Source organism: Paenibacillus sp. 01T443 (genome assembly GCF_056398325.1).
This window is the reverse complement of sequence record NZ_JBFTPE010000017.1, coordinates 57,672-115,342: the sequence shown is the minus strand read 5'-3', so window position 1 is coordinate 115,342 and position 57,671 is coordinate 57,672. Positions and strand designations below refer to the sequence as shown.

Sequence of the window (57,671 nt, the reverse complement as noted above, 5' to 3'; positions counted from 1 at the left end):
CGAACGGGTTCCGTTTCCTGCAGCTGGCCGTTCCCTGCTTGCAAATAAAAAGGGACCAGCGGGTAACGCTGATGGACAGTGGTTGCGTATTCGAGATCCGCTTCGTCAAATATGACTGTTTTCAAAGAAAAGCTAGTTTTTCCCGCTGTTAGCTTGGATACAATGTCATCGAGCATCGCCCAATCCGTGTGCATCCCTGAGCTTGGCGGCTTTGGCGACAAGGTCAGCTCATCGATCGACCAAAACCAATCCTGCCAGCGGCTGCCCTGCGTCTCCAGTGCAACGCTAATCCCCTGCTCATGGAGCGCATCAATCAAAACGTTCAGCTGCGGCAGCAAAGCAGGATTTCCGCCGGAAATCGTCACATGCTCAAAGACGTCCCCTCCGGTATGCTTCAATTGCTCTATAATTTCATTTGCCGTCAGCATGCGTATATCTGCTTTGGCACTGCCATCCCACGTAAATGCCGAATCGCACCAGGAGCAGCTGTAATCGCAGCCTGCGGTGCGGACGAACATCGTTTTGCGGCCAATGACCATGCCTTCCCCTTGAACGGTTGGCCCGAACACTTCTAGAACGGGAATCCGCTTGTTAGCTGCCATCATTACCCGCCTTTCTCTTCGGACGGTAAATGCAATAGCTCGTCGGCGTTTCCCGCAAATAAACCTGAATACACTGAGGCTTATTCATCGTGCCGTCCAAATGCCGCTGTACGATTTCGGAAATCGTACGCGCCACCACTTCCGTCGTCGGAAACCGATCGGACTGTTCCTCGCTGAAGCTCTCCTTGTCGTCATTGAGCAGCGAATGATCGAACCGATCATGAATAAGCCGCTTAATAATCGCAAAGTTGACCAGAAACCCTGCCGAATCAAGCTCATCGCCCGCAATCGTTACGTTCGCGTAATACGTATGCCCATGGAGCTGCTGGCATTTACCCGCTTCCTCTGCCGGCACGAAATGGGCCGCGGCAAAATGAAAATCTTTGTTCAGCTCATAGCAATACGGGTGCTGTGCTGCTGGATATACCTGCTGCAGCATCATGATTGTACTCCCTGTATGCGCTTGGCCAGATAATCATCCAGTCCTTTTCTCCGAAGCTGGCACGCTGGGCATTCCCCGCAGCCGTCAGCTATAACGCCGTTGTAGCAGGTCAATGTCCGCGAGCGTACAAATTCGAAAGCGCCAAGCTCATCTGCAAGCTCCCAAGTTTCAGCTTTATTCAGCCACATCAGCGGCGTATCGATTACAAATGGATAATCCATCGATAAATTTAGTGTCACATTCAGTGATTTCACGAATACATCCCTGCAATCCGGATATCCGCTAAAATCCGTTTCACATACGCCCGTCACGATATGCTTCGCGCCAAGCTGCTTGGCAAGGACAGACGCAAAGGTAAGAAATAAGAGATTTCGTCCGTCAACAAAGGTGGACGGGAGCTCACCTTCCTTATGCTCAATCGCGATATCATCTCTTGTAAGCGCATTGGGCGCCAATTGATTAAGAAGGGACATATCCAGAACGTGATGCTTAATATTGAGCTCCTTGGCAATATCCGCCGCGCAATCCAGTTCCTGCTTGTGCCGCTGCCCGTAATTAAACGTAACGGCCTCTACCTCCGAGAACCGTTCCATTGCCCAGAACAAGCAAGTGGTGCTGTCTTGGCCGCCGCTAAACACGACAACCGCCTTTTCTTTTTTCATGCTGCATCTCCCTCTCTGGTTTGAGAAGATCGAGATCGCCTGACATCCTTCATCGCTGGCTAAAAAACTAAAGAAACAGCGCGAAGCGGCTCGAACCGGTTCACGCCGAACGCAAAAACGACGATGTCACCTGACGGGACAATCGTTTCGCATAGTTTTTTATAGAGGGAGTTCGCGAACCTCTCCCGGCTGCTAATCTCATCAATGGACATAGCCCCGGAGTTTCTTCTTTAGTTGGTTATTCTCAAGTACTATAGCATAGCTTTGGTTATATGAATACAGACAGTATTTTACTGGGAAAATCAAGAAAATCTTATTTTCCCCAAGTCTGCTTATCCCGCAGCCTCTTCCAGCTTCATTAACGTTTGCAGCATATGCTTAATCAGCTCGGGAATGTCGTCCATTTGGTCCTCGCTAATTTTCCTGTTAAAGCTTAGCTCGATTACATTCGAATAGATCGGCGTTTCTGTGCCGTATACGTAACTGATCGTCTGTGTAGGAACCGTATCTGGCTCCCATATCCGCTGCATGATTTGCTCGACCTGCTTACATTGCCCGTCAATATCATGCATCTTCATATAGAAACGCAAACGCAGCGCACATGACGGCGTCTCCCCTTTCAGCTCCAAAATTTCGGCTGCCAATTCCTTAAGCGAAGCCGTAAGCTGAATTTCTGCCGACACGGCAAAGCGCTCCGCAAGTTTGAATTGAAGCGCAAATTCCCGTGACATAACGGCCAGCTCCAAACGGTCTATCCGATTAATAATATCAATCTTCCGATCGAGCGTGTCCAAATCGTATAGCTGGTTTTCAAAGGCTACTTTTAAGTTCTCGAATACGGTTGGATCAAACATCTCTGCTTCCTCTTTTCACCTGCAATATAACTCTTTGCTATTGTAGTTCAAATTCTACAACGAATCGAGCCTTCTGACGTTTTTTTCATGATTATGCTATACCAGGACGTATAAATGTAATATTATTACAGGATGAAAGGTGGGTGCCGCGGCGATGAAAATAGCTTTTATTTTATTTGATGGCGTTACTTTTTTGGATTTTGTCGGCTTTTATGATGGGATAACACGCTTAAAGTATTTCGAAGCGACGAAAGATTTCACCTGGGATATTTGCGCTCTTCAAGATGAGGTTACGGATGAGCTTGGCATGACGATAAAAATAAATAAAATCAAACCTGCGTTAGCTGAATACGATATTATCTTCATCCCGGGCGGGTTTGGGACGAGGGCGCTCCGCTATGATGAATCCTTTATGGATTGGATCAAAGAAGCAAAGGATGCGCAGTATCTCATCTCCGTTTGCACAGGCTCCTTACTTTTAGGCGCGGCCGGATTTTTGGAAAATAAAAAAGCAACGACGCACCCTTACGCTTATGATTTATTAACGCCTTATTGTCAGGAGGTAGTCCATGCCCGCATAGTAAAGGACGGCAACGTGATTACCGGCGGCGGCGTAGCCACTTCCATCGATTTGGCTCTTTACGTCAACCGCTTATTCCTCAGTGAGCAGGACCTGCAAAACATAAAAAAACAAATGGATTACCCTTATGAGATGCAGGATATGGTAACCTTTTAAATCATCCATCCCGCATGCTGCGAAAAGCAAAAAAAGAGACCGATCTGTAAAACCAGATTGGTCTCTTTTTTCTGCTCGACTTATCTTAAATATAACTGAAGCGGTGACAAGCCGAGCTCCCGTACGCCTTCAGCAACCAAACCGGCAATTTGGATGCCGCCGAGCTCTTGGAAATGCGTATCATCCTGCGCGCCGTTTGGAAAATGAATAAATTCGCCCGGGTACGCCCACATGAACAACGCCTTCGAGAGCTCATCGCCTAGCTGCTCATATAAAGCTTTGCTCTTGGCAGCCAAATCGATGAGCGGAACGTCCAGCTCTGCCGCAAGCTGTTTCATTCCAAGCAAATAATCGCCATGCGTATCGATAATCCGGCCTTCTCCGTCAAACTTGCGGCGATGCATCGGCGTGATAAGCACCGGGATTGCGCCGCGGGCTCTAGCTTCTTCCACATAGACAGCCAGCATCTCCTTATAGCTGCCAAACGGCTCCGTTGCCCGCTCCTCGTCCGGTTTCTCGTCATTATGACCAAATTGAATCCATAAATAATCGCCTGGCTTGATTTGTTCCAATATAGCAGCCAGCCGCCCTTCATTAATGAAGCTTCTTGAGCTTCTGCCCGACTTGGCATGGTTGTCAATCGCAACATCCGTCTTAAAATATAGCGGCAGCATCTGCCCCCAACCCGCATAAGGAAAGGTATCCTGATCGGTCACGGTCGAATCGCCTGCCAAATAAATGGTCGTTGCTTGCTTGGCTTCATCAATCTGCAGCGCATTAATACGCGGCGCAATGCCGGAGAACGCAAGCCGCAGGCAGCCGTCTGTCACTTTAACCGTGAAGCTGTGTACCGCGTACTGTCCAGCCGAAGTAACCGCCTTATTGAGCACGATGCGTCCAACGCCATATTTTAAAGTCGTTGAAGTCGGAGCGATCGCATCTCCCATTGTGGCAGTAACCGTGTATAAGCCGCTCGGGAGATCAATCCTAAACACCGTATCAAGCGGAATGCAGAATGCACCTCTCAGGCGGTCCTGCTCATCGCGGTTACGCGAGGTGACATGCTCATTCGACTCAAAACCATAGCCTGGAACCTCGCTGTAAACCGAGCCGGGCAGCACCTGTATATACGGGGAAGCCGGCGCGCTGCCGATTCCGAAATCAAATTTGAACGAAATAGTCATGAATGCACCATCCTATACGATTATTGTCCTATTGCTAGAATAGCAAAACATGCGAAAATAGGAAGTCAATAATTCGGCTATATTGTGCAAAATTCAGATCCGCTGCAAATCGAGGACTGGCGGCGAACACATGCCGCTCGTCTACCGACGCAAATGGCAGCGTGTAACCGGATACGACAAATGAACGCTAGAATACGTCAAAATTTGCGTTAACCGCGGAATTCCGTATACTAATAGATAGGAATCATATAGGAGCTACTTACTAATTGAGGTGACACGAGTGGACGAGTTAAAACAAGCCTATGCAACGATGGGGCTGCCAGAGCTTGCTGCCAAAGAGGAAGTGGAGAAGCGTTATACGACGCTTATGCGCCAAGCCCGCTCCAGAACGCAGCAGTTGAAGGACAACGCAGAAGGCTCGGAGGATTCTTTTGCAAAGATTACGCAGGCGTACCGGCTTATTTTGGAGTATGAGGATCGCAAGCTGACCGATGCATTCAATGAGCAGGAGTATGGCAAATACAGAAAGATGGCTGGACAAGCCCAAAAAATGGATCATTTTTGGCGCTATTACAAATTCCACACGCTCGGGGCTATCGCAGCAGTCGCACTTATTATCTATGGGGTTATCAGCTTCATGAATTATCGCGAGGAGCAGGAACGGCTCGCTAATCTGCCGCCTGTCGACTTGAATGTCTCCTTTATGGGCAATTACATGCTGAAGGAGGATGCGCCTAAGGAAGAGCCGATTGAGAACGCGCTTTTGACAGCGTTTCCCGAATGGAAGAGATTCGTAACAAGCGTTACTCTAGTTCCCTCGGATGAGCAGGCACAATATGCCTATATGCAAAAAGCCGTACTCGTCTTAGCAACCGAGAATCCGGATGTCTATATTATGGACAAGGGTATTTTTGAATGGGTGGGCAAGCAAGGTGTCCTACTGAATCTTGATGATGCTGTGAACGGCGATCTTAAGCCTCTTATGAAGGACGGCGTCGCGAAAAAGCTGAAAACCGATGAGGATACCGAGGAGCATGTGTACGGTATCGATCTTAGCAACAGCGCACTCGTTGATCAAGTTCCTCTGTATAAAGAGAGCATGATCATCGGCATCCGGCTTGATAGCAAAAACCCTGATAAAGCAAAGGAATTTATTAAAAAGTATTTAGCTACGATAAAATAAAAATAGCACTCGAAAGCCCGAATACGGTACTCATTGTCATGATGAATACTGCGTTCGGGCTTATTTATTTTCTAAAAATAAGAGAAGCTTCCGTAGGTATTTTTTGGTAGAATGATGATGTAGCGATGCTGTTCCTGAATATATTAAACATGCAGAGGAGATTGCCCCGGATGGAAGCGAATGGAAAACGTTTGGAAATAGAAATGGCCGATATTTCCGGCTCCAAATTTCATAAGGTGAACGCGGAAGCTTCGGTTTTTGACGATGTCAATTTAGCCAAAACGCAAATACATAACGTCAACATGAGCAGCATGGTTTTGGATGATGTCAACATGTCCCATATCAGCATTTCGAATGCTAATTTATCCGGTTTGGAACTTAAAAATGYGAATCTGAGCCATGCCGTGTTTGATCATATTCATTTATTCGGAACCGAATTTCGAAATGTAGTGCTTCCAAGTGAAGAATTTGATAACTATAGCCCTGACGGGGTATACAAACCGGTCGTTTTCCAGCAATCCGATTTGTGCAACGCGCAGTTTATAAATTGTAATTTATCAAACCTGGATCTTCGTGACTGCAATATCGACGGGTTGAGGATCAATGGAGTATTGCTTGAGGATTTAATCAAGGCACAGCAATAATCAAAGGTTCGATCTGAATACAAAAAGGCTGACATCCTAGGGCTTCCAGCCTTCTGTGTCAGCCTTCTATTATGATGCCACCTTAAAGCTGCCGCTAATTTAGCTTTCGCCCAAGTGTTTCAAGACAATCCGCTCAATATGCTGCAAATGCTGCTTCATCCGTTCCGCTGCGAGCTCTGAATCCCGCTGCACAATCGCCTCGAAAATCGCAGAATGCTCCTTATAAAGGCGCTCCGCGACAGCCGTGCTTGCATACAGCTCCACCCGCCGAATATCGTGGATCGCCGTTTCGATATGATTCATGATCGACTCAAACAGACGCACCATGATCGAGTTATGCGTAGCCCTTGCGAGCGTCAGATGGAATTGCAGATCCAGCCGTTCACCTTCCGCCTCATTGCCTGCGCTGCGCTTCATTTCCTCGATGAGAGCTCTGAGCTGATGACTATCCGCCTCCGTATGCTTAACCGCTGCAATAGCCGCATTCGATACTTCAAGTGATTCACGAGCCTCTAACAGCTCTAGCACCGTGTTACGGTTCATGCGAAGCGACTCCAGCTCAGGCAGCTCCATATCCGCCGGAACGCTGCGAATGACGCGACAGCCGCCGCCTTGGCGAATTTCGATCAAGCCCATCGCTTTAAGAGCGCTGAGCGCCTCCCGGGTTGTCGAGCGGCCAACGCCGAATTGCTCGGACATTTGCTTGGTTGAGGGAAGCTTATCTCCCACCTTCAGCTTGCCCTCTATAATAAGACGTTTAACCTGTTCGGTAATTTCCTCGTAATGATTTCGTTTCGACAGCTTCTCTACTTCTAATGGCGGCATAGCCTGTCACCTCCTAAGCGTCAACGGCCGACTTAGCCCTCATGCGGAAAAAAGCCCGTTTCGCACCGTCATACTTCTCTACCCATGCGTTTACCCGACTAGCAGCGCATACACGATTCCCGGACCGTGAACGCCGATCGTTAGATCATTCTCAATATCAGAGGAACGGCTCGGTCCGGAAATAAAGTGAATGCCTGCCGGAAGCTGCTCTCTACCTGCTTCATCAAAAGTAACGAGCACCTCGCCGAGTCTGGTTTTCAATCGTTCAATCGGGATAATGATTATGAGTACGGTTGGCAGCAGACTGACCGAACGCCCTTTATTCGGAGCCGATAATACGGTAACTGAGCCTGTATACGCGACGGCATGATCCGCAACGACGATGCCAAAATCCGCTTCAGCCGCGCGAGCTCGCCAATATTGCTCATCATCCGTATTCCACGTCGAGACCTTTGCCTCGGTTAGAGAGTCTTCCAAAGCTAGCGCATCCAGTTCCGGCTGGTTCTGGCGAATGACATATTTGGCACTCATCTCCTCCGCCTTTTGAACGATAAACGCCTTTGCCTCTTCCATCGATGGAAGACGGGCTATATGACCGCCTACCGATAGGAAATTGTCCGTAAAGGCTTGGATTCGCTCCTCTTCCGTCCATTCGAACGCGTTCCAGAAATCAGGCGCTCCGCGGAACGGATGCTGCGGCTTATCGTACATTCTCGGATGTCTCAGCTTAGCGGCTATGCCGTTCATAAACTGTTCCTGCTTCGCTTTCGATTCCGCTTCAAGCTTCTCAAGCCACTGCTTATGCGAATCAGCCATGACCGTGTCCTCCTTTGCCTTGCTTCTCATCTAGCTCGCGCTTTCGCACCAGCTCCTCCATCCGGTTTTGCATGGACGGCTCCATCTGCTTAAGTCCTTGCTTCAGCTCTTGGTCAAGCGTCCCCCAGCGATCGCGGAACGATTCCTTAGGCAGGCTAGGCGTAACGCGATAGGTGTTCCAGCCTTTAAGCGGTCCAAGCTTTGTCTTGATGACTCCGCTGCGCACGACCAGCTTTTGACCGAGTTTCCCTAATCGCAGCATACCGCCAAGACGCGAGGAATTTCCCATAATAGTGGCAAAGCCCTGCATGCCGATCGATTCCATTTTGCTGCCGTTACCGCTTTCCACCTTGCGTCTGCGCAAATAAACGAGCATATCGTGAAGCGGTATTTTGACCGGACAAGCCTCATAACATGCACCGCATAAGCTGGAAGCGTTAGCGACATCATCCCATTCGGCAATATTTTTATTCAAAGAAGGCGTCAACACGGCTCCAATCGGGCCGCTGTAGGTGCTGCCGTAAGCATGGCCGCCAATATGTCGATAAACCGGGCAAGCATTTAAGCATGCGCCGCAGCGGATACAATTCAGCAGCTCTTGAAATTCAGGGTCGCCTAGCTGGAGCGAGCGTCCGTTGTCGATGATGATGATATGCATTTCATCTGGTCCGTCTGCATCCTCGGAGCGGCGCGGCCCGGTAATGCCAGACATATACATCGTCAGCTTTTGGCCAGTCGCCGAACGAGGCAGCAAGGTCGCCATCACCTCGAGATCAGACCAGGAAGGGATGATGCGCTCCATGCCCATCAGCGTAATTTGTGTTTTTGGAACCGTGCTTACCATGCGTGCATTGCCTTCGTTTTCAAAAAGAACCATCGATCCGGTCTCCGCAATCGCGAAGTTGCAGCCGGTCATGCCAATCTCAGCATCGAGGAACTTCTCGCGCAGCTTCTTGCGTACAAAGCCCGCAAGGGCCGTCGTATCAGGTGGAAGCGTGTAGCCCGCTTCTTTGGAGAGCAAGTCGGCGATTTGGTAACGATTTTTGTGAATAGCCGGAATAACGATATGGGAAGGCATTTCTCCCGCAAGCTGAATAATATATTCACCCAAGTCGGTTTCTACCGCTTCTACGCCGATGGATTCAAGCGCCTGATTGAGATGCAGCTCCTCGGACACCATCGATTTTGATTTTACGACTGATTTGGCGCCCGCATGCTCAGCAATATCAAGCGTTAGCTTAACGGCCTCCTCCGTCGTATTCGCAAAATGCACATGCACCCCGTTCGCCCGCGCATTGTTTACAAACAAGTTCAAATAATAATCCAAGTGCGCAATGGTATGAAGACGGATCTGCTTGCCGCGTTCCCGCCACTCCTCCCAATTGCCATGCTCTTCTGTCGCTTTCTTCTTCCCATTGCGCAGCCGCTCGGTTGTAAACCGCACCGCTTTGCGTAAAAATTCGTCATTGAGTGCGAGATCCGCTCTTGCTTTTACGGTAGCCTCTGTTTTTGCACCAGCCATGCTTATTTCACCCCTTCGTATAGAAGCTCTGCCAAATGCATGACGCGAACGGGCTCGTTGCGATAGCGCAGATTGCCGGCAATATTAAGCAAGCATGCCATATCCAGCCCTACTAATACCTCTGCTTCCGTCTCAAGAACGTGATCAACCTTCTCTGTCACCATTGCACCGGAGATATCGGCCATTTTGACCGCGAACGTTCCGCCAAAGCCGCAGCAATCCTCTGCGAAAGGCAGCGGTACAAGCTCCAGCCCTTTCACATTTTGAATGAGCGCGAGCGGTTCATCCTTTACGCCCAGAATCCTGCTTCCGTGGCAGGATGGATGATAGGTCACTTTATGCGGAAACGCCGCGCCTACATCCGTGACGCCCAGCACTTGTACCAAAAACTGAGTAAATTCAAATGATTTGCTCTGCAGCTTATTTGCGCGCTTCAGCATGACCGGATCATCTTCAAACAGCTTCGGATAATGATGAATCATTCCCGTACAGGAGCCGGATGGTGAAATAACAAAATCGCTGTCCTCAAAAGCATCCAAAATCGTTTTCGCGGATTCCCTCGCTTCCTTCCAATAGCCGCTGTTAAATGCAGGCTGCCCGCAGCAGGTTTGGACCGTAGGGAACTCCAATGAAACCCCATACTTCGCGAGCAAGCGCACCATCGCTTCACCGACCCTTGGATATAGCGCATCGCTCAAGCAAGTAATAAATAATGAGACCTTCACACCCGCACCCCTCTCGTAATTCTTACGCTTATTTTATCAGGTTGTCAGACAAGTTTGAATAAAAAAAATTACTAACTGATGTGCAACGTTTCCTATCGATTAGTTTGGATAAGCTTTTTATTGCGCTTAATGTGCCAACGGATAACGGCGCTGCGCTTCTGCTGAAGCCAGCGCCGTCTATGCTCTACACCGTTGTCACGGTAATTTGCATGTCACTAAGCTGGGTAAGCAGCTCGGGTGACAGGCGTCCGTCAGTAATGATTGTGTTGACATCGCTCAGATCAGCGACATGCGTAAACGCTTGAACGCCGAACTTGCTGGAGTCAGCGAGCAGAATCACCTGATCTGCCATACCGACCATTTTGTGCTTAATGCGTGCTTGGAGCTCATTCGACTCGCTGATGCCGCGCTCCAAATGAACGCCCTTGCACGAGAAGAAAGCCTTATCCACATGATACGCATCGAGGGAACGCTCTGCTAACGGACCGACATAGGACAAAGAACGCGAGGCTAAAATACCGCCAGTCGAGATCACTTCGATCTTTTCCTTGCTGCTCAGCTCCATCGCTACTTTAATCGAGTTGGTAAGCACCGTAAGCGGAATATCCGGCATGCTTGCCGCCATATACCACGCAGTCGTGCTAGCATCGAGCAGAATACGATCTTTGGGCTGAATCAGCTTAATCGCTTCCTCAGCAATCCTCTTCTTCTCGTCCGCTTGCGCAATCTCCCGCTCAAAATAAGGAATTTCCGGCTGCTGATCCTTCACGCTAACCGCACCGCCATGGGAGCGGCGCAAACGACCGGCTTGCTCCAAGCGGTCGAGATCACGCCGGATCGTTTCCTCGGTCACCTGACAAAGCTCGCTCAGCTCCGTCACCCGGATGCTGCCTCTCTCATTAACCAGCTGTACAATTTTGTCGTATCGTTCCTGGGCCAGCATAGCGTACCTCTTTCACACTTATATTTGAATTCGCCCGTTAAGCGATTCCTGTCTTGTCTTTAAATAATACGTAAGCCTGCTCCCAAGCTTCTTTTTGCTCAGGCTCGTAAACGTCAACCGGGAAGGACTCCCGAATCGCCTTGCGCGCTTCCCAGATATCCGCAAGCTCACCGCTGGCAATCCATTGTACGACCATGTTGCCGATCGCGCTTCCTTCGACAGGGCCTGCCCATACCGGCTTGCCGATTGCATTTGCCGTCCACTTGCACAGCAGCGTATTCTGAATGCCGCCGCCCACCATATGCAGATCGCCAAAGGTTTGGCCGGACAATTGCTCGGTTAGCTCAAGCACATTACGGTATTTCAATGCTAAGCTCTCCAAAATACAGCGAACAATCGCTCCTGCATCCGAAGGTGCCGTTTGCCCCGTACGTAAGCAATATTCCGTTATTCGAGCCGGCATATCGCCAGGATGAAGAAACAAAGGATCATCCGGATCGATGAATGCCGCGAACGGAGCCGCCTCATCAGCTAGCTTTACTAATTCGGGGAAGGTATACGTAATTCCTGCACGCTCCCACGACCGTCTGCATTCCTGCAAGATCCATAAGCCCATAATGTTCTTCAGCAGGCGATAAGTGCCGTAAACGCCGCCTTCGTTGGTGAAATTCAGCTGCTGGGCTTGCTCATTGATAACAGGAGCTTCAACCTCCGTACCCATTAACGACCAAGTGCCGCAGCTCAAGTACGCAAAAGACCGGTCTAGCGCAGGCACCGCCGCAACCGCTGATCCGGTATCATGCTCCGCCGCTGCATAGACAGGAATGGATTCAATACACAGCTCCTCGCAAAGAGAGGCTCGCAGGCTCCCAACCCTTGCGCCAGGCTGAACAACCTTGCCGAACAAGTCTGGCGATATGCCGATTGCGCGGATCAGATCTTCATCCCAGCTGCCCGTTACTGGATTATACAGCTGGGTTGTCGTCGCATTCGAGAACTCGTTGTACATTTCACCGGTTAGGAAATAGCGGAGTAAATCCGGAATCATTAGGAAATGTTTCGCATCTCTTAGCAAGGGCGAATCCGCCTTCTTCAAAGCTGCCAGCTGATAAATCGTATTGAAGGAAAGAAATTGAATGCCCGTCTTCTCGAAAATACCGGATGCCGTCAGCTCACCCACAACCTGCTCCATCACGCCGTCCGTGTGATGATCGCGGTAATGATAAGGATTGCCAAGCAGCTCGCCGTTGCTTCCGATCAAACCGAAATCGACTGCCCAGGAATCAATCGCGATGCTGTCCAGCTTAATCTCGCGATGCTTTACTTTAAGCAGCCCCTGCTTGAGCTCATGCAGCAGCCGTAAAATATCCCACTGCAGCCGATCTCCGACCTGAACCGGATCGTTAGGGAAACGGTGCAGCTCCTCAACCTCGATCTTGCCGTTATTCAGTCGGCCGAGCAGCGCTCTTCCGCTGCTCGCGCCGAGATCAAAAGCGAGAATCGTCACCAGCTGGCACCGCCCTTGCCTCTCACTAATATGTCTTTGCCGTAACTGCTGCTGAGATATGCTTTCATCGGATCAAGCGGCAAGCCCTGCTCTTCACGGATCGCGTGTAGCAGCGGCGTTACGTCAAATTCAAATGCGCGGCGAACGGCATCCTCTGCGCCGAGAACATCATTGCGCTCAGCGGCTTCATTTACTTCATCGTGGTTAATCAGAAGCGCCTTAGCGAATTGTGTTTGAACATTTAGTACGGAACGCAGCATTGCCGGAATTTTTTGTTCGATATTATGCGATTGGTCGATCATATAAGCGATATTCTCCACATTGCTGCGGATAGCAGCATCCGAGTCGTCTGCCGCGCTTAAAATTTGATAGAAAATTAAGAACAGCTCGTATGGATTAACGGAACCTACGATTAGATCATCATCCGCATATTTGCGGCTGTTGAAATGGAAACCGCCAAGGCGTTTCTCATCAATCAAATAAGCCACAATGTGCTCGATATTTGCCCCCGGCAGGTGATGGCCCGTATCCACCAGCACTTCAGCTTGCGGTCCAAGCTTTTGCGCGAGGTTATAAGCCATGCCCCAGTCCGCAAGATCTGTGTGGTAGAAAGCTGGCTCAAAGCATTTATATTCAATGAGCATCCGCATTTGCGGTGTCATTGCATTGTACATTTCAGTTAGTGCCTCTTGCATCCAAGCCTTGCGCTTACGGATATGCCCTTGGCCCGGGTAATTTGTTCCGTCAGCGAACCACAAGCTAATATCGCGTGAGCCTGTTTCCTTGGCAATGTCAACGCATTCGAGCAAATGGTCAGTCGCTTTCCGGCGTACGGCAGCATCCGAATTCGTTACGCTTCCGAGCATGTATTCCTCATCTTGGAACAAGTTCGGATTAACCGCCCCAATGGAAAGCCCGAGATTCTCAGCATGGCTTCTAAGCTTGCTGTAATCCTCAACTTTATCCCATGGGATATGAATAGCTACCGATGGAGCAAGACCTGTCAGGTTGTGCACCTGCGCTGCATCCTCGAACTTCTCGAACGGATTGCGGGGAACACCTTCTTTTTGAAACACCTTAAAGCGAGTACCGGAGTCCCCGTAGCCCCAAGATGGCGTCTCGATTTTGAGCGCTTTCAATCTTGCTTTCACATCATCTAAATTAATACCTCTCGCCTGCTGCTGCTCTTCGAAAAACGCGTATGCGCGGTCGGACATATCGAACACCCTTTCATGTTTGGTTAATTATTTCAAAGGATAAGCCATCGTAGACATCAACGTGTTTTCTGCCTGTGTAGAGTCTAGTCGGCTGTATTGTACAATGATCGGGATATCGCTCTGCACCTCGATGGCATAAGGAACGCCGATTGGAATCGACGCCCCCTCCTTCATCAATGAGCTCGTACGGATATGCTTTGTACGTCTGCCTTGAACGACAACCAAAATTTCTTCAATCGGCTCGCGGTCCTCAAAATAAATCGTAATACGGATAAGTGCTTCTTCCGAGGAACAGTTCAGTACGCAAATCGATTCATGGCTCGTGAGCGCGCCCGTGCTATCCGGCGGAATGAAACCGTCCGGAATGTACCAATTCTTTTCTCCCCGTGCTTGAAACATATCGCAGCACTCCTCCTAGCGAGTGAACGCAGCAGGTACGCCGCCGTCAATAGTCAGCATGCAGCCTGTCGTTTTATCTGCTTTAGAGGATGCGAAGAACGCAATGCCTTCCGCGATGTCGCGCGGATAAATATTCACAAGCAGCGTCGTGCGTTTGCGGTAGTATTCTTCCAGTTGATCCGGCTCAATACCATAAGCTGCGGCACGCTCATTGCGCCAGCTGCCGTTCCAGATCGCCGAGCCCTGCAAAATCGCATCCGGCAAAATCGTGTTCACGCGGATTCCGAATTCGCCGCCTTCTGCTGCGATGCAGCGTGCCAAGTGAGCCTCTAGCGCTTTTGCAGAGCTGTATGCGGATGCATTTTTACCTGCATATACCGAGTTTTTCGAGCCGATGAATACCATGTTGCCGCCGATGCTTTGCTGTTTCATCAATTTAAATGCTTCACGTGCCACCAAGAAATAACCTGTGCCCAGCACGTTCATGTTCAGGTTCCACTCTTTAAGGGAAGTCTCGTCAAACGGACTTGACGTCGCAAGGCCCGCATTGTTTACGATAATGTCCACACCGCCGTAAGCAAGCGCCGTTTCAGCATAAGCAGCCACTACCTGCTCTTCGCTTGTTACATCCATTTTCACGGCTGTCGCGCGGTGATCGCCGAATTTCTCGTTGATTTCAGCGGCAACCTTCTGCGCGCCTTCCAGGTTAAGGTCAGCAAGCACGACATGCGCGCCCTCAGATACTAAACGGCGTGCCGTTTCGCTGCCAATGCCGCCTGCGCCGCCGGTAATGAAGGCTACCTTGCGGGAGAATTCGGTTTCAGCGGGAGCAAGCGACAATTTGTAAAGCTCAAGCGGCCAGTATTCCACGTTGTATGATTCATTCTCGCTAAGCGAAACGAAATCTCCGAGCGCCGTTGCGCCGCGCATTACGGCAATCGCACGGTGATAAAGCGCGCCGCTGACTTGTGCCATAGCCCAGCTCTTACCTGTATTGATCATGCCGATACCCGGGATAAGAATAACACGGGGTGCAGCTTCAAACATAACGTCGCCTTCGTTCTTGTTGCGATCGAAATACGCTTTGTACTGCTCTTTGTAAGCAGCAATTCCCTCAGCCAATTTCACTTTCAAGCCTTCGATATCCTCTGCGTTCGGCATCCAGTCAATAAACAAAGGAACAACTTTCGTGTGTACGAGATGATCCGGACATGCAGCGCCAACCTGAGACAATTGCGGGGAATCTTGTCCACTTACGAATGCGAGCACATCCACCTCATCATCAAAGGTCAAAATCATTTTTTTCGCATCGCTGACTGCGCCGCGAATCGTTGGCATAACTTGTGCAGCAACGCTTCTGCGCACATCTGCTTCAAGCACCTCGTGCTTCACGCCGCCAAATAGGGACGCTTCGTCAAAGCGGGATTCAATGAAGGCTTCCGCTTCGGAAATGATTTTGATCGTTTGAGCGTAACATTCCTCGCTCGTTTCACCCCAAGTAACCAGTCCGTGCATCTCCATAAGCACAAGCTCTGCATTCGGATTAGCCAGAACGCCTTCCGCGATCATTTTCGATAGATTGAAGCCGGGACGAACATAAGGTACCCATACGAAGCGGTCGCCAAAAATTTCTTTCGCAAGCGCTTTGCCGTTATCTGCGCAGCACAAGCTAATAATAGAATCCGGATGCGTATGATCAACATGTTTGAATGGAAGAAAAGCATGCAGCAGCGTTTCAATAGATGCGCGCGGGTGCTTCGAATCGATCATGCAGTTGACAAGATAAGCAACCATCTCCTCGTCCGGCATTTCAGAGCGTTCGAATAACGGGCGGATATCATCCATGCGGAGACCTGTAAAGTTACCTGCTTTCATTGAAGCAAGGTCCGAGCCGCTGCCCTTCACGTACATCACTTCTACGTCGCGTCCGCGGARATCTTTCACGGTTGTTTTGCTTGAAGTGTTGCCTCCGCCGTAATTACAAACGCGGCGATCTGCGCCGATGATATTGGAGCGGTATACCAGCTCGGCTAATCCGCCTTCAAGCTGCGATGCTTTTTCGTTTTCCCATAAACTTTGTACCATGGATGTACCTCCGAATGTTGTTTTGTATTTGTTTGAATTGATAATATCATATTTGTTTTCTTTTGAATATACATTTTTCAAACACAAACAGAAACGATTTCGGAAGTAAATTGATCTCACAAAAATAAACAGACAAATAAAAAGATTTTCTCCTGCGGAAATATTGTAAACATAAAAAGAAACAAATGTACTGGAAAATATCCTTCTACTAGCCGCAATATGTACAAGCATCGATCCCATCGATTAAATTTCATAGACAACTTCTTTTTAATTTGAAGGAGATTGCTCATGCGAATAATGTTAGATGAAAATAAAGTGTTAGACTAAAAAATAAAGTTGTTAACAAAGAAAATAAAAATACAGACTGCCCGGAAGTCCACATATCCTATACAATAAAAGCATTCGGTTCATTCATTCAGGAGGCCAAGCTTATGAGGTCATTTTCGAAGGAAGAAAAAAGCTGGATGTGGTACGACTGGGGCCATTCCGCCTACTCCATCATCATTTCTACAGCCGTCTTCCCGCTCTTCTACAAAGCGGCGGCTGAGGATGCTGGCGTTAGCGCCGCGAATTCTACGGCTTACCTGGGATATGCGATTGCGATTTCGACGTTTATCCTCGCCCTATTAGGCCCGATCATGGGCACGATTGCCGATTACCAAGGGTTCAAAAAAACGTTTTTTGCCGGTTTCAGCTTGCTCGGTATCGTCGCCACCGCGCTGCTCACGTTTATTCCGAACGATAGTTGGGAGCTGCTGCTCGTCTGTTATATGTTCATCGCGATAGGCTCGGCGGGCTCCAATGTGTTCTACGACGCCTTCCTCGTGGACGTCACCGACGACGAACGGATGAACAAGGTGTCTGCCCGCGGATTTGCCTTCGGGTATATTGGGAGCACGATTCCTTTTATCATCAGCATTGCGATCATTCTTCTTGCCGGGCAAGAGGTTCTGCCCATCTCCGTCACGACGGCGAGCCAAATCGCGTTCTTCATTACGGCCCTCTGGTGGGGCGTCTTCACACTGCCCATGCTCCGCAACGTACATCAGAAGCATTACTTGAACCGCGAGCCCCGCATCATCGCGAACAGCTTCAAGCGCCTCTTCGAGACCTTAAAGCAAATCAAGCAGCATCGCGCGATTTTCCTGTTCTTGCTCGCTTATTTTTTCTACATCGACGGCGTCGGTACGATCATTACGATGTCCACCGCCTATGGAACCGATCTCGGCATAGAATCGACAGATCTGCTCATCATATTGTTCGTCACGCAAGTTGTCGCTGCTCCGTTCGCGATGTTGTACGGGCGTCTGGCGGATCGGTTCTCGGGAAAAATCATGCTATACGTCGGCATCTGCGTCTATATCATCGTATGTATCTACGCGTATTTCATGAAGTCGGCGTTCGACTTCTGGGTGCTTGCGATGCTGGTCGCCACCTCGCAAGGCGGCATCCAGGCGCTGAGCAGGGCTTACTTCGCGCGGATGGTGCCAAAAGAGAACGCAAACCGGTTTTTCGGGTTTTATAATATTTTCGACAAGTTCGCTTCGATTCTGGGCCCCCTTCTCGTCGGTTTAACCGCGCAGCTCACCGGCCACACGAGCATGGGCGTATTCAGTCTCGTCATCCTGTTCATCGTAGGTATCGTCATACTCATGCGAGTGCCGGAGCCGATGACCATGAATACGGTGGATAAACCTGGATGAAGCTGATCATTTTTTTTCATGAACATCAGTTAAGGACTAATCTCTTATATTGAAGTAACGGGGAACGAGAGCCTGGTAAAGATAAAAGGAGCAAGCGCCTTGGCAGCGATTGCTCCTTTTATTCAATCACGAATCGGTAACGCACATCACTACGTCGAATTTTCAACCACTAAGTATGGCAGGGTTATATAACAAATCACTGACAGCGCAGCGTCACTTCGATATCTTGGTTATAGTTGCCGAACCCTTTGCCGAACAAGGTAACGCCGCCGCAGTTTTTCGCAGTGGTGCTGCATGAAATTCGGAATAATATTTCTTTGTCGTAGGCCAGCATTAACTGTTCGATCGTAACATCAGACACCTGGATCCCGTCAATAAACGATCCCTGCCTGTTCACGCGAATCGTCTTGATTAAACCGTGCTGGATGTTTTTATGCCACCATTCGGGTGTATATAAGCCTCGTGTGCTGCCGAAATCTCCAGGATAGGTCCATACCCCAACCCCGACGCCGTTTATCGTAAAAGAAATGTCGGACGGCAAATGATTGACGCTGCAAGGCGTTTCTGAGCAAATCTCCAACGCAATTTCAAGCGATTCCGGCGTTTCATTATTTACCATATAATTAGGAATCCGATATTCGACAAAACCGGAACCGAACCACAGCACCTTGGCGTGCACATGCTCCGGATCGGCAAAATAACGAGGATCATCGCACATGCCGATCATTTGTGTATCCGACGCAAGTCCGCAGGTAGGCTTGATTTGATAGGACGAATAATGACCAACCGGGAGTGATACCTCATAACGTTTTGCTTCATCAATAACCGGCGAGCTTTTGAATAACAGCATCGTCTTCGTGAGCTGGAGATGGCAAATCTTCTGCATTCCGCGCTTGCCTGCCATGCTCTCGCAGCGAACAATGCCTGCTTCCTCCAACATATGAATATGCCTGGTTACTATAGGAGACTTTATGTCTAGCGCCTCAGACAAGCTTTTGATATTCATCGGTTGTACACCCAGCAGTTCGATCATTTTAACCCGTGTCAGCGATGAGAGGCATTCAAAAAACTTTATATTGCGACTGCTTACTTCGACTTCCATTCCGGCTTCCCCTTTATCTCTAGCTAATTGCCAATCATTATATAACTAAAAAGTTATCCTTTCAATGCTTATCTCCCGTTCAACTTGACAAGTTAATGCGATATCACTAAAATAAACGGCGTATACATAACTTTAAAGACATTTAGTTACCTATTTAGTTATCTAAATAATTTTGGGAGGTTCAGCATGAACTCATTTCAATTTGTAAACCCGACTCACATCGTTTTCGGTGAAGGCACTGCAGATCAAGTAGGCAAGCTTACTTCTAAATACGGAAAAACGGTCCTGCTCGTTTATGGCTCAGGAAGCGTTAAAAAAACTGGATTGTACGATAAAACCATCGGCCTCCTTCAAGAAGCCGGCATCACCGTGCACGAGCTTCCTAATATTGAACCAAACCCGCGCCTGACTACCGTGAATAAAGGAATAGACCTTTGCCGCGAGCATGGCGTTGATTTCATTCTCGCTGTCGGCGGCGGCAGTGTCATCGATGCTTCCAAGGCTATTGCCGCAGGCGTTCCATACGAAGGCGATGTTTGGGATTTCTTCACAGGCAAAGCTGTAATTGAGAAAGCGCTGCCGATCGGCACTATTTTGACGCTGGCTGCAACCGGCTCTGAAATGAACGGCTCCTCTGTCGTTACCAACTGGGAAGAGAACCTGAAGCGTGCTTTCGGCAGCTCTCATACCTATCCTAAGTTCTCCATTCTCGATCCGACGCTTACTTATACGGTGCCGCGCAATCACACCGTTAACGGAGCTGTCGACATTATGTCACATGTATTCGAGCAGTACTTTAGCTTAACGGAAAACACGCCTCTGCAGGAGCGCTTCTGTGAATCCATCCTGCAAACGGTCATTGAGAACGTGGAGATCGCTCTAGAAAACCCAGAGGATGCCGCTGCCCGGGCGAACCTTATGTGGTGCGGTACAATGGCATTAAACGGCGGTATGATCAGCGTCGGCATGGCCAATGACTGGGCTTCCCACGGCATTGAGCATGAAGTAAGCGCGATTTATGATATCCCGCACGGTGCTGGCCTCGCGGTTATTTTCCCGAATTGGATGAAATACGTCCATGAGGAGCGGATCGATCGTTTCGTGCAATATGCAACTCGCGTATGGGGCGTAAATCCGGAAGGAAAATCGGACAACGAAATTGCGCTTGAAGGCATTCAAGCAACACGGGACTTCTTCACGCGAATCGGAGCCGAGTCACGTCTTGCCGACTTCGAGATCGGAAGCGAAAAGCTGGATCGCATGGCTGAAGAAGCGGTTCGTTACGGCGCTATCGGTTCATTCAAACGTTTGGAAAAACAAGATGTTAAAGCCATTTTGGAATTGTCACTTTAATGGGAGGTTGTATATAAATGACCAAAGCACTTATTGAATCCACCACATTAAGCAACGGCGTTAAGATGCCTTGGCTAGGCCTTGGCGTATGGAAAGTAAAGGATGACGGCGAGGCAGAAAGAACGGTTGCCTCCGCAATTGAAGCTGGTTACAGAAGTATTGATACTGCAGCCGCTTATAACAATGAAACGGGCGTAGGCGCGGGAATTCGCAACAGCGGTATCGCGCGGGATGAAATATTTGTAACGACAAAGATTTGGAATGCCCATCAAGGGTATGAATCCACGCTGACGGCGTTTGAAGACAGCAGACGGAAGCTTGACATTGACGTTGTTGATCTACTGCTCATTCACTGGCCTGTCAAAGAAAAATACACGGAAACCTGGCGCGCACTTGAGAAGCTTTACCGTGACGGCTACGTACGGGCGATTGGAGTCAGCAATTTTCAGATTCATCATCTGCGGGATGTCATTATCTCCGGAGAGTTTGTACCGATGGTCAATCAAGTGGAATATCACCCGCTTCTTACACAAGCGGAGCTTCACCAATTTGCAAAAAGCAGCAATATCCAGCTGATGGCATGGAGCCCGCTTATGCAAGGAAACCTGGATCATAGCATTCTTGCAGAGATTGGCGCGAAATACGGCAAGTCACCTGCTCAGGTAGTGCTTCGCTGGGATCTCCAGAATGGAGTCGTTACGATTCCAAAATCGGTTAATCCCGTTCGCCAGAAGGAAAATGCGGATATTTTCGACTTTGAGCTGAATGCAGATGAGGTCGCTCAAATCAGCGCGCTTAACCGTGATCACCGCTTCGGTCCTGATCCGGACAACTTCAACTTTTAATCCGGTTACTACACATTAAAAACACGATAATTAATAAAAAGCGGCAATCTAAAACATTTGAAATGTTTTAGACTGCCGCTTTTATTTAACTATGCAATGCCCTTCCTCCGATTCAATTATTTCTATAAAGTATGCAATACGAGATCGGGATGTCCCGTCCGGTGATTGATATACCGGGCAGCCACGAACAGCAAATCGGATAAGCGGTTTAAATAAGGCAGGACAATCGGATTGATTTCCTCCTCCTGTTGAACCTCTACGGCCGTTCTTTCCGCACGCCGGACGATGGTTCTTGCTGCATGAAGCGAAGCAGCGCATACATGACCACCCGGTAAAATAAAATTGGCTAACGGGGGCAAATTTACCTCCATATCGTCAATTTGCTCCTCCAGATAACGAACATCCTCTTCCAAAATCGACCATGCGACCTTCTTGCCTCGAGGAGTTGCCAATTCTGCCCCCACATGAAACAGCTTTGTTTGAATAACATGAAAGAGCTGCCGGAAGGAAGCCCATTCTTGCTCCTGCCCCAGGTATGAAAGCGCCAAGCCGATCATCGAATTCGCTTCGTCGCATGTCCCGTAGGCATGGACCCGAGGGGAATGCTTCGACACCCGCTGCCCGTAAACTAGGCTGGTTTGGCCCTTGTCTCCCGATTTCGTGTAGATTTTCATACAATTCCTCCTCTTCTGAACTTACATATTCCGGCGGTATTGACCCCCTATTTCATATAAAGCGCTTGTGATCTGTCCAAGCGTGGCTGATTTTACGGCTTCCATTAACGCTTCGAACAAATTACCGTCCTCCAGGGCGACCTGTTTCAAGCGGTTAAGCGCATCGTCGCAATCGTCCTGATGCTGCAGTCGAAAGGCATTCAAATTATGGATTTGCCTCTGTTTTTCTTCTTCCGTCGAACGGGCTAGTTCAATATCGTAGCGATTCTCGTTTGGATCTGGATGAATAAACGTATTTACACCGATAATAGGCAGCTCGCCGGAGTGTTTCTTAAGCTCATAATTTAATGATTCCTCTTGAATTTTTCCCCGTTGATACTGGGTTTCCATCGCGCCAAGCACTCCTCCGCGATCGTGAATGCGCTGGAACTCCTCGAGCACGGCTGCCTCAACAAGGTCGGTCAGCTCATCAACGATAAAGGAGCCCTGGAGCGGATTTTCGTTCTTCGCCATTCCAAACTCCTTATTTATAATCATTTGAATCGCCATCGCCCGGCGTACGGAATCTTCCGTAGGCGTCGTGACCGCCTCATCATAAGCATTTGTATGCAAGGAATTGCAATTATCATAAATCGCAATCAGCGCCTGTAAGGTCGTACGGATATCGTTGAAGTCCATCTCCTGTGCGTGCAAGGAGCGGCCGGAGGTTTGGATATGATATTTCAGCTTTTGACTTCGTTCATTCCCCCCGTATTTATGCTTAATAACCGTAGACCATATTCGCCGGGCGACCCGCCCCATGACACTGTATTCAGGATCTAGTCCATTACTGAAAAAAAACGACAGGTTCGGGGCAAAATCATCAATCCGCATACCTCGGGATAAATAGTATTCGACGAAAGTGAATCCGTTCGCCAGCGTAAAGGCCAATTGCGTTATCGGGTTGGCTCCCGCTTCAGCAATATGATAGCCGCTGATACTGACCGAATAATAGTTGCGCACCTTATGATCGATAAAATACTGCTGAATGTCCCCCATCATCTTCAAGGCAAACTCGGTCGAAAAGATGCACGTATTCTGCCCTTGGTCCTCTTTGAGAATATCCGCTTGAACCGTGCCGCGCACCGTTTGAAGCGTTGCAGCCTTAATTGCCTCGAATTCGGCCTCATCCGGCTGCCGTCCGTTCTTCGCCTTGAACTTATCGACCTGCTGATGAACGGCCGTATTCATGAACATCGCCAAAATGACTGGCGCCGGACCATTGATGGTCATCGATACGCTGACGGAGGGATGGCACAGGTCAAAGCCGTCGTACAGCTTCTTCATGTCATCTAATGAACATACGCTCACGCCGCTATTACCTATTTTCCCGTAAATATCGGGGCGTTCGTCCGGGTCTTGCCCATATAAGGTTACGCTGTCGAAGGCGGTAGACAGCCGCTTGGCTTCGTCATTTTTGCAGAGGTAATGGAAGCGTCGGTTGGTCCGGTCCGGTGTTCCTTCCCCGGCGAACTGTCGTTTCGGATCCTCATCAGTCCGTTTGAATGGGAATACACCCGCTGTATAAGGGAAATAACCGGGCAAGTTCTCCTTAAGCAGCCATCGCAGGATTTCTCCTGCATCTTCGAACTTTGGCAAGCTGACCCGCGGAATCCTGCTGCCGGACAGTGATACGATATACAAGTCCGTCATCGTTTCCTTATTACGAACCTTCGTGACCAGCCGATCCTTTTTGTAGGCTTCGCGGATTTCATGCCACTCTTCCAACCGCTTTTTACAATCCGGATGCAGGCTGGTTTCGTAATATGCGAGCATTGCATCCAGTTTCTCCATGAATATTTCCGCCTCGGATTTAGAAAGAAGCTGTCCTCTGTCGGATTCAATCAGAAGCTTGGTTCCCCTCAAATGGTCCAGATTCCGGGCGACCGTGACCTGCTCTTCCGTAAATTTCTTATACTCACGAACGGTATGAACGATCTCGCCCAGGTAGCCTGTTCGCCCCTGCGGAATGATCCTATTTTTATTTGGCAATTTCGTAAGCATTGTATTTTGTTGCAACGACCAGCTTCCGCCTGTTTTCGCATTAACGATCTTCATAAGGTTGGCAAAGAGTACCGTGGTGGCCTGATCATTAAATTGGCTTGCGATCGTCCCGAACACCGGTAACTCCTCATCAGGCACATCAAACATTTGACGGCTGCGCTTGAATTGCTTGCCCACATCGCGAAGGGCGTCTTCGGATCCTCGGCGATCAAACTTATTGATGACGATTACATCTGCAAAGTCGATCATATCTATTTTTTCAAGTTGGGTAGCTGCACCAAATTCACTAGTCATGACGTACATAGCCACATCACACAGGTCTATGATGGCAGCACCGCCTTGGCCGATCCCGCTTGTTTCGATGATGACAAAATCGTAGCCAGCAAGCTTGACGATATTTATTGCGTCCTTCAAGGCCTCGCTTATCTCGGACTTAGATCCTCTTGTCGCCATGCTGCGCATATATACCCTGGGATTATGGATCGCATTCATCCGGATGCGGTCACCGAGCAGCGCTCCGCCAGATTTCATCTTGGACGGGTCAACAGAAATTACGGCAATCGAGCGGTCTGGGAATTGAGCGAGGTACCGGCGCACCAATTCGTCACTCAACGAGCTTTTCCCCGCACCTCCGGTTCCTGTAATTCCGAGTACCGGAACATCGGGGACGTCTGCATGCAATTTCTTCAGAACGGCTAATGCGGAATCGTCCAAGTCAGCCTTAGACACATGTTCTTCCGCTAGCGATATCAATTTGGCAATGGCTCCCCAGCTTCTATCCCTCAATGTCGTGAAATCCCGTTCCGCCTGCTTTGGTGTCGGATAGTCGCATTCCTTGATCATATGATTGATCATGCCCTGCAGCCCCATTTCACGCCCATCGTCAGGTGAAAATATCTTGGAAATCCCGTACTGAAGCAGTTCCGTGATTTCCGCAGGAACGATTACGCCGCCCCCGCCTGCGAAGATTTTGATGTGGCCAGCTCCCTCCTGTCGGAGCAAGTCAAACATGTACTTCAAATATTCGACATGACCACCCTGATAGGAGCTGATGGCAATTCCCTGCGCATCCTCCTGGATCGCTGAACTCACCACTTCATAAACAGAACGGTTATGACCCAGGTGAATGACCTCGACACCGGAAGCTTGAAGAATACGTCTCATAATGTTTATGGAAGCGTCATGACCATCGAATAAAGCGGCAGCCGTTACAAAGCGCACATGGCAGTTCGGGCGATAAACTTGTGATTGCATGGTTGATTCCGCCCTTCCATCGATTTTTATCCCGCTGATTCTTAAACCAGGTAGAAATGGAAATCCTTCTCCTCTTTAATACAATATTCGCTTTCTAGGCAGAGATACCGCATCATTCGAATGCATGCTGTCGTCGCTTTCATTATTGGATATCGTCGGGAATGGGTTAAAGTTCTTGACATCATCCCATGACAAGAACTTTGCCTCATAAAACAAAAAAGCCGCATAATATGCGGCTTTTAATCGGATATTCTTGTGCTATACCAACTCCGTGATCCGCCCTCGAATTTCAGCCAGATCGGGTAAAACGTTTGATTTGTGATTCAATATTATTTTATCCCCTTCAAACAGAATGCTGCTTGTTATGGCGAATGGCGTTTCGATAAACCTCATGGTCAGCTGAAGCGTATCCTCCTGCTGCCAGGTAAAGCTGGAAACCACGCGTTTATCTTCTTCCTGAAGCATCCGCGTGGTTCCCTCCACCCCTTCGCCCCGGCCGAGGGTAATCCTATATTCATGATCCGGCTTGCTCAGTACAACGACGGCTGCATTGTCTTCAAAGGAAATGGACAGGCTCTTCCAATGCTGATCATTGTCTTCGAGCTCATATTCCTTGCCTGAGACGGTTGCTTCCAGAGGCGAATCCAGCTGCAGCCTCGGAAATCTTATGATTAGACCCTCCAGCTCCGCCGCCAGCTTCGCATGCGAATCCTGATCCGGGGAAAGCGTCGACGGCTGCATTGCCGGGAGCAAGTAATCCCACACGGCATTCATGACACCCTGTAGATCATTAGTTCCGCTTGTCATAGCCAGCACCGCATCCTGCTCCGGCATCACGATACAATATTGACCAAACGCGCCATCACCGCGGTACGCTCCGTGCCGGCATCGCCAGAACTGGTAGCCATAGCCTTGGGCCCAATCACTGGCTCCGCCGTCGCCATTGGATATTTGACCGGAAGTTGCTTCCTCTACCCACTCCTCCGACAAAAGACGCTGCTCGTTCCACACGCCTTTCTGCAAATACAGCTGCCCAAACTTAGCGATATCCTCCGTGGTGACATTTAACCCCCAACCACCGACATTAATCMCCTGGGGACAGGATTCCCATGTCGCACCCACGATACCAAGCGGTTCAAACAAACGAGGCTGCAAATATTCCAGCAGCGTTTGGCCGGTCACCTTCTGAAGTATGGCTGAAAGCATATATGTAGCTCCACTGTTGTAGACAAAATGAGTACCGGGAGCATGCTCGACTGGCTCTTGGAGAAACGCCTTGGCCCAATTCCCGTCTACGCTCTGGTGCATATTGTTTGTTGTATCCTTATCATGGCCAGTGCCCATCATCAGCAAATGGCGGATGCGCATAGCCGATAAATTCGGCTCTATTTCATCTGGGGCATCATCCTGGAAGAAAGATATGACCGCATCGTCCAGCGACAGCTTCCCTTCCGAAGCGGCGAAACCGATGGCGGTTGAGGTAAAGCTTTTGCTTAGTGAGAACAGCATATGCGGGATATCTGATGCGTAAGGCTTCCACCACCCCTCTGCTACCACCTGTCCGTGTCTAAGCAGCATAAGACTATGCAGTTCCAAATGACGTTCTTGAACCGCATTTAAAAATTCAATTACGGCTGTAGAGGGAATCCCTTGTGCTTCCGGCTGACTTCTAGGTAAATGCAGATTTGACCGTTCCATCTTTTCATTCCTCCTTTATACTACTAACTTACTGCAACCGTGAAAGACTGGCAAGCATTTTTGTGAGCGCTCTCATAAACTATTAAACGAACCGTTTCACATGAATAACCTTCTGATGATGACCAGCTATTTTAACGCAGCCACATCCTAAGGATTTTCAATCATTTCCATTTTCCCAACTTACAAACGGCCATTTTTTCAAATCAAGCGTAAACGGCTGTCGCCGTCCTCTGTGGCAAAAGCAGTCGTTTCGCGGAGATATATAAGCACATTTATATGTGAAAACATATAAATTCTTATATATAAACAAAGGCCCTGCCTCAAGGGGCAGGGCCTTTGTTTATTCATCTTTTCTGAATATTAGGAAATTCTCCTATTCGAAGCTTGGCGCTGCCATAAGGAACTAGCACAAGGCTCCTGCTCCTCCTGCTCCCTCGTGTCCGCCCGCAGCAGCGGGGAATCGGCATTATTGCCATCCATCCGCCAATTACGCGATATTAATCTACTACGATCCTATCACCTTTACTATTCGGTTGAGAAACTACCAGAAATTCAACTTCTTCGTTCGACTTATTAAACATTTGATATGGTATCAGATGTAAAACTTCGATTCCCTCATTTCGATGTAAAACAACCTCTTTATCACCTATTTCCAAAGTTGCTGTTCCTGATAACACAAAGAAAAATAGTCGGGCATTTTGATGATAATGCTTATCTTCCGAAGTATTTCTAGCCATAAGAAAGGGCCCGACCACTTCTGGCCGGGCCCTTCTTAAATGCTTTAGACGAGCATATTAGCTCTTTACTTCGCTACAAACGGTTTATCCTGCGATACGGCAATCTGATATGGATACAGATTCGTTCCATCGCCAATCGCAAAATTAAGTATCCGTTTGTTAACCGGAACGATCACGGCACGGTACAAGGTTGGGAAGACCGGAATATCCTTGACCATTAGCTGCTGCCATTCCTTGTAAATTCCTTGACGCACCTTCACATCAAAGGCTTCTGCTGACACGCCTGCTTTAAGCAGCCGATCCTGTTCTTCGCTGGCATACCGCGAGAAGTTATAGATGGCATCTCGTCCATACAAGCCGGCTGGGTCAACGTCAATGCCTACGCCCCATGCGCCTTGATAAACATCAACTTTAGGATCATCTTCGCCATTAGATCCGACGCGGTCATAGAAAGTATTGAATTCCAACATTTCCAGCTGCACATTTAATCCGATCGCTTGCCAGGACTGAACGTAGTACTGAGCAAGCGGCTGAGCGATATCCCCGCCGGTCATGGATATAAAATTAATGACTAATTCACTACCGTCCGGGTTGGTACGGTATTTTCCGTCTAGCTTATATCCCGCGTCATCCAAAATTTTCTTCGCTAGCTCCGGATCATAAGCAAGCCCTGGATTCGTAGAATCATGGTACTCCGGATGAGACGGCGGGATCAGTGTCGTCGCGTTCCAGCGCAAGCCGTGATAGAATTTTTTGCCGACTTGATCATTATCGACTGCATGCGCCATCGCTTTCCGCAAATTCACGTCGCCCATTTTTGCTTTTTCATCAGGAGCTACCTTTTTAGCCGTTGCATCCCATTTCCCTAGTTTAAAGCCGATGTACGTATAGGCACGGTCAATCGCGCCTAAGTATTCAACGTTCGACATCTTCGCGTTATCCGGGTATTGATCAACTGGAAATGAATCTACTAGATCAACTCCCCCGCTTTCCAGCTGCTGAACGATGGTCGTTGGATTGATAACCTTCAGAATAACCTCATCCAAGGCAGGCTCTCCCCGCCAGTAATCCGGATTTTTCTCATAGACGACCGATTCTCCTGGAACGATGCTTTTCACTTTAAAAGCTCCGAAGCCGATCGGCTTCTCGCGTACCTCTGGTGAGGAAGAAATTTTTGCCACATCCATATTGCCGAAAATATGCTTTGCTAACGGATAAGACCACACCCCGCCAGTCAACAAGGATGGCGTCGATTCAATGTACGTAATTTTCAACCTTTTATCGCTAAGCACTTCTATGCCAGAGATGGTTTTCGCTTTACCGTCATGGTATTCATTCATCCCTACAATATTAGTGAAACTCGAGTCATAACGCGGGCCGTCATATTTTGGATTTCCAATAACCTCATGGGCAAACAGCCAATCCTCAGCAGTCACAGGCTTGCCATCCTGCCAGTTGACATTATCACGGATCGTAAACGTAAACGTTTTTCCGTCCTCCGACACCTCATACGTTGCAGCACCATCGTTTGTATATACATAGTTTTTATCCCAAGCCAGCAGCCCTTCATCAAACCAGCCTAGCACCTGAGCATCCGGGTCGCCAGAATAAAAGTTGAAGTTCAGTGTTCCTTCAAATGGAGTATCCGATACAAGACCGAAGGTGATCGAGCCTCCCTTAATCGCTTCGCCTTCATTCTTCTTCACATTACTAAAATCATCAATGGAATAGAGGCCATCTTCTACGGCAGGCTTCTCGCTCTCGGTTGGAGCCGGCTTATCTCCTCCATCAGTCGGAGACGGATTGACCGCTTCGTTCCCATTGCCTGATGTACATGCTGCAAGAAAGACGAGCAGAGCCAGCATGAACGGTAAGATTAGGGACCTTGAAAAAATAGATTTCTTCTTCACCATCATTTTCCTCCTCAATTATCCTTTTCTTTGTCTTGCATCTGTCGCACGCTTTAACGCTTGACCGACATTATTTATACTCAACATCAATACCAAAATCAGTAACGATGCAGGTAACCAAATCCACCATCTAGACTCTAGCGTTTGCGGGTCCCTAGCATAGCTGACTAAAGTACCTAAGCTCGGCGTGCTCTCCGGGAAACCGAATCCCAAAAAGGAAAGGCCGGATTCCAAACCGATATTTGCCGCCAAATTTAAAGTCATCGTGACAATAATGATGGAGCTTAAATTCGGCAGCACTTGCGACATCATAATTTTCAGGTTAGATGAGCCTAATGTTTTTGATGCTTGAACATAATCCAACTCCTTCTCCTGCAGCGCTTTGGAACGGATCAGCCTTGCAATCCCCATCCATAGAAAGGCCGTCATAATGAGCGAGAAGGATACGATGCTATATTTGGGCACGGCTGTAACAAATGCGATAACAATCATTAAGGTCGGTAAAACCATAAAGAAATCGACAAATCTCATAAAAATATTGTCAACCATCCCCCCGAAATAACCGGAGATGAGCCCTACTAGAACACCAATAAGGCCTGTAAGTAAAGTAACGATAATGCCGATAGACAAAGAATTCCGGGTCCCGATAATTAACTGTCCAAAAACATCACGTCCTCCATAATCGGTGCCAAGCCAATATTTTGAAGAAGGAGGCTGCTTCAGTTCGAATAAATCTATCGTAACGATTTGCGCCTGATCCAGAACAAGGGATATACCGTAGACTGACAAGATGACTAGGCTTAGGAAAATCAATGATAGGAAAGCGACCTTGTCCCGAACGATTTCCCGCCAGATAATGCTCCAGCCTGAAGGACTTTTGTCCAATTGCTTTTGCGCGCTTATAGGGGAGGCTGTCTTTCTCATTTTATTCACCTCAAAGTCTCGGGATCTTATTTAATTCGAATACGAGGATCAACTATCGTTAAGATTATGTCAGAAATTAATGCTCCAAGTATGGACGCTGCGCCGTACAATAAAACCAAGGCCGTAACGACACTGAAATCCCGTAGTGAGATCGAGCTCAAGAACAGCTCCCCCATTCCCGGATAACTGAAGATACTCTCAATGAAAACCGTGCCGCCGATAAGCCCCGTAATTTCATAACCAAAGAACGCTGCGATCGGTAATAATGAATTCCGTAAAATATGGCGATTGTATACTCGGGATTCTGAGGCGCCCTTTGCTCTTGCCGTTAAAATGAAATCCTTCTGCTTTGTGTCGATTATCTCGCTTCGCAGCAGTTGAACGGTTGTTACCGTTGTAATTAAAGCTATAGATAAAGCTGGTAGCAGCAAATGATAGAATTTGCTCATGACGTATTGAAGGGTACCTGGCTCCACTCCCGGAGCGATGCTTCCTCCGGTAGGAAACCACCCAAAATGAAATCCGAACACCCATAACATCAATAAAGCAAAAATAAACAACGGAGCCGCGAAGCCTATGTACGTATAGCCTGTTATCAATCGATCCGCCCATGTGTCGTGATAGCGCCCGCTAGTAATGCCAAGCGGAATCGCGATGAGGTAGGTAAGTATTAACGTTGCTAGGGATAACCAAACCGTATTCATCATCCGCTGGCCTATCAGCTCAGAAACCGGCATTTTAAAGCGGAACGATTGCCCGAAATCGCCTTGAACGGCCTTTGTAATCCAATCCCAATATTGCACATACCAAGGATTATTAAGACCTAACTTCTCACGTTGCGCATCCAGCGCAGCCGGATCGATGCTCGGATCGAGCAGGCCTGTCAGCGCATCGCCCGGCATCGCCTTAGCCATTAGAAATACAAGAATGCTCAATAATAGAATTTGAGGAACCATAATAATCATTCTTCGTACAACTGTCCTCCACATCTCCTCAACCTCTCTCAGGCAAAGCCACGAAATGTGTCTCTGATATTGGTTTCAATGGATAAGCCATGCCATCCTCGTCAAAATACTTCCCATAGGCTTGTTCGTATTCCGACTTCACCGCTTCTCGAAATCTATACTTTTCCTCGCGTTTAGCCGGATCAATATCCGGTATGGCTGATATAAGACGTTTCGTATAAATATGTTGGGGGTTATCGAAAATATCCGCTGTCGTTCCTTGTTCGACATAACGACCCTTATACATAATTCCAATCTGATCACACATATGCCGAATAATGCCGAGATCATGACTGATCAATAAATAGGTAAGGTTTAATTCTTTTTGGATGTCCTGCATAAAGTTCAGGACCTGGGCTTGTACGGACACATCAAGTGCCGACACCGGTTCATCGGCGATAATCAGCTTAGGCTTTAGTGCTATAGCTCTTGCTATGCCGATCCGCTGCCGCTGTCCTCCAGAAAATTCATGCGGGTATTTATAAATCGATTCCGGGCTTAGGCCTACCTTCTCCAATAGCTGCTGCACTTGACGCTTCTCTTCACTTGCGGATAGCTTCTCGAAATTCCGCAATGGCTCAGCGATAATATCCAATACGCGTTTCTTCGGATTCAATGAGGAATAGGGGTCTTGGAATATCATTTGGATATCTCTGCAGAATGCCGATTGTCTCTGCAAGCCGCCTGCAGCAAGCTGTTTTCCTTCAAAGAGAATGCTGCCCGATGTAATCGTGTTTAAGCCTATGATCGCTCGTCCTGTCGTAGTCTTGCCTGAGCCTGATTCACCTACAAGACCATAAGTCTGCCCCTGTTCCATGGAGAAATAAATACCGTCAACGGCCTTGACCGGTTGGCCCATTCTGCTAAAAATGCCTCCGCGATTTGGAAAATGCACCTTCAGATCGTTAACCTCAAGAAATGACATGATGACGATCCTCCTCCTTTGGATCAAGGAAGTGAAAATGCTTGTAACAGCTGCATCTGACTAAGTGCCCCGGTGATATCTCATGCATAACCGGATCTGCTTCATGCGCGGAATCATCGATCCAAGGCATCCGCGGCTTAAAACGGCAGCCATGACGAGGAAGATTTTGAAGAGACGGTACAATTCCTTGAATAACATGGAGCCTCGACTTCGCTTCATTTGCAGTCGGTATCGATTGCAGCAATGATCTCGTGTAGGGATGCTTAGCATTCGAAATAAGTGTATAAATATCGGCGATCTCAACGATTTGACCGGCATACATTACAGCCACGCGATCAGCCATTTCGGCTACGACGCCTAAGTCATGCGTAATTAGGACTATTCCTGCCTTACTATGCTCCTTCAGCTTCCTAAGCAATTCAAGAATTTGCAGCTGTATCGTTACATCAAGCGCGGTAGTAGGTTCATCAGCGATTAGCAGCTTGGGCTCATTGGCGATCGCGATCGCAATGACAACACGCTGCCTCATTCCGCCAGATAATTCATGGGGGTATCGACCGTAGGTATGCTCGGGACGCGGAATCCCTACTTTTGCTAATAGCTCGATCGCCTTATTGGTCCTGTCCTTCTTCGAAAGCTTAGGCTTATGAAGGAAAACGGCCTCTTCTATCTGAGAGCCGATTATCATAAGCGGATTTAATGCCGACAACGGATCTTGAAAGATCATCCCTAATTCATTCCCTCTTAGCTTATTTAGCTTCGAGGGAGAGATATGGGCAATATCCTGACCATTGAAATAGATGTTCCCTTCTATTCTCGCTCTTGTATGCAGCCCCATAATCGAATAAGCCAGCGCGCTCTTGCCTGATCCTGACTCCCCGACTATGGCAAGAACCTCATTTTCCCTTACCGTTAGAGTCACATCATCTACTGCTGCATAATAGTGATCCGCGATTCGAAAAGAGGTCGTTAAATGCTCGATTTTCAGCAGCTCATCATTCAATGGAATCCCCCTAGTCGTCATACTAAAGTCACAATTATCATAATATTCAGACAATTTTAGACAAAGGTAATCTAAGACTTTGGAACGAAAACAGAAATCAATACAACTAAAGTAATAATATTTACAATATTTTTTACTTAATTATGGTTAAAGACCATTATTTTATCCATATGTTAATGTTATTTTAACATTATGTCAAGGATTAACTTAGAATAATACATATTTAAATTATTATTGTTTTTATGATAATATTCCATCATTAATCGTAATTAGCGGTGAATAATAAAATTAATCTCATAATACCTACTTCTAGTTTGCTCTTTTATTCGATCTCATTGTGATAATTTATAAACAAATCGCTTCATGCAAATTATTAACCCTATTTATTCGAGGGTTCGATTATAGTTTAAATATCTAAGCAGCACGGTTCGTTCAATCGGTGAGGTATCTTAATATAATGAGCAGGCCGCCTTAGAGCCTGCTCATCCATGTACTTTATTCATCTATAGTGCAAAATCAATCCTGGTTAACTTATTGATAGTTATCTACGCTAAATCATTCCGCATGGCAAATCCATCCCGCAAAAAGTCCAGTAGAATAAAACCGGGTTATATTCGTAAAGCCCGATTCTGCCAATAGCCGTTCAATTTGATTTTCTGGAATGAAAGAAATTTTCATAATGCCACTGTTTACCAACTCATTTACTTTGGATAATTCGTTACCAGCATCGAGCCAAAAGCTTTTCCATACGTTTAATCTGTCTCGAAGTTCGGCATCATCGCGGTCTCCGTATGCGCTAACGAGTACGAATGGAGCTCCCGGTTTCATATTATCCTTAATGGTTTGGAGAAGCTTCAACTTCTCTTGAATATCGTCAATGAAGTGAAGAACCAAGATACAACTTGCCGCGTCGAACTTTGAGTCTGGAAGCGGCAGAACATCAATCGTTCCCTGGATGAGTTTGACGCGGCTTTCCAAACCTAGCTGAACTGATTTATTTTTAGCAATATTAAGCATCTCTTCAGAAGTGTCCACTCCGGTGAACGTCCATTTTGGGTTAGACGGTCCCCATGCGGCAAGTTCATTTCCGCCACCTGCGCCGATCACAAGCAAAGATGCCTCTTTTTCGCCCAATTGAGCTCGAAAATAAGATTGAACCATCGCGAATAACGCATCATATGTGGGAATTGAGATTCGGGCTTTTGTCTCGTATACAAGAGCCATTTCGGGATTGAATGTAAATTTTTCATTCATGATTAACGCCTCCATTATTTGATTAATTTTCAATATTTATATTAGGGATATAATAGATACGTTATATCTATAATATTTTCAAAAAAAGAACGGAACCTCATTCCGTCATGATTCATTTCGCTAAATCCGCTATTCTCTTGTTCTCCAGCATAGTCTGTCGCCAGGGAATATTTCATTCAGAATCACCATTAACGACATTATGAATCCATAATAACTCCAATGTTTATAAAAGGCAAGCATTTAATCTTTCACTCATTGACCAGTAACTTATAACTGGCCGTATGGAAAGTGATTTACTTTGTAGCAATGACAGCATATATACCAGGAATTCTATCCTCTGTCCCTACCGGCATTTCTTTGAAAACCCATCTTTGGATACTTCCTGACTCTTCATGAAGAGCCTTAACTGTTAACCCTGCTTTAACTAAAGATGTTACGACTTCACCTAATGTCCAACGTCTCACTTTCATCTCTTCCCATCAACCGATTGGTCGAAATAATTACCACTTGCAACAAACTGTCCACTTTCAGCCTTTAATAATTTCCAAATAACTGGATGGTATTCTCTTAGAACGAATCTTCCACCCTTACTTAGTAGGCGATTTACGATTGTAAACAGCTTTTCAATATCGTAAATGTAATGCAATACTCCCATTTCTAAGAACACAATATCAAATTTTCCTAATTGTTCAGTATCCACTTCCATCACATCTTGAACTATGTATTCAATTTCTACATTGCATGCATTAGCTAAATCATATCCGAACTTTGCATTTTCATCAGCTATATCAACTACTTTTACTTCTTTTGCACCCATCAAAGCGACGGAGACTGCTTTAGTGCCATTAGAGCCTAGAAGATTGATTATTCTTTTGTTCTTTACTTCCCCCAAATAATCAGCAAGAACTTTTAACCTTTTCCTTGGATCATTCAGTATTCTTTGAGCTTCTTGCTCTATCGAACCAAACCGATTCAGCCATATTTGATACCTATCCTTATTCCAGCTATTACAATTAATAGAGCTCATTTCTCTCTGCATCTAATCCCTCATTTCACATGAAATAAATACGTTTTTTTCAATTCTCGCCCCACCGATAGCAACAAGAACAGTTACTTTTTTCTAATCCGGCGGCTTCACCCGTTGAAATTCTTTAAAACGCGTCCCTACCCTCTAGACCACCAGCAGGGTTCTATTTATTCTGAATATCAGGAATAACCTTATTATGTTCGATTGGCGAGGAGAGAACAATATTATGTCAATAAAATTTAACTCTGAGGAGCAAAATAGAAGGAATCGAGTAAACTGCTTGAACACATTACGATAGGAAACTGGCTGCTTCAATCAAGCGTAGTCATGGCGCCTATGACGCGTTCCTTTGCCGACAACGAGTCCGGGGTCGTAGGAGACGATGTCGTAGAATATTACCGCAAGCGTGCTGCCGACGGTGTCGGCCTGATCATTACGGAGGGCATTAATCTAAGCCCAAGAGCCAAAGGCACCTACGGTATCCCTGGGCTGTATACAACGGAACAAATCCAAGCGTGGAAAAAGGTAACTGATGCGGTTCACTTAGAGGGCGGGACAATCGTGTCTCAACTCTGGCATGTTGGCAGGCTCACTCATCATGAATTAACTGGAGGATATCCGCCTCAAGCGCCTTCCCGCATTGCAGCCAATGGACTCGTTCATCGGTTACGCAAACCTTTCGAGATGCCCGAGGCGATGTCACAAGACGATATTCTTGAAGTGATTGAACAGTATGCAGCAGCTGCGAGAAATGCCATGATTGCTGGTTTTGACGGGGTTGAAATCCACGCCGCGCATGGCTACTTAATTGACCAGTTTAATTCAGAGGTTACAAATACTCGGACGGACAAATATGGCGGGGACTTATCGCATCGTCTAACATTCATGAAGGAGCTGCTAACCGCAGTCGTGAAAGAAATTGGCGCGGCGAGGACGATCGTTCGTTTCTCAGAAATAAAGGACGATATTCCGGAATTTACGTGGGATAATCCTGAACAAACACTAGCCGCCTATATTCAGATTTTCAAGGAAATGGGACTTACGGTCATTYACCCATCAACTAACCAGTTTACAAAGGTTTTCTCCAACGGAATGACATTCCATCAAGCAGTACGCAAATATTGGAATAGAATCATCATCGGAGTAGGAAGTTTAGATCCTGATTCTGCTTCCGCGGCTATTACAGCGGGAACGATTGACTTAGCTGCATTCGGGCGACCGCTCCTCGCGAACCCTGATTTTATTCGACGTTTGAAAGCCGGAACGAGCTTGACACCTTATGATGCCGCATTTCATCTGAAGCATTTGGTTTAATACGTTTTTCATCTTCACTTAAAAGGCTGCTCTTCCCTCATAAAATGACGAGAAGAGCAGCCTTCAGTTACTTAAATTTGATTTTTGGGGATACCATTCAAACTTGGGACGTAATCAGCTGCCTTGTTGCTAGTTAGCGTTTGCGCTTCTTCAGTGAAATGAGCGTTATTCTGCTGATTGTTTTTCTTATCTGCTCGGTTATCTTCGCGGTCATACTTAGGATCAGCATCATTTTTGGGCATAGCGTTCACCTCCATCTCAAAGTTAGTATGAGATGGTGGATTTCATTTTATCCCAGTTGTTTGAAACTAACTGTAGAGAGCTTAATCAAGATCGTTAATTTTCATAATAAACAAACATAAAAGCAATAATAATTCTTGATGTATTAATGAACATGTGTCTATAATTATATGCAGATACAGAACATCTGCAATTGTTAAATGAGCGCGATAGTAAAGTAATAAATAACAATAACTATATAATAATTGTTATTTATTTAAGAAAGCTTGGTGACCGCCAATTGACTAAAGTGGATCGACGAATACTCAAAACGCAGGAAGCGTTAAAAAAAGCTGTTATAGAACTGATGTCAGAGAAAAATTTTGATGACATTACGGTACAGGATCTTTCCGACAGGGCGAATGTTAGCCGTGGGACCATCTATCTTCATTATTTAGATAAATTTGATTTGCTGGATAATCTCATTGAAGAACATATAAACGTTCTAAGAGAAACATGCAGAGCGGCATCTGAATTGGATTTTACCGAATCGACTCTGATTTGGACCGAATACTTTGAACTTCATTATTCATTTTTTTCAATGATGTTAGCGAGTAAAGGCGCTCCTTATTTTCGTGGTCGGTTTCTTAACTTTCTGATCGAAGAATTTACGAATGAGGCCGATGTAGCCAAAGGTAAAAATGAGGGATTAAATGAAGATCTTCTCGTTAGGTTTGTTGCATCTGCTTTCGTAGGGGTAGTGGAATGGTGGTTTACTAATGAAAAACCTGTCCCTCATCATGTCTTGGCAGAACAACTGGGGACATTGCTAGAGAGAAATGTATAATCGGTTTATAGCTCAAGCATTGTATTGGTGCTTGAGCTTTTTTTGTTTCCCAATGGTTTCTGCTAAGATAAAGTTCAACTCTATTTAAACTCCCCATCTTCCCACATATGGATTCCCATACATAAACCATCTCCATCTGGAGCCAATTCGATTTCTTCAAGATATTCTCTTGTATTCTGGTCAAATACTCTTGCAATTAGCGCAAATTCAACTCTATGGTCCTTATCAATGCTACTGTCAATAACACCATCTAATAGCATCATGAAACCATACAAGGTATCACTAATAGCTTTTTCAGCAGCAAGCCTCTCCTCTACAGAGCAATTAGAATTAATATTCTTTTTTGCGTAACCTTTAACGTTATCCATAAGTGTCTTGCCAAAGAAATGTCCCATTTTAATCCATCTGGCGTGTTCATCGGTTGGCCATTCATTATAGTTTCCTTCAGTCATTTAATAACCTCTTCCTTCTATGTTTTAATTGTAGCCGGTTCCCAAACACAAAATTTCTTAACCATTCCTCGCCTTTCTCTCTATGGACCGCTTTGATTTTTTGCATAAATGGATGTGGTAATATTATTTACTTCATCCTCTCTAACACGTCTACTAATAGCTATATTCTACATCCTCATCTGACTTCCTATTGAAACTATTATTGAATTCTACCATAGCCAAACATTGAGCTATTCTGCTCGTTCACTTAATAAAATGAGCAGGCCACCGCAGCGCCTGCTCATCCATGTGTGATATCGTACCGAGGGAGCTCAGTCGCGCGGCATCCTGTCACTTTGAAGATATACTAAAAATAAAAAGCTTAGTTGTTCATAATAATAATTTTCCCGCGGCCGTGCCTAGTTTCGATCGCCCGGTGCGCATCTTCCGCTCGATCCAACGGGAAGACCTGCCTGATATGGATCTTAAGCTTGCCTTTTGTATGAAGATCCACCAACTCGGCAAGGCGGGACGCCGAGCGTGTGCCTCCGACGACGCGAAGCCCAAGCTCCTCAATAAGGTCGTAGGCGAAGAATGTGCAGATGCGGTTCTTGTCTCGTACCAATTCCACCGCCGCTCGGAGCCCTTCACCCCCAGCTGTATCGAAAGCGGAGTCGACGCCGTCCGGTGCGATTGCCCGTATCCTCTCGGCCAATCCTTCCTCATACGTAATCGGGATGGCACCCAGTGAACGTACATAGTCGTGGTTACTCTCACTCGCGGTGCCGATGACGGTCTTGGCTCCCCACTCCTTCGCTAGCTGTACGGCGAAAGATCCCAGCGATCCGGCCGCGCCGTTTATCAGGACCGTTTCGCCCGGTCCGACAGCGATCGCCTTCAAGGCGATGTATGCACCCTGACCGTTACCGGTCAACCCGCCAGCTTCTTCCCAGGACATGGTCCGGGGCTTGCTCACGATTTGGTCGGCGCCGACGACCACATATTCAGCGTAGCAATTCAATGTTGCGAAGCCGAGCACTTCACTGCCCACGGAGAAGCCGGTTACACCGTCCCCAACCTGATCCACGATTCCTGCGAATTCATTGCCCGGAATTTGCGGAAGATTCACCGCTACCCCATATGACGGCGTCCACCCGCTGCGTATGGCGCAGTCGTAATGCTGTACACCGGCGGCTTTCACGTGGACCCTAACTTGACCCGGGCCGGCCTGCGGATCCGGAAACTCCATAACTCTCATGACTTCCGGTCCTCCGATTGAAGTAAATGCTGCTGCTCTCATAGAACACTCCCTCCTTGGTTTTCGATCAGAATGTTTTTGCCGCTCGAACGGCTTGTTGAATGCCCTTTAAAAAACTCACAGCCATTTTGTTGTCATGCCGCTTTCCTCCTGCGTTCGGCTCTGCCGAAGTAAAAATAATAGATCAATAAAATCATCGCATGCAAGAAGGCAAGAACAAAATAAATATTACTGTACACGAACGCGACCGAAAACGAATTTGCCGCATTCCAAACAGAACTTGCACCTTGATCAATCGTCGTGCTGTAAATACTTGCGGAAACGGCTCCGGCAATAAAGTTCAGCATCGCGAGCATTCCCATGCCAACCCCTATCTGTTCCTTAGGCAGTGTCCGGGAAATCGTATTGGACAAGGCAATCATCATGAACGATTGCCCCACATTGCCGAAGATTAGAAAGATGGCGATATAAACAGGTGAGATTCCCGCAAAGGAAGACAATAGAACAAAACAGGTCAATAACAGCGAAGATGCCACATAATAAAGATATGGATTGCCTTTTGCATCCGCCAGCTTACCAGCTTTTCGAACCAGAATCGCAGTCGTGACGGCGGCCGGAGTCATCACGAAGCCGACCAGTCCAGGTGCCAGATGATTGACTTGGGACAATAACTGGGGGCTTAGAAACGCTAGCGAATAACCGATCCCGGTCGTCAGAAATGCAATCGCCAGCACAAGGGAAAAGCCTTTATTACGGAACATTTCAGGCCGGATGAATGGTTTCTCCGCGTAATGGATTCTTGTTATAAACAAGATGAACATAATCAAGCAGCCTGCAGCCGGCATCCAAGCCTCATACGTGATCGCAAGTAGCAGCAACGCCGCCGTTCCAGCGAGCAGTCCGCCGCCCATCCAATCGATGTTACCTTCATTTCCATGTTCATCATCTAAATATTTGTGGTAGTAAGGCAATGTGAATAGAATAAAGAGCGGCAAGCAGAACAGCCATCGCCAATGAACCACACTGATCACCAAAGTGGCAACGATCGGGCCGATTGCACTGCCGATTGCCAAACCGGTCATTGTTATCCCTAGAGCCCGTCCCCGGCTCTCCGGTGGAAAATAACGAACCGGGATAATACTGGCAGTTGTTGGAACTACCGCAGCCCCTACCGCCTGCAAAATCCGGCTGAGCAGAACCATCCAGTAAGCTTGGGCAACCAGGCCGATCAGGGAGCCGAATACAAAAAAGATCAGACCGAACGTCAGCAAACTTTTGAGCTTATAGATGTCGGCCAGTTTCCCATAGATCACGGTTCCGATGGCATATATCAGCAAAAAGGCTGACGTAACCCAACTTACTTGCGCGAAGGAAAGCTGAAATTCCATGCGGATCTCGGGCAATACGATATTAAACATCGTCGCACTCATCACAGAGATGACAAGTGTGAATGCAAGAATTCGAATCAATCGTTCTCCTGCTTGCTGTTGCACTCCGCTTTCCACTTCTTCACCCGCTTTCTATAGGCTAGGGCTCCACACACTTTATTCGAATAGCAAGCACTTCTTCCCGGGAAGATTGTATTCTCCTTGCATAGATTTATCTTATACCGGATAATTGATAAATAAAAATACATCTTACTCTATATCATTCATTCCCTTGAGTATATAAGGAGGTCGAAGATGGAGCTGCTGCAGCTGCAGTATTTTCGTACGGTTGCTAAAATGGAACATATGACGAAAGCGGCACAATATCTGCGGATCGCGCAACCCGCTCTTAGCAAGACGATCGCCCGCCTGGAGAAGGATGTGGGGGTGCCTCTTTTTGACCGCGATGGCAGACAAATTCGGCTCAATGCTTTCGGAAAAGCATTTTTGAATAAAGTGGAGACGGCGCTCACTCTATTGGAAGAGGGATTAAAGGAAGTATCCGATCTCGCAGGCTTGGAGCACGGGAGCATTCATTTGGCGACATCGACTCTAGAGCGTTTATCGGAACCTTTGAGCGCTTTCCTTTCTCTTCACCCGAATGTCAACTTTCGAATAACTCAAGCTTCGATGGAAGAGATGGCTCATCTCATTGAAGTCGGCGAAGTGGATATTTGCTTTACCCCATTACGTATGGAAAGGACGGATTTCAGTGCGTTGTCCGTACTAAACGAAGATGTTTATCTGGCAGTTCCTCCAGCGCACCGCTTAGCTGGTCTTCCGAGCGTACGCTTAAACGAGATGGCAGATGAGCCGTTTATCGGTTATAAAGAAGGGTATCATTTTCAAAAAATGAATGATGGTTTCTTCCATACTGCAGGGATATCGCCAAATTACGTCTGTAGGGTAGACGAACCGGCCGCCATTGCCAATCTTGTCTCCGCAGGTCTTGGCGTAGCGCTGGTCGGTAATTGCGGAGGACCGAATTCCCCGCTTCATCTGCTGTCCATCGAATATCCTGTTTGCCAACGCCATTTCCAAATCATATGGCATAACAAACGTTACCTCTCCTTGGCGGCTCGCAGTTTTAGGGATTTTGTGTTCCAGTATTTTGATCGAAATGGTGAATCGGACATCTAAAAGATGAATTGAATTCTAATTGATGTACTCAATTATGGGTTTGAAAGCCTGATACTCGTAGAAAAATTTATTATAATCACCTTTAGAAAAAATAGCGGAGACCGCTAATCGGAAAATAATTGCCCGTATAATCATTTCTTTATATAGTTCATCACCTGGAAGCAGGTCTATCTCGGAAACCTCGCTTCCTTGCCATGCTATACAATCACAAACTAAAATGGCTTCTGCATATTCTACTGGGGCAATTGTAGGAGAAAAATCAATCACCAAAGGATTCAATACTTGGTCAAAAAGAATATTTCCTGACAAATCACTATGAACAATCTGCATTTTATATTTCTCTTTTAGGCTTACCCTTCTAAGTAAATTATTTATACTGTCTTGTATCTCATGAGGTAGTTCTATTGGCAATTCATCTATTTGCCATGCGATGCGATGACCTTTGGACCAAGGATTATCGATATGATGGAAGTCTCGAAAATTAATAGAAGATAGATCGCGGTGAAATAACCTCGATACCAGAAGTTTTTCTTCTATATGACCTTTTATATCCTGGCCCATTTCATAATGAGTGCAAGCCCATCCTTTACTTACAAAAGTACCATATTTACTTCTAATAGGCTTTGATACCCTGTAACCTTGAGGATTTATTTTGTAAATAATATTCAGTAACCATTCACAATGCTGTATATCATCCACAGGTTTTAATACAGCATTACTAACTCTTACTGATGTATTCTGCCCACCTCTCAATGGTACAATATCCCCGCTAAGATTAAATGAATTTAGTATTTCTTCGGATGGCCACATTTTTTCACCTTCCTCCATTTCTTTGACTTAAAATAGTTATTGAATGGGTTGAAACGAAACATTCCAAATATCATCTTCATCTTTAATCATTTGAAAGCCAGTTTTTGTGTCTTCGCTTGATAGGAACTCAATATATCCCCGAAAATCATTTGTTTGAATGAATTTCCCTGTTCCAATATTATTAAAAGTTTTGAGGATTTGTTCTTTCGTTCCTCTATCGGAATCGGGGATTTTTTGATCCTCTTCTTTCGTCCATTGAACATACCCATTTCTATCCGTATACAATGCATAAACAACATCGTGTTTATTGTCCAATCTTGCTTGAACGTATAACTTGGCTATACTAATTGGTTCTAACTCTTTTAATTGTTGTTCATTTAAATCTTCTTGAAAGTTGCTATAAACCTCTTTTTCTTTAGCTGATAACTTGAAATTTGATGCTTCTATTGGTTGTGTCTGAGGTAAACTACCCTGATGCGGAGACGGCACATTCGTTTGAGGAACAAAGTTTGCTGCAAAAATGCCCAGTATCAATACAGCTGCGCCAACGCTTACCGTAAAGGGAGCAAACCGTCTATATCCGCTTATTTTTCTTTTCTCTGTCAAAGCAAACTCCACTTGGTTCATCCACTCTTTCGTCGGAGTTACGATTTGACTTAGCGGTGGATTAACTAAATCTTCTTCCCATTTAAAGCGGTTATTTTCCATCTTCATCAATCCTTTCTCTTTTGAAAAACTATATTCACTTTTTTTCTTGCCCTATGAAGCCGTACTTTTACAGCTGAATCCGAAATCTTTAACAAGTTCGCAATTTCTGCAATAGATAATTGATAATGCGCATACAGCACTAGGACTTCGCGAAGTTTGACAGGTAAATTCAATACTACTTTCCAAACCTCTTTCAGATTTTCATTTTGAAGAAAATCTTTTTCAGCTGAAGAAGAATTCCCTATGTCTTGTATAAAGCCGACCAGCTTCACTTTACGGAAGAAAACTTTTCTCTGATAATCGATAACAACGTTTCGCGTGATCGATAACAGCCAAGTTTTCACGGATGACTCTCCTCGAAACGATTCGAGCTTTTCGTAAGCTTTAATGAAAACATCTTGTCTAATATCATCCGCAAGGCTTCTTTGCCTAGTTAATGAATAAGCAAAGTTCCACACATCTTCCCCATGGGCTACCATTAAATCACGTAGTATTTTGTTTTTGTCATGCCCTTTTGACAAGTAATGTAGATATGTAAAATCCATCTGCACACGCCCCTCGTAAAGTAGACGATTCATCGTATTGAAGGTTACATTTTATTTTTTTCGATTTTTAGGTGAATTRAGGTACACCAAGGACCTCCACTTAACTGCCCGTTGTTTAATATCGTTTCTGCCAATATTTTACCATACGATCTTTTCCAGCTGGTTAAGTAATCGGGCTGGCACGGAAGGTCGCGGCTAAAGATACATGTTCTTATCCTCCTACCGCAGGATCGCCGCCCCTTTCTGGACTCCTCCAAACACAAAAAACATGCCCTCAGCAGGCATGTTCAATGAATAGGATAGGATTCAAACAACTTAGATCATTACCCTTTCGTCCCGCCCTGCAGTCCAAAACCCTTGGACATAAATTGCTGGGAGAGGATATACATCACGACCGAAGGAATCGCATACAGCACGGAAAACGCCGCTAGCTTGCCATACTCCACCATGCCGTATTGCCCAAAAAACTGATACAGCTTCAATGAAGCCGGGAAATTTTCAGGTGTCTGCAATAAAATATACGGAACAAAGAAATTGCCCCAGCTTCCGGAAAATGTGAAAATAGCTACCGTACAAATGCCTGGAACCATTAATGGAGCAACAACCTTGCGGATGCCAACGAATACAGATGCCCCATCGACCCAAGCGGCTTCTTCCAAGTCATTCGGCACCGAATCCATGAAGTTTTTTAGCATCCAAATACCATAGGGCATAGAGGATGCGACATAAAATAAAATGACTCCAAAAATATTATCATACAATTTCAGGCTTAAAAACAGTTGATACACAGGTACCATTACAGCTGTAATCGGCAAAGAAGTCATAAATAAAATCGTCAGCATAAATGATTTCTTATATTTCATTTGATAGCGAGACAATGGATACGCTGCGAGCAAACCTAATATGACGACGAGTATAGCTTGGCCAACTGACATGATAAGACCAATGACATATGCACGCTGATTGACACGATTGGTAATCACATCAACATAGTTGTCACCCGTTATTTGATTCGGTAATTTAAGCGATTGCATCGCGTTAGGATCAATGGATGCGACGAATACCCATAGAAGAGGAAGCAAGAAACAAATTCCGATCAAAGTAAGAATCGTATACGGCAGGACTCGATAAATCAGTTTACGATGTTTCGCATTCATACGAAGTCTCCTTGTACATTTACTCTTTCATCGAGCGGATATAGAACAAGCTAAGAATAATACCAATTAACAGCAGCAGTAAGGATATTGCGGTGCCATAGCCGAGTTGATAATTCACAAAGGCTTGGTTATACATAAAAATAGGCAATGTAGTAGTTGAAGTTCCTGGTCCTCCGCCAGTCATCGCATAGATGAGCCCAAACACCCCAAGTGTCTGCAGCGTTACGAGCATCATATTCGTTGTAATCGTATCTTTAATATAAGGAATCGTAATTTTCATTAAAATCTGCCAACCTGATGCCCCGTCTACAACGGCCGCTTCTTCAATCTCCGTCGGCACATCATCCAGCGCCGCTTGGAACACAAGCATAGAAAAAGCCGTGCCGTGCCAAATGTTCGCAAGTATGATGGTGACCATCGGAACGGTATAAAGCCAAAGGACTTCAGGAAGTCCAATGGATGTAATAATGGTATTGAGTGTACCTTCATCTCCGAAAAAGCTGTATAAGCATAATGCACATACAATTTCAGGTGTTACCCAGCCTGCCAGCACAATCGTGCCAACGACGCGCCTAAACATCTTATTTTTATGCTTCATTAGTAGTGCAATCAGAAAACCCAGCACTTGCTGACCGATAACAGCAGAGCCTATCAAGAAAACTAGCGTATGCCATATGCTGACTCTGACTGTCGGGTCTTCAAACATGCGAGTATAGTTGTCGATCCCGACAAATTTCAGCTCCTTGGCCGCTTCTCCGGTCAGTGCTAAATTCGTGAAAGAATAAAAGAAGGTCAATAAAATCGGATAAATAAAAAAAACGAGCATGATCGCTATTGATGGAAGCAAAAAATAGAGCCAAGCATATGATTTTCTTTTCTTATAGAGAACATTTCCCGTCAAACTGCTCATGCATCGTTCTCCTCCCGCATGCTGAAAATCAAAAAAAGCGGCTGCTCAAGCAGATCCGCTTGCAGGGATCTGCTTGAGCAAGCAAGCTTTTCTCTTTTATTTTTCTACTACATTTTCTTTGCCAGCAATTCTTGTTACATCCTGTGCGTACTTTTTCAGCGCATCCGCAGGTGACGTACCTGTAGTTACAGATTCAACCATCGTTTGGATTTGAGTGGACACTTCAGGATATTTATCCTGAGCTGGCCTGAACTCCGCATTTTGCAAATACTCCGTCGCGATTTCATTAAATGGCATTTTTGTATATTCAGGATCCTTTGCCACATCAGCCCGAACCGTAATGTTACCTTGAGCAATAACAAGCTTTTGGGTATTCTCTTTGTTTAATGCATATTTGATAAAGTCCCAAGCTTCATCTTTATGCTGAGCATTGCTAGGGATAGATAACGCCCAACCGCCTGCCAGTGTAATCGATCCTGGTGCCTGGCCCTTGCTTGTCGGCATTGGGGCAAAGCCTAGAACATCCTTATATTCAGGCCAAGGCGCAGCACCGCCTTCAAAATAGTTGCCTGTGATCCAAGAGCCGTCTAATGAAATGGCAAGCTTGCCTTGGGGCAAATATTCCCGTGAAGAAGTGTTTCCTGCCTGACCATTCAATACTTTAGACAGCGGCGGTCCAAGCTTCTCCTTGTTAATCGTCTCAATGAAGCTTAGCGAATCCAATATACCCTGACTCTTAATGATCCATTTACCGGTGTCGTTATCGTATAATCTATCTCCCGTTCCATAGAGTAGCATTTCGTAGGTTTGCATCGATGTTGCTTCTCCTGTCGCCTTGCCTAGGTTCATCCAGATCGGTACAACATCCTCACCTGCTTTTTCTTTGATCGTTCTCGCAGTATTTAGGATGTCATCCCATGATTTCGGCTGCCAATCCTCCGGCAAACCTGCTTTTTTGAAGATTTCCTTGTTATACCAGAGACCTCTTGAGTCGGTGTTGTAGGGAACGCCATAGACTTTGCCGTCACTCGCTGTAACACCCTTTTTCATCGCTTCAATAAAGGAACCATTAGTCCAATCTTCCCAACCTTTTAATCTCTCACCCAAGGGCTCCAGAAATCCTGCGCTTGCATCCGAATTCAAAATAAACGTGTCTTCCGTTACAATATCAGGCGCCGTATCTTTGGATTTGAGTGCCAATGCAATTTTGGCAAAATAATCGCCTTCGGACGCTTGAATAGGCGTTGGCTTGATTTCCACATTTTTGTTTGGATAACTGGCTGATACTTCCTTAATCCATTTATAAAACGATCCTTCCTCGCCAATTCCATCATCTCTATACGTTATCGTGATCGTTTTCTTTGTCGTCTCGGCATTCCCATCCTCGGTCTTCGTATTGCTGGGTTCGTTCGTCGTCGTTCCATTATTGCTCGTATTGCTCGTACAACCGAATAACAATGAAACACAAATGATCACTGCTGTCATTAGGATGAATTTCCTTTTGCTCGCTATCACTTTTTTCCCTCCTCAATTAGTTGCTGCTAGTCGAACTGCAAGCCATTTTTTGAATGCGCTTGCCAGATGTATTGTTAATGCTTATTTAAAAAGCCGATGTAATATTCGAACTTTTCAACTCACGCAGGACAATCCCAATTATTTGTCCTATTGCATTGCATTAGCCTAGTCTAAGCACAAAAAACCTTCTTCCCATCGGAAGAGGGTTCTTTGACGTAATATAGGGTACTTACACGTTTAACATTGCTATTCGATCAGCCCTTCATCCTTCAACCACTGCTCGGCGACCTCGCGGGCTTGCGCCCCTTGGAGATCCACCTTGCCATTCAGGACAGACATCTCTCGGTCATCGATTTTGCCAGCGAGCAGATTAAGCACCTCCGCTAGTTCAGGATGCTCCTTAAGCGTGTCCATGCGGATTATGGGTACTGCGTAATAAGGTGGGAAATACTGCTTATCGTCTTTAATAACCTTGAGATCGAATGCTTCAATCCGGCCATCCGTGGAAAATGCGTCGTTCACGTCTGTCGTTCCTTCTTTTACCGCGCTATAGGTAAGGCCAGGATCCAGCCCTTTCACTTCTTTGAACTTCATTCCATAGGCCTGCTGTAAACCGATATACCCATCGGGACGCTCCAAAAACTCATGTGTGGCGCCTAGCACGAAATTGTTGGATTTTCGCGCCAAATCGGTGAAGGTTTCGATTCCCTGCTGCTCGGCACGCTTTCTACTCATCGCCAGCGTATACGTATTGTTAAAGCCGATTGGCTGCAGCCAAGTGACATTGAAGTTTTTCTCATAGGCAGCCTTTACACGCTCGTACGTTTCCTCCGGTTTGCCTCCAAGCGGCTCCTCCTTCAGAACCGATGTCCAGCCCGTTCCCGTATACTCCGGATAAATATCGATGTTGCCTTTAACGAGAGCACTATGAGTCACCTGCGATCCTCCGAGAAAAGGCTTGCGTACGACCGTCAGGTCTGTCTTAGCTTCAATTAAAGAAGCCATCATATGCGTCAAAATATCCTGCTCGGTAAAGTTCTTCCCGCCAACGACGATGGAGTCGGAACCGAACGGATTTCCTTTCGCCACTATGCCTGCCGCTATTGCAAGAATCAGCGCCGTTCCTAGTCCAATACGCAATCCTTTAGCGAACTTGGACGTTTTTTTAGCGCCCTTCCGCATCCCTTTCGGGGTTACTGCTCTCTCCATCCAACCTAATAAAAAGTCGAAGAGCAGAGCCAATAACGCTGAAGGTATGGTTCCTGCCAAAATCAATTCCGTATTAACCGTCGATATGCCCCGGAAAATCAAATCGCCCAGCCCTCCCGCACCGACAAGCGATGCGAGCGTGGCAACGCCAATCAACATAACCGTCGCCGTGCGAATACCCGCCATAATGACGCTCAATGCAAGCGGCAGCTCCACCTTCAGCATGACCTGCATGCTCGTCATCCCCATGCCGATCCCAGCTTCTTTGATCGGCTTCTCTACGTTCATAATACCGGTGTACGTGTTTCTCAGAATGGGCAGCAGAGCATAGACAGTCAGGGCAACGATGGCTGGAAACATCCCGATCCCTAGAATTGGGATCATAAACCCGAGCAAGGCTAAGCTCGGGATCGTCTGAAATAAAGAAGCGACACCAATCACAGAACTCGCCAGCCTAGGGTAGCGGGTCAGCAGCAGACCCAAAGGAATCGAAATCACGATCGCGATCAGAAGAGCTATAAACGAAAGCTCGATATGCTCCATAGTTGCCCGATAAATATCTTCTTGCCGGCTTACAATCACATCCCAGAATTTCATGGCTACCTCCCTGTTAAATCTGCTTAAGCAGAGCGTCAATTAGACTGGAATTGGTGACTAAACCGGCCAATAAGCCGCTAGGATGCACAACAGGAAGACTATATAAGCCATGATGTCGCATAAGCTCGACGGCATCGGCAACGCCCGTTCCTACCAATATGGTAGGAACATCGGATTTCATGATATCCTGCAGCGTCAAATCCTCATGATGGTATTGCTCCTCCAGCATTTCTTTCGTCACAATACCTTTCAAATGCCGGTTCTTTTCGATAACGAGCAAGCTGGTTACGCGGTGCTGCTTCATCAGCTTCGCCCCATGAGCAAGGCCGCGCGACAACGAAACGGTAACAGGATTCGATACCATTACATCCTCCACTGTCAACTGCTCCGATTCGTTTAATCGGTTGCCTCCGATAAACGTTCGGACAAAATCGTTTTTAGGACGGCGAAGAATGCGGTCCGGGGTATCGGCCTGTACGATTTCTCCGCCTTGCATCAACACAATGCGATCGGCGATTTTCAGTGCTTCATCCATATCATGCGAGACGAAGACGATCGTTTTCTTCACTTCCTCCTGCAATTGAATCAAATCATCCTGCAGCTGTTCCCGGCTGATCGGATCCAGAGCACTAAAAGGCTCGTCCATCAGAATGATTGACGGTTCTGCAGCAAGTGCACGAATGACGCCGATACGCTGCTGCTGGCCTCCGCTCAATTCTGCCGGATAGCGATCTCGATACTCACTTGGATCTAGTCCAACCATTTCCATCAAATCATCGATCCGCTTTTCATATGTATCTTTTGCGATACCCTTCAGTTTAGGCACGACCGCTACGTTTTCTTTGATCGTCATATGCGGAAACAAACCGATATGCTGAATAACGTATCCGATATTTCTTCGCAGCTCCACCGGGTTGATGCGGGAAATATCCTTTCCGCCGATTAGAATTTGGCCGGAAGAAGGCTCGACTAGACGATTGATCATCTTCATCGTCGTCGTTTTTCCGCACCCGCTTGGCCCGATCAGGGTAATCAGCTCACCTTCTTTGATCTCGAGATCGATTCCCTTTAGCGCAGTCATTCCATCATTATATCGTTTCGTCACGTTTTTGAACTGTATCAATCGGACACCTCGTGGTAGTCAGAGTAGAACTAAGTTAGTGTTATTCTATCCAACAGCACTTTACCTATTCTCCCTATGCATACAAAAAAAAGCATCATTGCCGCTAAGGCCGTGATGCTTAATCATTTGAAAATCATTCCTTATACACTAGGTTTGACCTGCCGCTGTTTTATTGAACTATCGTTCCTCGTTAGCGCAATGACCATCAGAGATTTTCGCCAACTATTTAATAGTTCATTTTTTTGATACTATGTTTCCCCATCATTTCGCTACCCTTGTTTCACCAGGTTTTCCGCCGTGCGGAAAGCCAAGGCAAGAATCGTCAACACCGGGTTAACTCCGCCATTGGTCACGTGCACAGAGCCGTCGCTCACCCAGAGATTGTCGTATCCATGTACGCGGCCCAAGGGATCAGTGACGGATGTCGAAGGGTCATTTCCCATGCGCAGTGTACCCGCCTGATGCTGCCCGGCACTAAGCCCGCCACCAGGCTGAGTTCGCCATACCTCACGCGCCCCTGCGGCCCAGAGCCACTTCTCTGCTTGCTCTCCCAGCATGGCTGCAGCTCGAAGAGACTCTGGATGGACACTTCCGGAGAGTTGAGCTACGGGCATGCCAAAGCGATCTTTGACCGTCTTCGATAGCCGCACTCTGGATTCGGCGCTCGGGATCTCTTGGATCGGTCCCTGGATTTGGCTGGTTCGCAAGTAACTCTCGCGCATCGCTTCCTTGCCAGCGCTCCCCCATCGCGCCGCATCCGGTGCAAGTGCTCGATACCAGTGACTGAGCGGCAAACGAGTGAACTCGTTAGCAAGCAACCCTCCTCCGATAATTCCGCCTTCGTTACTATGGTCAAAGCGGAAGGTGGCAATACTCACCCCCGGACCAAGACCATCTTGAACCTGTTCATCAAAGAGACCATAAGCACCAGAATAGACATGGCCTTGAAGGTTTCTTCCTACTTGTCCGTTCCGATTGCCTATTCCATGCGGTTCTGAATCACTTGAAGAGTTGAGAAGGAGGCGTGCGCTTTCGATGGCTCCGGCTGCAACCACAACATGCCCAGCCCGCACTTGCCGTCGCTGGATAGAGCCCTCCAATTGTTGCACAAGACGAACCCCAGTGGCATGCTTTCCTCCCTCTGTATCGATGCGCTCCACCGTGGTATCACAGATCAGATCGCAGTTACCGGTAGCAATGGCCCTCACTAACATCGTATTGTGTCCGCCATTCTTACTGTTGGTCGGGCATGCAAATCCGACGCACTGTCCGCACCTTCCACAAGCCGGTCGACCGTCCCGATCGATAGAGTTGATGAGGAGAGGCACCGGCCCCACTTCCCATCCCAACTTCTCTGCCGCCCGAGCCAGGCGTTCTGCTTCCAGTGTACGCGACAGCGCTGGCATTGGATAAGAGCGCTGTCGCTTCCCGCGTCCAGGATGGGCATTCCCATCACCGGAGACGCCAACTTCCCACTCGGCCCGCACGTAATATGGTTCGAGTTCCTCGTAGCGAATCGGCCAATCGCTTAGCGAACTACCGTCTGGTATCCCATAGCGACTCGCCATACGGAAGTCATCCGGATGGAATCGCCATGCCTGCGCTCCATAGATCCGTGTTCCTCCTCCTAACGTCATTGCGTTATTATGATAGTCGCCTTCAAAAGGTGCGGTGATCCGCTCGTCTCCGCCCGCCGATAGAATCGTCCGAGGGTTCCCTTCCAATTCTGGTCCCGTGTTATGGCCATACTTGCTAAAACGATGATTACGCAAATGATCGCTGCCTACCTGACTGTATCGAAGCCAGCTTCCGCGTTCAACAACGAGAACATGAAGTCCAGATTCAGCCAATACTGCTGCCGCTACAGATCCGCCAGCCCCAGCTCCTACGATGATAACATCATACTGGTCTCGAAGTTGATCGAAGGGCCTTTGCGGTAAATCGGTTTCTTCAACCGGCGCATGGCTTTCGGATACGGGGCCCGGACGAAATCCGATCATGTCCCATGACATGCCTTTACTATTTCCGCCCGCTTCAGGACTTCCATAGTAACCTTCGATGACCAGACTCAATAAAGTATCAAAGAAGTGTTTAGACGAAACAGGCCACTCCCGAAAGGAATCATGCTCGACGTCGTGCAGCAGTCTATCTTTCTCATGAGCCGACAGTTCGGAGAATGGTTGGCCGTGGAGAGCTAGTGCTACTGCATCCAATGCACGAAGTCCAGGTTCTATTACATCCGTCCAGGTAGCGACATCCTGGGCGGCACTACGTTTTAGGTATGTAAGAACTCCTCCACCGGTCGCCGACGGCCATGCATCTTCAGGAATCAACCGATCTGCAACCGCTTCCAAAATCAGAGGAACATCGCTCAAAAAATACTTCTGATCACCAAAACTCATCTAACTTCAACCCCCCAATGACATCCAGCAGCATCATATCGACTCATCTTCATGAACGCCCCTCCTATTATTAGTACAATCGGTACCGAACAAGCATTCTGCGTGCAGAGCCTATGTTCTTCATTCTCCACTAACCTTACTTTAATAGGCTAGCGTACGCAGGCATCCTTTCAGGGTCAAACTATTAAATCTATTTAAATATAGCTTCATATCCATATTATACTTTTCACAGAGTTGTTCAAGTACTTTCCATTGCTTGTTCAGTCAAAAACATAAACGGGTTGATGGAATATCTTTATCAAACATTGTTGAACCAAAACACTGGACGTATGAACCGTGGCAACATTTTCTGAAACAATACGTTTATAAAGTAGTAAAGTGAATATATGGAAATTAGAGGAGGATCATCCATGCAAAGAAAATCGATGTTTCGAACAATATTTACAGCTTCTGCTTTACTCATTGCCATCCAAATAGGACAGACAGCGGACAATATTGGAATGAGCCATGTGCATGCCGAGAATCCTGTTATATCGTTCGGCATAGGAAACCCAGGGATTCAGACACCAATTGTCCAGCCTGCTTGGTCCGCAAAAGTCGATAATTGGGAAGACTATCTTACTTCGAACTTTACAGTGACGGATGAGGGTAGAATTTTCACGTTAAGAGATAGGAGGTTGATCGCTTTGAATGCTCAGACAGGAAAAACGATTTGGACTTTTAATGATGATGTGAATTMCATGAATCCCATGTTTGTCTATCAGGGTGGAAATATTTACGGGACTTTAAGTGACGGGAGCCTCTTTGCCCTTTCTGCTTCAAGCGGGAAGAAGCTGTGGCAGTCAAGCGTCAGGATTGAAAAACCAAACGCTATCGAAGTTTTCGGGGATACGTTGTATGCACTGATAGACAATTATACCATTGCAGTCCATGTGAAGACTGGAAAGCAGCTTTGGGTAAACACTGAGCCCCAAGCAACTTATTACACCGGTTCGGGAATCATGGACGCTGGAGATATCGTATTACGTACCATCACAATGCATGAAGAAACACAAACCACTAGTCAACTTATTGCCATCGATAAGAAAACGGGAAAGAAGCTTTAGGGCAAGACCAACCAAGACGTCCCGTTCAAGATCGAAGGCGGGCTGGCGTACTCTATTAAACATAATAATCAACAGATAGTTGAAAATCTTGATCGCAGCATTACGGTTTCCGTCATCAATGTGAAAACGGGTGAAGTAAAGGGCAGCCGTGTTTACCGATGGAATGTAAATGTGGTTTCGGGCGATGAATATATTACCCATGTACCAACCTACTTGGATGGAAATGATTTTTATATCCATCAGAATGGTATTATAGCGAGGTATGATTTTAAAAATTATAAACCGGATGGCAAACCTCTGCAGACTTACAGTGACCCCGCCAATGATCAGGATTCACACCCCCTTAATCGAGTTCACCGCGGTCGCATTTTGTTCGGAAACTGGCAGAATGGTTCGCTCTCCAGTATAAAAAAGGTAAACGGTCAACAAATGAGCTGGATTGGGGATAACCCGTCCGCAAAGACTGTGATCTATGGAAAAGGTGTCTATCTTGCCCAAACCGATGGCATCCTGCACGCAATCGATTTTGATTCAGGCAAACCGCTGTTTCGGGTGAAAACGGGCGCACGTCAATATGATAGTATACTTAAAGAAGATGGATTCCTCATCATACAGACGCCCGGCAAGCTAATAGGCGTGAAATTACCTGCGGTTTTAAAGTAAATTAACAATCACTAGAGTTCCTTCGACATCCGTCAGTCTCCCCTATTACATTTACCGGGGAGCTATCTCAAACGTACCACAGTTTGGATTTCCTTGGGCTTAATAAATGACATCATCCTGCATTAAACAGCATGTTAGCAAATAAAGAAAGGGAGCATACTCTACTTCACAGGCAAGCTGTCGCTCCCAATTGATAATTCATTCAAGCAATAGAGGTGTTCGATCGCACCATGTGGAAGTACAGCATGTACACCTCGAACTCCATTAACGATCTGTGTAATCCTTAAATCAACGACTAGACTAGCTAAAGCTAGAGCTTCTTTACGTTCAAATCCAAAAATTTCTTTCATAAGGTCTAACATGCCTTCAAGAGCGATTATGGTTGCTTCGTTTAAATCTTCATGAAAGCCCATAGTTAGCCACGCCGTAAGAGTTTTTGCTCGTGGCATAGTTAAAGAAATATCTTTTCGAACAGAGAAAGTAAGGTCCACCAATTCCATCGGGCACTCCAATGCAGGACTTCCGACTTCTCCATCACCTTGTATGGCATGTCCATCACCAACTGAAAATAACCCCCCTGATACAGGGACTGGAAGATACAAGGTGCTTCCAGCGGTCAATTCTTTGCAATCGATATTTCCGCCGCATGAGCGCGGTGGGAATGTTGAATGAATTCCAGGTTCATCAGGAGGCATCCCCATTACTCCCATAAAGGGACGTAATGATACCTTGTGTCCCTTATCGCTTATTCCGATCATGGATGCTGCGTCTAACTTCCAGTTAAGWTGAAATTCCTCACCATCTGCAATACCTAAGCTTTTATTTATAGGACTCGGGAATCCACCTGCACTATTCCATCCCCATGAACCAGGATGAATTTGATTAATTTTTATTTCAAGCACAGTACCAGGCTCAGCTCCTCGAATTGCGATTGGTCCACAAAGAGCGTGACCACCATCGCGAGGTCGTTCCCTTGGTTTGAACCTTTTACGTACCCCCGGAGCTGAAAATGGTTCCAGTCCCCATCCTGCGTCAAGTGTACTGTATCGAACGACATCCCCAGAATCAATAGTTAATATAGGTTCAAAATCGCGTGAAAAAGAGCCGTGCAATGTAGATCTTTCAGGGTTAATTGAATACTGGACCATTTTAATCCCTCCAACAATGTAATCCCTTTCACGCTTATATTACTTGAATTATTTGGTTAAAATTCAAATTAGTTGTGTAATAATTGTGACAAATCGAAGCGCAGCTTTCAATTACATACGCAACCATTGCTTTGTATGAAGATATTAATGTATTATTTGACCTTAGAATAAAAAAAATAAAAACGTGGAGGTATGTTTAAATGCCAGAGAAAATTAAACTTCAAGAAGGTCAAAGATTAATTACGAACAAAGATTTTGAAGTAGCGATTGCTGAGAAAGCAATAATCAAAGCCATGCAAAACGGTATGCAAATTAGACCAGCTTCTACAATTACAGGATATAACGATGATTCCGTTCGTATGTCTGACGGAAGTATTATCCACAGATCAGCAAATTCGTTTTTCGTCTAAAGAGCGTTTCTACATGACCGATATAAAAATCGGTCTTTTTTTATTTCACAATGTTTCTTGATTAAATCAATAGGAGCCGTCTGCGGGGCGCCGCCTATTAGTTGTACAGGGTGCTTCATTGGGGCAAGCTAACGTGATGATCTCCAGTCCAGCAGCTCATTCATGATTCGTTCCCTGCCGTTCGGGGCCCAGCTCATGCCGATCCAATTGGGGATAAACAAGGTTTTTGTATGCGGGACAGTACTAATCGCTTTCCAAGCATTCGTTTGCTGGAAGCTGGCCAGCTTTTCTTCTTTCTGCATAACGTTATGATTGTGAATAAGTAAGTTATCGGTTTCAATGACCGGCAAGCTTGTCAGCGTGAACTCATGGTTGCGCTCGGTTAACGGTACGCAGCTGCCAGGTTTTAATCCAAGCTCAGAATACAATAGTTCATTAAGAGGATGGTTCACCATTCCTTGAACCCGTACCTTTCTCTTGAATAACCTCAATAGCGCCACGCTTTCATTGCCCATCGCGACCGATAGCCATTGCCTTACGTATTTCGCTTGATTTTCCAAACTAGCAAAGTTTTGAAGTGCTTCGCTTTCCCTCCCGACGAGCTCAGCAATTCTGATGTGGTTTTTCCGCCAATCAAGTGTGAATTCCATAAAAACCGTAGGCGCGATCCACATTTTGAATCATTGTACATGACTGATTTTGTCCGTTTAAGGCACTTATTTTGTCATGCTTATATCCATTCAGTCTAAGACCTTAATTTATCTGTATACATTTTCCAATAAGTTTCACCACCTGCCTGCTTCGTTTTGCTTGAAAGGTTTCGCTGCTAGTATGGGTAACTTATTTTGCGCATGAGCAACATAATTAGCTTATACAAACTCTATTGGTGTCTAGTAAGATTTCTAACACGGGGCAAGATTGTTTCTCTAG

General features: G+C 46.6%; 54 protein-coding genes and 1 riboswitch (1 of these 55 only partly in view). Of the genes, 12 read left to right on the top strand and 42 right to left on the bottom strand.

The annotated features are described in order from the left end of the window. From queE to AC1DLI_RS26105, 4 genes are all read right to left on the bottom strand, one after another. On the bottom strand, positions 1-602 hold the 5' portion of the coding sequence (gene queE / locus AC1DLI_RS26120; RefSeq protein ID WP_477607386.1) for a 7-carboxy-7-deazaguanine synthase QueE. It extends 130 nt beyond the left edge of the window; 602 of the gene's 732 nt are visible here — the first part of the coding sequence; its start codon is at positions 600-602; the stop codon falls past the left edge of the window. Then, complete coding sequence (queD, locus tag AC1DLI_RS26115) at positions 592-1,041, bottom strand: 6-carboxytetrahydropterin synthase QueD (protein WP_477607400.1); 450 nt, start codon at positions 1,039-1,041, stop codon at positions 592-594. The genes queE and queD overlap by 11 nt, the downstream gene beginning before the upstream one ends. Beyond that, positions 1,041-1,706: a 7-cyano-7-deazaguanine synthase QueC gene (gene queC / locus AC1DLI_RS26110; protein ID WP_477607385.1), complete on the bottom strand. Its 666-nt coding sequence runs from the start codon at positions 1,704-1,706 to the stop codon at positions 1,041-1,043. The genes queD and queC overlap by 1 nt, the downstream gene beginning before the upstream one ends. Before the next feature lie 145 nt (positions 1,707-1,851). Next, positions 1,852-1,895: riboswitch (PreQ1 riboswitch) on the bottom strand. A 143-nt stretch (positions 1,896-2,038) separates the two neighbouring features. After that, a complete protein-coding gene (locus tag AC1DLI_RS26105) occupies positions 2,039-2,560 on the bottom strand; it encodes a hypothetical protein (protein WP_477607384.1) in 522 nt (173 codons plus the stop codon). Positions 2,561-2,714: 154 nt separating this feature from the next. On the opposite strand from AC1DLI_RS26105, the gene AC1DLI_RS26100 reads away from it, so the two are divergent. After that, the gene (locus AC1DLI_RS26100) at positions 2,715-3,296 is read left to right on the top strand and encodes a DJ-1/PfpI family protein (protein ID WP_477607383.1); all 582 of its coding nucleotides are present in this window, start codon (positions 2,715-2,717) and stop codon (positions 3,294-3,296) included. Positions 3,297-3,376: 80 nt separating this feature from the next. On the opposite strand, the gene AC1DLI_RS26095 is transcribed toward AC1DLI_RS26100, so the two are convergent. After that, the gene (locus AC1DLI_RS26095) at positions 3,377-4,480 is read right to left on the bottom strand and encodes a rhamnogalacturonan acetylesterase (RefSeq protein WP_477607382.1); all 1,104 of its coding nucleotides are present in this window, start codon (positions 4,478-4,480) and stop codon (positions 3,377-3,379) included. Positions 4,481-4,760: 280 nt separating this feature from the next. Between AC1DLI_RS26095 and AC1DLI_RS26090 the strand changes: the two genes are divergently transcribed. Together AC1DLI_RS26090 and AC1DLI_RS26085 are read left to right on the top strand one after the other, a co-directional pair. After that, the gene (locus AC1DLI_RS26090; RefSeq protein WP_477607381.1) at positions 4,761-5,663 is read left to right on the top strand and encodes a J domain-containing protein; all 903 of its coding nucleotides are present in this window, start codon (positions 4,761-4,763) and stop codon (positions 5,661-5,663) included. A 170-nt stretch (positions 5,664-5,833) separates the two neighbouring features. Further along, entirely contained in the window at positions 5,834-6,307 is a 474-nt protein-coding gene (locus AC1DLI_RS26085; protein ID WP_477607380.1) for a pentapeptide repeat-containing protein, read from the top strand. Positions 6,308-6,406: 99 nt separating this feature from the next. On the opposite strand, the gene AC1DLI_RS26080 is transcribed toward AC1DLI_RS26085, so the two are convergent. The 9 genes from AC1DLI_RS26080 to AC1DLI_RS26040 all read right to left on the bottom strand — a co-directional run bounded on the left by AC1DLI_RS26080 (position 6,407) and on the right by AC1DLI_RS26040 (position 16,346). Beyond that, entirely contained in the window at positions 6,407-7,132 is a 726-nt protein-coding gene (locus tag AC1DLI_RS26080) for a FadR/GntR family transcriptional regulator (RefSeq protein WP_477607379.1), read from the bottom strand. Positions 7,133-7,222: 90 nt separating this feature from the next. Continuing rightward, positions 7,223-7,948 (bottom strand): LutC/YkgG family protein, encoded by a 726-nt coding sequence (locus tag AC1DLI_RS26075; RefSeq protein WP_477607378.1) that lies wholly within the window; start codon positions 7,946-7,948, stop codon positions 7,223-7,225. Next, entirely contained in the window at positions 7,941-9,470 is a 1,530-nt protein-coding gene (locus AC1DLI_RS26070; RefSeq protein WP_477607377.1) for a LutB/LldF family L-lactate oxidation iron-sulfur protein, read from the bottom strand. Before AC1DLI_RS26070 ends, AC1DLI_RS26075 begins: the two co-directional genes overlap by 8 nt. A 2-nt stretch (positions 9,471-9,472) precedes the next feature. Beyond that, positions 9,473-10,195, bottom strand: a complete 723-nt coding sequence (locus AC1DLI_RS26065; RefSeq protein WP_364149485.1) for a (Fe-S)-binding protein — start codon at positions 10,193-10,195, stop codon at positions 9,473-9,475. A gap of 184 nt (positions 10,196-10,379) precedes the next feature. Further along, positions 10,380-11,138 carry a DeoR/GlpR family DNA-binding transcription regulator gene (locus tag AC1DLI_RS26060; RefSeq protein ID WP_477607376.1) on the bottom strand — a complete coding sequence of 253 codons (759 nt, stop codon included), beginning with the start codon at positions 11,136-11,138 and terminating at the stop codon, positions 10,380-10,382. Positions 11,139-11,175: 37 nt separating this feature from the next. Further along, a complete protein-coding gene (locus AC1DLI_RS26055; RefSeq protein ID WP_477607375.1) occupies positions 11,176-12,645 on the bottom strand; it encodes a rhamnulokinase in 1,470 nt (489 codons plus the stop codon). Continuing rightward, a complete protein-coding gene (gene rhaI, locus AC1DLI_RS26050) occupies positions 12,642-13,862 on the bottom strand; it encodes an L-rhamnose isomerase (protein WP_477607374.1) in 1,221 nt (406 codons plus the stop codon). Before rhaI ends, AC1DLI_RS26055 begins: the two co-directional genes overlap by 4 nt. Before the next feature lie 27 nt (positions 13,863-13,889). Then, complete coding sequence (locus tag AC1DLI_RS26045; protein ID WP_477607373.1) at positions 13,890-14,261, bottom strand: sensory rhodopsin transducer; 372 nt, start codon at positions 14,259-14,261, stop codon at positions 13,890-13,892. A gap of 15 nt (positions 14,262-14,276) precedes the next feature. Continuing rightward, a complete protein-coding gene (locus AC1DLI_RS26040) occupies positions 14,277-16,346 on the bottom strand; it encodes a bifunctional aldolase/short-chain dehydrogenase (RefSeq protein WP_477607372.1) in 2,070 nt (689 codons plus the stop codon). A 431-nt stretch (positions 16,347-16,777) separates the two neighbouring features. Here AC1DLI_RS26040 and AC1DLI_RS26035 point away from each other — a divergent pair, with 431 nt between their 5' ends. Continuing rightward, a complete protein-coding gene (locus AC1DLI_RS26035; protein ID WP_477607371.1) occupies positions 16,778-18,049 on the top strand; it encodes an MFS transporter in 1,272 nt (423 codons plus the stop codon). 196 nt (positions 18,050-18,245) lie between these two features. Here the strand turns inward: AC1DLI_RS26035 and AC1DLI_RS26030 are convergent, their stop codons facing one another. Continuing rightward, positions 18,246-19,151, bottom strand: a complete 906-nt coding sequence (locus tag AC1DLI_RS26030) for an ArsR/SmtB family transcription factor (RefSeq protein WP_477607370.1) — start codon at positions 19,149-19,151, stop codon at positions 18,246-18,248. A 186-nt stretch (positions 19,152-19,337) separates the two neighbouring features. Here AC1DLI_RS26030 and AC1DLI_RS26025 point away from each other — a divergent pair, with 186 nt between their 5' ends. Both AC1DLI_RS26025 and AC1DLI_RS26020 read left to right on the top strand, forming a co-directional pair. Next, positions 19,338-20,504, top strand: a complete 1,167-nt coding sequence (locus AC1DLI_RS26025; RefSeq protein WP_477607369.1) for an iron-containing alcohol dehydrogenase — start codon at positions 19,338-19,340, stop codon at positions 20,502-20,504. A 17-nt stretch (positions 20,505-20,521) separates the two neighbouring features. Then, positions 20,522-21,349 carry an aldo/keto reductase gene (locus tag AC1DLI_RS26020; protein WP_477607368.1) on the top strand — a complete coding sequence of 276 codons (828 nt, stop codon included), beginning with the start codon at positions 20,522-20,524 and terminating at the stop codon, positions 21,347-21,349. Positions 21,350-21,471: 122 nt separating this feature from the next. Here AC1DLI_RS26020 and AC1DLI_RS26015 read toward each other — a convergent pair whose 3' ends face one another. The 12 genes from AC1DLI_RS26015 to AC1DLI_RS25960 form a co-directional block, all read right to left on the bottom strand. Beyond that, entirely contained in the window at positions 21,472-22,023 is a 552-nt protein-coding gene (locus tag AC1DLI_RS26015; protein ID WP_477607367.1) for a cob(I)yrinic acid a,c-diamide adenosyltransferase, read from the bottom strand. A gap of 21 nt (positions 22,024-22,044) precedes the next feature. Then, positions 22,045-25,320, bottom strand: coding sequence for a fused isobutyryl-CoA mutase/GTPase IcmF (icmF, locus tag AC1DLI_RS26010; protein ID WP_477607366.1), 3,276 nt, complete (start codon positions 25,318-25,320; stop codon positions 22,045-22,047). Between the two features lie 258 nt (positions 25,321-25,578). Then, positions 25,579-27,018, bottom strand: a complete 1,440-nt coding sequence (locus AC1DLI_RS26005; RefSeq protein ID WP_477607365.1) for a serine hydrolase domain-containing protein — start codon at positions 27,016-27,018, stop codon at positions 25,579-25,581. A gap of 497 nt (positions 27,019-27,515) precedes the next feature. Next, the gene (locus AC1DLI_RS26000) at positions 27,516-27,755 is read right to left on the bottom strand and encodes a cupin domain-containing protein (protein ID WP_477607364.1); all 240 of its coding nucleotides are present in this window, start codon (positions 27,753-27,755) and stop codon (positions 27,516-27,518) included. Between the two features lie 65 nt (positions 27,756-27,820). Continuing rightward, on the bottom strand, positions 27,821-29,620 hold the full coding sequence (locus tag AC1DLI_RS25995) for an oligopeptide ABC transporter substrate-binding protein (RefSeq protein ID WP_477607399.1): 1,800 nt from the start codon (positions 29,618-29,620) through the stop codon (positions 27,821-27,823). 63 nt (positions 29,621-29,683) lie between these two features. Next, on the bottom strand, positions 29,684-30,589 hold the full coding sequence (locus AC1DLI_RS25990) for an ABC transporter permease (RefSeq protein ID WP_477607363.1): 906 nt from the start codon (positions 30,587-30,589) through the stop codon (positions 29,684-29,686). Positions 30,590-30,615: 26 nt separating this feature from the next. Next, positions 30,616-31,578: an oligopeptide ABC transporter permease gene (opp4B, locus tag AC1DLI_RS25985; protein ID WP_477607362.1), complete on the bottom strand. Its 963-nt coding sequence runs from the start codon at positions 31,576-31,578 to the stop codon at positions 30,616-30,618. A gap of 4 nt (positions 31,579-31,582) precedes the next feature. Continuing rightward, entirely contained in the window at positions 31,583-32,518 is a 936-nt protein-coding gene (locus tag AC1DLI_RS25980; protein ID WP_477607361.1) for an ABC transporter ATP-binding protein, read from the bottom strand. Further along, positions 32,505-33,521, bottom strand: coding sequence for an ABC transporter ATP-binding protein (locus AC1DLI_RS25975; RefSeq protein WP_477607360.1), 1,017 nt, complete (start codon positions 33,519-33,521; stop codon positions 32,505-32,507). Before AC1DLI_RS25975 ends, AC1DLI_RS25980 begins: the two co-directional genes overlap by 14 nt. Before the next feature lie 555 nt (positions 33,522-34,076). After that, positions 34,077-34,775 carry a class I SAM-dependent methyltransferase gene (locus tag AC1DLI_RS25970; protein ID WP_477607359.1) on the bottom strand — a complete coding sequence of 233 codons (699 nt, stop codon included), beginning with the start codon at positions 34,773-34,775 and terminating at the stop codon, positions 34,077-34,079. A 293-nt stretch (positions 34,776-35,068) separates the two neighbouring features. After that, entirely contained in the window at positions 35,069-35,239 is a 171-nt protein-coding gene (locus AC1DLI_RS25965; protein ID WP_477607358.1) for a hypothetical protein, read from the bottom strand. 2 nt (positions 35,240-35,241) lie between these two features. Further along, the gene (locus AC1DLI_RS25960; RefSeq protein ID WP_477607357.1) at positions 35,242-35,814 is read right to left on the bottom strand and encodes a class I SAM-dependent methyltransferase; all 573 of its coding nucleotides are present in this window, start codon (positions 35,812-35,814) and stop codon (positions 35,242-35,244) included. Positions 35,815-36,078: 264 nt separating this feature from the next. Here AC1DLI_RS25960 and AC1DLI_RS25955 point away from each other — a divergent pair, with 264 nt between their 5' ends. After that, positions 36,079-37,116, top strand: a complete 1,038-nt coding sequence (locus AC1DLI_RS25955) for an oxidoreductase (RefSeq protein WP_477607398.1) — start codon at positions 36,079-36,081, stop codon at positions 37,114-37,116. A 71-nt stretch (positions 37,117-37,187) separates the two neighbouring features. Here AC1DLI_RS25955 and AC1DLI_RS25950 read toward each other — a convergent pair whose 3' ends face one another. Next, positions 37,188-37,358, bottom strand: coding sequence for a hypothetical protein (locus tag AC1DLI_RS25950; protein WP_477607356.1), 171 nt, complete (start codon positions 37,356-37,358; stop codon positions 37,188-37,190). Between the two features lie 278 nt (positions 37,359-37,636). Here AC1DLI_RS25950 and AC1DLI_RS25945 point away from each other — a divergent pair, with 278 nt between their 5' ends. Next, entirely contained in the window at positions 37,637-38,182 is a 546-nt protein-coding gene (locus AC1DLI_RS25945; protein WP_477607355.1) for a TetR/AcrR family transcriptional regulator, read from the top strand. 80 nt (positions 38,183-38,262) lie between these two features. Here the strand turns inward: AC1DLI_RS25945 and AC1DLI_RS25940 are convergent, their stop codons facing one another. From AC1DLI_RS25940 to AC1DLI_RS25930, 3 genes are all read right to left on the bottom strand, one after another. After that, on the bottom strand, positions 38,263-38,634 hold the full coding sequence (locus tag AC1DLI_RS25940; protein ID WP_477607354.1) for a hypothetical protein: 372 nt from the start codon (positions 38,632-38,634) through the stop codon (positions 38,263-38,265). A gap of 361 nt (positions 38,635-38,995) precedes the next feature. Then, complete coding sequence (locus AC1DLI_RS25935; RefSeq protein ID WP_477607353.1) at positions 38,996-39,913, bottom strand: NADP-dependent oxidoreductase; 918 nt, start codon at positions 39,911-39,913, stop codon at positions 38,996-38,998. Between the two features lie 92 nt (positions 39,914-40,005). Next, positions 40,006-41,376, bottom strand: coding sequence for an MFS transporter (locus AC1DLI_RS25930; RefSeq protein WP_477607352.1), 1,371 nt, complete (start codon positions 41,374-41,376; stop codon positions 40,006-40,008). 177 nt (positions 41,377-41,553) lie between these two features. Between AC1DLI_RS25930 and AC1DLI_RS25925 the strand changes: the two genes are divergently transcribed. Beyond that, the gene (locus AC1DLI_RS25925; RefSeq protein WP_477607351.1) at positions 41,554-42,438 is read left to right on the top strand and encodes a LysR family transcriptional regulator; all 885 of its coding nucleotides are present in this window, start codon (positions 41,554-41,556) and stop codon (positions 42,436-42,438) included. A gap of 15 nt (positions 42,439-42,453) precedes the next feature. Here AC1DLI_RS25925 and AC1DLI_RS25920 read toward each other — a convergent pair whose 3' ends face one another. The 9 genes from AC1DLI_RS25920 to AC1DLI_RS25880 form a co-directional block, all read right to left on the bottom strand. Beyond that, positions 42,454-43,248: a hypothetical protein gene (locus AC1DLI_RS25920; protein ID WP_477607350.1), complete on the bottom strand. Its 795-nt coding sequence runs from the start codon at positions 43,246-43,248 to the stop codon at positions 42,454-42,456. 36 nt (positions 43,249-43,284) lie between these two features. Continuing rightward, on the bottom strand, positions 43,285-43,962 hold the full coding sequence (locus AC1DLI_RS25915) for a hypothetical protein (RefSeq protein ID WP_477607349.1): 678 nt from the start codon (positions 43,960-43,962) through the stop codon (positions 43,285-43,287). Then, complete coding sequence (locus tag AC1DLI_RS25910; protein ID WP_477607348.1) at positions 43,962-44,501, bottom strand: RNA polymerase sigma factor; 540 nt, start codon at positions 44,499-44,501, stop codon at positions 43,962-43,964. Before AC1DLI_RS25910 ends, AC1DLI_RS25915 begins: the two co-directional genes overlap by 1 nt. A gap of 323 nt (positions 44,502-44,824) precedes the next feature. Further along, positions 44,825-45,658, bottom strand: a complete 834-nt coding sequence (locus tag AC1DLI_RS25905; protein WP_477607347.1) for a carbohydrate ABC transporter permease — start codon at positions 45,656-45,658, stop codon at positions 44,825-44,827. Between the two features lie 19 nt (positions 45,659-45,677). Next, the gene (locus tag AC1DLI_RS25900; RefSeq protein ID WP_477607346.1) at positions 45,678-46,568 is read right to left on the bottom strand and encodes a carbohydrate ABC transporter permease; all 891 of its coding nucleotides are present in this window, start codon (positions 46,566-46,568) and stop codon (positions 45,678-45,680) included. A 96-nt stretch (positions 46,569-46,664) separates the two neighbouring features. Further along, the gene (locus AC1DLI_RS25895) at positions 46,665-48,083 is read right to left on the bottom strand and encodes an ABC transporter substrate-binding protein (protein WP_477607345.1); all 1,419 of its coding nucleotides are present in this window, start codon (positions 48,081-48,083) and stop codon (positions 46,665-46,667) included. Between the two features lie 246 nt (positions 48,084-48,329). Continuing rightward, a complete protein-coding gene (locus tag AC1DLI_RS25890; RefSeq protein ID WP_477607344.1) occupies positions 48,330-49,889 on the bottom strand; it encodes a glycine betaine ABC transporter substrate-binding protein in 1,560 nt (519 codons plus the stop codon). Between the two features lie 13 nt (positions 49,890-49,902). Next, a complete protein-coding gene (locus AC1DLI_RS25885) occupies positions 49,903-51,012 on the bottom strand; it encodes a betaine/proline/choline family ABC transporter ATP-binding protein (protein WP_477607343.1) in 1,110 nt (369 codons plus the stop codon). Between the two features lie 269 nt (positions 51,013-51,281). Beyond that, on the bottom strand, positions 51,282-53,414 hold the full coding sequence (locus AC1DLI_RS25880; protein WP_477607342.1) for a GMC family oxidoreductase: 2,133 nt from the start codon (positions 53,412-53,414) through the stop codon (positions 51,282-51,284). Positions 53,415-53,824: 410 nt separating this feature from the next. Between AC1DLI_RS25880 and AC1DLI_RS25875 the strand changes: the two genes are divergently transcribed. Continuing rightward, positions 53,825-54,520, top strand: coding sequence for an outer membrane protein assembly factor BamB family protein (locus tag AC1DLI_RS25875; protein WP_477607341.1), 696 nt, complete (start codon positions 53,825-53,827; stop codon positions 54,518-54,520). A gap of 120 nt (positions 54,521-54,640) precedes the next feature. Further along, positions 54,641-55,183, top strand: a complete 543-nt coding sequence (locus AC1DLI_RS25870; protein WP_477607340.1) for a hypothetical protein — start codon at positions 54,641-54,643, stop codon at positions 55,181-55,183. A 161-nt stretch (positions 55,184-55,344) separates the two neighbouring features. Here AC1DLI_RS25870 and AC1DLI_RS25865 read toward each other — a convergent pair whose 3' ends face one another. Then, a complete protein-coding gene (locus AC1DLI_RS25865) occupies positions 55,345-56,331 on the bottom strand; it encodes an acetamidase/formamidase family protein (RefSeq protein WP_477607339.1) in 987 nt (328 codons plus the stop codon). Positions 56,332-56,531: 200 nt separating this feature from the next. On the opposite strand from AC1DLI_RS25865, the gene AC1DLI_RS25860 reads away from it, so the two are divergent. Next, positions 56,532-56,741: a hypothetical protein gene (locus AC1DLI_RS25860; RefSeq protein ID WP_308998798.1), complete on the top strand. Its 210-nt coding sequence runs from the start codon at positions 56,532-56,534 to the stop codon at positions 56,739-56,741. A gap of 128 nt (positions 56,742-56,869) precedes the next feature. Here AC1DLI_RS25860 and AC1DLI_RS25855 read toward each other — a convergent pair whose 3' ends face one another. Next, positions 56,870-57,415 (bottom strand): TroA family protein, encoded by a 546-nt coding sequence (locus tag AC1DLI_RS25855; RefSeq protein ID WP_477607338.1) that lies wholly within the window; start codon positions 57,413-57,415, stop codon positions 56,870-56,872. Positions 57,416-57,671: the final 256 nt, after the last annotated feature.

Coding starts and splice junctions, on each gene's coding strand:
- AC1DLI_RS26075 (WP_477607378.1), bottom strand. CDS start 7,948: ATGGCTGATTCGCATAAGCAGTGGCTTGAGAAGCTTGAAGCGGAATCG.
- AC1DLI_RS25890 (WP_477607344.1), bottom strand. CDS start 49,889: ATGAAATTCTGGGATGTGATTGTAAGCCGGCAAGAAGATATTTATCGG.
- AC1DLI_RS26000 (WP_477607364.1), bottom strand. CDS start 27,755: ATGGCTAGAAATACTTCGGAAGATAAGCATTATCATCAAAATGCCCGA.
- AC1DLI_RS25915 (WP_477607349.1), bottom strand. CDS start 43,962: ATGAAGATGGAAAATAACCGCTTTAAATGGGAAGAAGATTTAGTTAAT.
- icmF (WP_477607366.1), bottom strand. CDS start 25,320: ATGCAATCACAAGTTTATCGCCCGAACTGCCATGTGCGCTTTGTAACG.
- AC1DLI_RS25995 (WP_477607399.1), bottom strand. CDS start 29,620: ATGCTGGCTCTGCTCGTCTTTCTTGCAGCATGTACATCAGGCAATGGG.
- AC1DLI_RS26030 (WP_477607370.1), bottom strand. CDS start 19,151: ATGGAAGTCGAAGTAAGCAGTCGCAATATAAAGTTTTTTGAATGCCTC.
- AC1DLI_RS25935 (WP_477607353.1), bottom strand. CDS start 39,913: ATGAGAGCAGCAGCATTTACTTCAATCGGAGGACCGGAAGTCATGAGA.
- rhaI (WP_477607374.1), bottom strand. CDS start 13,862: ATGTCCGACCGCGCATACGCGTTTTTCGAAGAGCAGCAGCAGGCGAGA.
- AC1DLI_RS26060 (WP_477607376.1), bottom strand. CDS start 11,138: ATGCTGGCCCAGGAACGATACGACAAAATTGTACAGCTGGTTAATGAG.
- AC1DLI_RS26045 (WP_477607373.1), bottom strand. CDS start 14,261: ATGTTTCAAGCACGGGGAGAAAAGAATTGGTACATTCCGGACGGTTTC.
- AC1DLI_RS25880 (WP_477607342.1), bottom strand. CDS start 53,414: ATGAGTTTTGGTGATCAGAAGTATTTTTTGAGCGATGTTCCTCTGATT.
- AC1DLI_RS26095 (WP_477607382.1), bottom strand. CDS start 4,480: ATGACTATTTCGTTCAAATTTGATTTCGGAATCGGCAGCGCGCCGGCT.
- AC1DLI_RS25925 (WP_477607351.1), top strand. CDS start 41,554: ATGGAGCTGCTGCAGCTGCAGTATTTTCGTACGGTTGCTAAAATGGAA.
- AC1DLI_RS25980 (WP_477607361.1), bottom strand. CDS start 32,518: ATGTCATTTCTTGAGGTTAACGATCTGAAGGTGCATTTTCCAAATCGC.
- AC1DLI_RS25900 (WP_477607346.1), bottom strand. CDS start 46,568: ATGAGCAGTTTGACGGGAAATGTTCTCTATAAGAAAAGAAAATCATAT.
- AC1DLI_RS26070 (WP_477607377.1), bottom strand. CDS start 9,470: ATGGCTGGTGCAAAAACAGAGGCTACCGTAAAAGCAAGAGCGGATCTC.
- opp4B (WP_477607362.1), bottom strand. CDS start 31,578: ATGTGGAGGACAGTTGTACGAAGAATGATTATTATGGTTCCTCAAATT.
- AC1DLI_RS26100 (WP_477607383.1), top strand. CDS start 2,715: ATGAAAATAGCTTTTATTTTATTTGATGGCGTTACTTTTTTGGATTTT.
- AC1DLI_RS26025 (WP_477607369.1), top strand. CDS start 19,338: ATGAACTCATTTCAATTTGTAAACCCGACTCACATCGTTTTCGGTGAA.
- AC1DLI_RS26020 (WP_477607368.1), top strand. CDS start 20,522: ATGACCAAAGCACTTATTGAATCCACCACATTAAGCAACGGCGTTAAG.
- AC1DLI_RS25940 (WP_477607354.1), bottom strand. CDS start 38,634: ATGACTGAAGGAAACTATAATGAATGGCCAACCGATGAACACGCCAGA.
- AC1DLI_RS25950 (WP_477607356.1), bottom strand. CDS start 37,358: ATGCCCAAAAATGATGCTGATCCTAAGTATGACCGCGAAGATAACCGA.
- AC1DLI_RS25905 (WP_477607347.1), bottom strand. CDS start 45,658: ATGAATGCGAAACATCGTAAACTGATTTATCGAGTCCTGCCGTATACG.
- AC1DLI_RS26035 (WP_477607371.1), top strand. CDS start 16,778: ATGAGGTCATTTTCGAAGGAAGAAAAAAGCTGGATGTGGTACGACTGG.
- AC1DLI_RS25990 (WP_477607363.1), bottom strand. CDS start 30,589: ATGAGAAAGACAGCCTCCCCTATAAGCGCGCAAAAGCAATTGGACAAA.
- AC1DLI_RS25860 (WP_308998798.1), top strand. CDS start 56,532: ATGCCAGAGAAAATTAAACTTCAAGAAGGTCAAAGATTAATTACGAAC.
- AC1DLI_RS25910 (WP_477607348.1), bottom strand. CDS start 44,501: ATGGATTTTACATATCTACATTACTTGTCAAAAGGGCATGACAAAAAC.
- AC1DLI_RS25960 (WP_477607357.1), bottom strand. CDS start 35,814: ATGCAGAGAGAAATGAGCTCTATTAATTGTAATAGCTGGAATAAGGAT.
- AC1DLI_RS25970 (WP_477607359.1), bottom strand. CDS start 34,775: ATGAATGAAAAATTTACATTCAATCCCGAAATGGCTCTTGTATACGAG.
- AC1DLI_RS25920 (WP_477607350.1), bottom strand. CDS start 43,248: ATGTGGCCATCCGAAGAAATACTAAATTCATTTAATCTTAGCGGGGAT.
- AC1DLI_RS26080 (WP_477607379.1), bottom strand. CDS start 7,132: ATGCCGCCATTAGAAGTAGAGAAGCTGTCGAAACGAAATCATTACGAG.
- AC1DLI_RS25855 (WP_477607338.1), bottom strand. CDS start 57,415: ATGTGGATCGCGCCTACGGTTTTTATGGAATTCACACTTGATTGGCGG.
- AC1DLI_RS26015 (WP_477607367.1), bottom strand. CDS start 22,023: ATGAAAATCTACACGAAATCGGGAGACAAGGGCCAAACCAGCCTAGTT.
- queC (WP_477607385.1), bottom strand. CDS start 1,706: ATGAAAAAAGAAAAGGCGGTTGTCGTGTTTAGCGGCGGCCAAGACAGC.
- AC1DLI_RS26105 (WP_477607384.1), bottom strand. CDS start 2,560: ATGTTTGATCCAACCGTATTCGAGAACTTAAAAGTAGCCTTTGAAAAC.
- queD (WP_477607400.1), bottom strand. CDS start 1,041: ATGCTGCAGCAGGTATATCCAGCAGCACAGCACCCGTATTGCTATGAG.